Raw genomic sequence first — 55,345 nt, forward strand, 5'->3', positions numbered from 1 at the left:
CGCCCGCCTGGCAGACCGCGCTGCGGGACCGCGTCTCCACCTGAGAGGCGGCCCGCACCGGCTACGCGTAGGGGTCAAAGGTGATGCCGGCCGGCTTCGCCTTCGCCAGGTGGTCGGCGAAGCTGCCGTCCTTCAGGCCGAAGTGGGCGCTGCCGAAGTCCGCCTGGCCGAGCTTCTCGCGGATGCCGGCCGGATAGCCGTCCCAGCCGACGAGCGCGGGGAACTGCCAGGTGCCCTGGTGGTTCTCCGGCGGCTCGTCGTTGCCGTTGGCGGCGCGGAAGCAGTGCGTGCCGATCCCGTCCTTGTGGTAGACGACCTTCGGGTGGGTGCCGTCCCAGCGGATGGCGTCCCGGCCGTGGACGGTGAAGGACCCGTGGTTCGAGGTGGACACGTACCGCGCCTGTCCGTCCTGGATCCAGACGACGACGTGCTCCCAGTCGTGGCGGTGGCCGCCGAGGCCGCTGCCCCAGACCGCCTGGTCCTTCTCGAAGTACAGGCCGTAGAGGACGGCGCACCAGCCGTTGTTGCACCGCGCGCGGGAGTAGCCGTTGGTGTTGGTGAGGTCCCAGGAGTCCCGGCACTGGCTGTTGACCGTGCCGGAGGGGTTGAGCCCGGGGTTGAGGGTGCCGTCCGGGCCGATGGCGGCCGTCGAGTAGCAGCCGTCGGTGTCGTAGTCGTACGCCGGCTGGTAGGTCTGCTCCAGGGCGGACGCGTTCGCGGGCAGCGCCGGCGGCGGGGCGGCGAGGGCGGTGCCCGGGACCGCGAGGAGGAGGGCGAGGGCGCTGCCGAGGACGGCGGCCCCCTTCGTGACGCGACGCGAGGTCTTCAACTCCGGCTCCCTGGTGGGGTCGAGGTGATGGGGGGTGGGGGTCGCACCGCCTGCCGGACGGTGGACCGGACGATCGCGCGCTGACATGCCCATTCCAAGTCGCCTCCAAACGGCCCGCAACCACCCGGCGGAAGGAGGCGTCCTGATCAGAGGTGCTGGGGGAAGACCGGGGGAAGACCGGGGGAAGGCCGGGGAAAGGACGCATGGCGGTGGCGGGGCGGACGGGAAAACCGAGGGCGCGACGGCTGCGGCGGACGCCTGGGGGCGAGCGCCGTCCCGGCCGGCTGCTCGCCGCTCTCGGCGCGGTGACCGCCGCGCTGCTCGCGCTGCACCGCTGCCTGCCGAACACCCCGGGGCGGCTGGGCAGTCTGCTGGAGACCTACCTGTTCTGGCTGGGCCCGCTCACCGCGCTGCTCCTCCTCTGCGCGGCGGTGCGGCGCGCCCGCACGGCGCTGCTCGTCCTGCTCCTGCCGGCCGTGGTCTGGGCCGCCGCCTTCGGTCCGCTGCTGCTGCCCGCGGGGCCGCCCGGCCCGCGCGAGCTGACCGTCGTCCAGCACAACGTCGCCGACGACAACGCCGATCCGGCCGGTACGGCCCGGGCCCTGGCGGACTCCGGCGCCGACCTGATCGCCCTCCAGGAGCTGGTCGACCCGGCCCTCGCGGTCTACCGCCGGGAGCTCGCGCCCCGCTACCCGTACCACTCCGTGCGGGGCACGGTCGGCCTCTGGTCCCGCCACCCGCTGGGCACCGCCCGGGCGCTGGACATCAGGCCGCGGGACATCACGGAGCCGTGGCAGCGGGCGCTGCGGGCCGAGGTGCGCACCCCGTACGGAGAGGTCGCGGCGTACGTCGTCCACCTGCCGTCCGTACGCCTCGGGGCCACCGGTCTCGCGTCGGCCCGGCGCGACGAGAGCGCCGCCCGCCTGGGACGGATCCTGGCAGCGGAGCGCTCCGCGCGGGTGATCCTCGCCGGCGACCTCAACGGCACCGTCGACGACCGCGGCCTGGCCCCGGCGACCTCGCGCCTCGGCGCCCCCGAGCGGGGCCTCGCCCTGAGCTACCCGGCCGCGCTTCCGGCGGCCCGGATCGACCAGGTCCTCGCGCGCGGCGGACGCGTGCCCGCGATCCGCGCGCTCCCCGCCACCGGAAGCGACCACCTGCCGGTACTGGCCCGGGTCGCGCTGGACGCGGACGCGTAGCCGATCCGCGCGGTCCGGGCGGGGGCCGGGCGGGCGAGCGGGCGGTCCCGGCTCACACGGCGGCGTGGTGGAGGGCGTCGAGGGCGGCCAGTTCGTCCTCGGGGAGGCGCAGCGCGCCGGCCGCCACGTTCTCCTCCAGGTGGCCGAGGTCGCCGGTGCCGGGAATGGCCAGGACGTGGGGACCGCGGTGCAGCGTCCACGCCAGCCGGACCTGGGCGGTGCTCACCCCGTGGGCGCGGGCGACGGCCTCCACCGTGCCGTGGTCGCGCGCGGGTGCGCCGGCCTGGCGTCCGTCGCCGGCGATCGAGTAGAACGGCACGAAGGCGATGCCCTGTTCGCCGCAGAGGCGCAGGAGCGCGTCCCGGTCGGGCGAGAAGCCGATGCCGTAGACGTTCTGGACGCAGACGACCGGTGCGATGGCCTGGGCCTCGGCGAGGTGGTGCGGGCGGATGTTGGACAGTCCCAGGTGGCGGATGAGGCCGGCGTCGCGGAGTTCGGCGAGCGCGCCGAAGCGGTCGGCGATCGAGTCGGTGCCGACGATGCGGAGGTTGACCACGTCGAGGTGGTCGCGGCCGAGCCGGCGCAGGTTCTCCTCGACCTGGCCGCGCAGCTGCCCGGGGGTGGCGTGCGGCAGCCAGTGACCCGAGGGACCGCGGCCCGGTCCGACCTTGGTGGCGATGACGAGGTCGTCCGGGTAGGGCGCGAGGGCGCGGTCGATCAGTTCGTTGGCGCAGCGCAGCGACGAGAAGTAGAAGGCGGCGGTGTCGAGGTGGTTCACGCCGAGGTCGACCGCCCGGCGCAGTACCGCGATCGCCTGGTCGCGGTCGCGCGGGAGGGCGCCGGGGGCGAACGCCTCGCCGTGCTGCGGCAGGCGCATCGTGCCGAATCCGATGCGGCGGACCGTGCGGTCGCCGAGCTGCCAGGTGCCCGACGCGGACGCGTCGGTCGTCTGTGTGGTCATGGCGGGATGATCGGCGCGCGGTAGCCTGTCAGGCCATTGATTCACGCATGTCCGAATCCACAGGGGGGCCGTGTGGCGGAGCTGGCGTTCTCGGCGAACGACCTCGCGCAGGTGCGGTTCGCCGTCTCGCCGATGTGGGAGGTCGCGCCCAGCTTCCGGCTGCTCGCGTCCGACACGGCGCATCCGGTCCACCGCGCCTGGGTCGAGCAGGTGCGTCCCCGGGTGGTGGCCGCCGGGCTGGACCGGGGGTGGCTGGCCGAGCTGATCGGCCCGTCCGGCTACGTGCCCGACTTCCTCAACCCGGCCCCCGCGGGACCCGCGCCCACCGCGGCGGCCGAGTGGGACGCGATCTCGGCGACGCCCGTCGAGCGCGTACGCCAGGACCTCGACCACCTCGCCCGCCACCAGGGGCGGCTCGGCCCCCGGCTCGCGGGCCTGCGCGCGGATCCGGCCGCCCGGCTGCCCCGGCTCGCCCAGGAGCTCGAAACGTACTGGGACGTGGCACTCGCCCCGTACTGGGCGCGGATCAGGGCGGTCCTGGACGCCGACGTGTTCCACCGGGCCCGCACCCTCGCCGAGCACGGCGCCGGCCGGCTCTTCAACGACCTGCACGCCTCGGTGAGCTGGGACGACAACGCGCTCACCCTGACCCGCCGGAAGCGCGGCATGCCCCGTCGGTCCGCGGGCGCGGGCCTGCTGCTCGTCCCCTCCGCGTTCACCGGCCCCGGTCTGCGCACCCGGGTGCGGCCGCCCGACCCGCCGCAGATCGCCTATCCGGCCCGGGGCGTCGGCGCGCTGTGGGAGCCGCGGCACGCGACCGGTGCCCGGGCGCTCGACGCGGTCCTCGGCCGCTCACGGACGCTGCTGCTGACCGAACTGGGGTCTCCGGCCTCCACCACCGAGCTGGCCCGCCGCACCGGACTCTCACCGGCCGGGGTGTCCCAGTGCCTCACCGCCCTGCGCCACGCCGGCCTGGTCAGTGCGCACCGCGCGGGCCGCTCCGTCCTCTACGCCCGCACCGCCGCCGCCGAGATCCTCCTCGAAGCCGCCTCCGGCTGAGGCGGTGCGGGTCCGGCCGCGGTCGTCGCCGGCGGGAGGCGGATCGGGTCACCCGGCCACCGTAACCTCCCGAACGCGCCCGGCCCCGTGGGCCGTTGCCCGAGCCGTCAGGGCGGGCTGCCGCTTCGGGACTTGGAGGCGGGAGGGGTTGACGGGGGCTCGGCGCCTCCATAAGTTCACAGCTTGATAAAAGGCTTGCCGCCTTGTGGGACACGTGCGGACTCGGGCGGGCCGGGTCCGGACGGCAGCGCGGCACCGCCTCGACGAAAGGGTTGTCAGGTGCAACTCAAGCTCCTACGGGGTGCACGTCCCCGGTCCCTCGCCGCCCTCCTCACCGGCGCCCTCGTGGCGACGGGCCTGGTCCTCACCGCGCCCGGCACCGCGCAGGCCGCCGGCGAGCGGGTGGACGTCTGGCTCACCACCACCTCCGACGCCGGAGGCCGTACGGTCACACGGGGACTCGCCCCGCAGGCCCCGCTCGCCTTCGGACCGGCCGGCGGCGGCGCGAGCCACACCATCACCGTCGACGAGTCCACCACCTACCAGCAGTTCGAGGGCGGTGGCGCCTCGATCACCGACACCACCGCCCACCTCTTCCGCGGCGGGGCGATCAGCGCCGCCACCCGCGACGAGGTGATGCGCAAGCTCTTCTCCCCCACCGACGGCATCGGGCTCTCCTTCGTCCGCAACCCCATCGGCGCCTCCGACCTCTCCCGGCCGGGGAACGTCTCCCTCGACGACACCTGCTGCGACCTGAACGACTTCGGCGCCAACGGCTACGACACGAACGTCCGGCTGCTGACCGCGCAGGCCGAGCAGCTGAACCCGGCGCTGCGGGTCAAGGGCGTGCCGTGGAGCGCGCCGGGCTGGATGAAGGACAACGGCCGGATGGACCAGATGGGCTGGCTGAAGTGGGAGCACTACCCCACGTACGCCCAGTACCTGGTCAAGTACATCCAGAGCTACCAGGCGGCCGGCGTCGAGGTCGACTACCTCTCGGTGCAGAACGAGCCGAACTGCTGCCAGGCCGGCAACCCCACCGCCATGAACTACCCGGGCATGAGCTGGAACCCGTCCGGGCTCGTCGAGTTCACCAAGAACCACGTCTACCCGGCCTTCCGGGCCGCCGGGATCACCACCAAGGTCCTGGTCCACGACTGGAACTACGGCGACTACGCCGGCTTCGGCGCCGCGATCCTCGGTGACGCGGGCGTCCGGAACGACCCGCTCTTCGGCGGCATCGCCTGGCACGGCTACTTCGGCGACCCCGCCGTCGGCAGCCAGGTCCACGACCAGTACCCGAGCGTGCGGCAGTTCAGCACCGAGCACTCCGGCGGCACCTGGATCGGGAACCAGCACAACGAGGACCTGAAGGACATCGTCTCGTACGCCCGCAACTGGAGCAGCAGCCTGGTCAAGTGGAGCCTGGCGCTCAACCAGGACATGGGCCCGCACAACGGTGGCTGCGGCACCTGCACCGGTCTGGTCACCGTGCAGGAGGGCGGCGCCCGGGCCGGGCAGGTCGACTACACGGTCGAGTACTACACGACCGGTCACCTCACCAAGTTCGTGAAGCCGGGGGCGTACCGGATCGCCTCGACCGACAACGCCACCGTGCAGAACGTCGCCTGGCGCAACCCCGACGGCTCCAAGGCGCTCATCGCGCACAACGGCGGCGGCTCCGCGCAGTCCGTCCGCGTCGACTGGGGCGGCCAGTCCTTCACGTACACCCTGCCCGCCCGCACCACCGCCACCTTCACCTGGGCGGGGACCCCGGGGGCGGGCGCGCCCGCCGGGCCGCTGACCGGGCTCGCGGGCAAGTGCCTGGACGTGGCCGGCGCGTCGAGCGCCGACGGCACCGCCGTCCAGCTGTACACCTGCAACGGCACGTCCGCCCAGCGGTGGACGCTCGCCGCGGACGGCACGGTCCGCGCGCTCGGCAAGTGCCTCGACGTCACGGGGGGCGCCACCGCCGACGGGACCAAGGTGCAGTTGTACACGTGCAACGGGACCGGGGCCCAGCGGTGGCGCTACGACGCCACCACCCACGACGTGGTGAACACCGCCGCCGACAAGTGCCTGGACGTCACGGGCAACACCTCGGCCGACGGCACGCGGGCGCAGATCTGGTCCTGCACCGGCGCCGCCAACCAGAAGTGGACCCACCAGCCGTCCTGACCGCCTCCCCTCCCCCGTCCTCAGGAGAACCCATGCCACACCGGCACCACCGGCGCAGAGCGCGCCGCCACCGCACCCTGGCCGCCACCGCCGTCACCGCACTGATCGCCGGGCTCGTCGGGGCCGTCCCCAGCGCCGCCGCACCCACCGCCGACGAGCCGGCTCCCCGGACCGTCGACCGCTTCGAGGGCGAGGTGCCCTTCGCGAACCCGCCCGCAGAGGGGATCTTCACCTGGGGCAGCGACACCGACGACCACCCGGCGCTCACGCTCGCCGAGCGGGCCGACGCCCCCGAGGGGAGCAAGGTCCTCGAAGGCCGCTACGACATCAGCGGCTGGGGCGGCTTCACCCATGACTTCGCCTTCGACCTGCCGGCCCAGGACTGGACCGCCCACGGCGGCATCCGCTTCTGGTGGTACGGGCAGAACACCGCGCCGCTGCCGCCCGGCTCGGGCAAGCGGATCGCCTTCGAGCTGAAGGACGGCGGTGCGAACGGCGAGGCGTCCGAGCTGTGGACGACCTCCTTCACCGACGACTGGGAGGGCTGGCACCTCGTCGAACTCCCCTTCTCCTCGTTCCGGTACCGCGCCGACTACCAGCCGGTCGGCGGCATCGACCAGATCCTCGGCCTCGACCGGATGTGGGGGTACGCGCTGACGCTGCCGACGGGCGCACCGGGCTCCTTCGCGCTCGACGGGGTGGAGCTGTACGGGAAGGCCGAGCCGGCGCTGACCACCCAGGTGGTCACGGGGGCGGCCGTGCACCCGGTGGCGGAGGGCTCCACCGCCCGGATCGACGTCACCGTGAACACGACGGGCGCGGTGCCCACCGGCGAGCCGGTCACCGTCACGTACGCGACGGACGACTCCGGTCCGGCCGCGGCGGGGAAGGACTACCGGCCGGTCGCCGGCAGCTTCGTCCTGCCGGCCGGGACGCCCTCCGGCACCACCCGCTCGATCACCGTGGAGACGCTGAAGGACCGCGCCGGCGAGGCCGCCGAGACGATCCCGGTGAAGCTCACGGTCGAGGGCGCCAAGGCGCCCGCCGAGGACCCGGTCGTCGTGGTGGACGCGCACGGCCTTCCGTACCTCGACAAGCGGCTCCCGGTGGAGCGGCGGGTCGCGGACCTGCTGTCCCGGATGACGCTCGCCGAGAAGGCCGGGCAGATGACCCAGGCCGAGCGGAACGCGCTGCGGGCCCCGGGCGACATCGCCGGGTACGCGCTCGGTTCGCTGCTCTCCGGCGGCGGCTCGGTGCCCACCCCGAACACGCCCGAGGCGTGGGCGCGGATGGTCGACGGCTACCAGCTGCGCACCCGGGCGACCCGGCTCCAGATCCCGCTGGTCTACGGCGTGGACGCGGTGCACGGGCACAACAACGTCGCCGGGGCGACGATCATGCCGCACAACATCGGCCTCGGCGCCTCCCGCGACCCCGCGCTCGCCGCGCGGACCGGCGCGGTCACCGCGAAGGAGGTACGGGCGACCGGCGTCCCGTGGGACTTCGCGCCGTGCCTGTGCGTGACCCGGGACGAGCGCTGGGGACGGTCGTACGAGGCCTTCGGCGAGGACCCGGCCCTGGTGACCGCGATGGAGACGGTGATCCAGGGGATGCAGGGCGCCGCCGACGGGCGGGACCTGGACCGCAACGACAAGGTGCTGACCAGCGCCAAGCACTTCGTGGGCGACGGCGGCACCGGGTTCGGGTCGTCGACGACGGGCTCGTACACGATCGACCAGGGCGTCACCCGGGTCACCCGTGAGGAGCTGGAGGCGGTGCACCTGGCGCCGTTCGCGGAGGCGGTGAAGCGCGGCGCGGGCACGGTCATGCCCTCGTACTCCTCGGTCGACGTCATCGGGGACGACCTCGGCCCGGTGAAGATGCACGCCAACGCCGAGCTGATCAACGGGGTCCTGAAGGACCGGATGGGCTTCGAGGGCTTCGTCATCAGCGACTGGCAGGCCATCGACCAGATCCCCGGCGACTACCCCAGTGACGTGCGGACCTCGGTCAACGCGGGCCTCGACATGATCATGGTGCCGACGAACTACCAGGAGTTCACCCGGACCCTGGTCGCCGAGGTCGAGGCGGGCCGGATCCCGGTCTCCCGGATCGACGACGCGGTGGCCCGGATCCTCACCCAGAAGTTCCGGCTCGGGCTGTTCGAGAAGCCGTACGCGGACACCACCCACCTCCCCTCGGTCGGCTCGGCCGAGCACCGGGCGATGGCCCGCGAGGCGGCGGCCGCCTCCCAGGTGCTGCTGAAGAACGACGGCGGGGTGCTGCCGCTGAAGCCGGAGCAGAAGGTGTACGTGGCCGGCTCCAACGCCGACGACCTGGGCAACCAGACCGGCGGCTGGACGATCAGCTGGCAGGGCTCCTCCGGGAAGCGGACCACCGGCACGACGATCCTCGAAGGGATGCGGAAGGCCGCGCCCGGGCTGACGTACTCCCAGGACGCCACCGCGCCGGTGGAGGGGTACGACGCCGGGGTCGTGGTGGTCGGCGAGACGCCGTACGCGGAGGGCGTCGGGGACGTCGGCAACGGCCACGACCTGGAGCTGAGCGCCGCCGACAAGGCGGCGGTCGACCGGGTGTGCGCGGCGATGCCGTGCGCGGTGCTCGTCGTCTCCGGGCGGCCGCAGCTGATCGGCGACCGGCTGCCGGGGATCGAGGCCCTGGTGGCGTCCTGGCTGCCGGGCACCGAGGGCGACGGCGTCGCGGACGTGCTCTTCGGCCGGAAGCCCTTCACCGGGCAGCTGCCCGTGACCTGGCCCCGCTCGGAGGCGCAGCTGCCGATCAACGTCGGCGACTCCTCCTACGACCCGCAGTTCCCGTACGGCTGGGGGCTCACCACCCTGACGGCGGCACCGAAGGGCGGCGAGACCGCCCTGAAGGCGCTCGGGCTCACGGCCCGGGTGCTCCAGGCGGCCGGCCGGGGCGATTCACCCGAGGCGCGGCGTCTGGTGGCCCGGGCCCGGCTGCTGGTGCAGGATCGCATCGGGCAGCGGGTCACGGCGGCGGTGGCGAAGCCCTTCGCCGAGGCCGACCACCGGCTGCTCTCCGGTGACCCGGCGGGCGCGGTGGCGCAGCTGACCGCGGCCTACCGGGCGGCCGGCTGAGCGCGGGGCCCGGTGGACCGGCCTCACGCGAGACCGGTCCACCGGGCCCGTCCCGGGCCGCTCCCGGACCGTCACCGAAGCCTCGCATTGCATAGCCATGCGGATTGATGCATACTATTGCCATGTCCAAGGTTCTCACCTCCCTTCCCGTCGGCGAGCGCGTCGGCATCGCCTTCTCCGGTGGTCTCGACACCTCCGTCGCGGTCGCGTGGATGCGTGACAAGGGCGCGGTGCCCTGCACGTACACCGCCGACATCGGCCAGTACGACGAGCCCGACATCGCCTCGGTGCCCGGGCGCGCCAAGACCTACGGCGCCGAGGTGGCCCGCCTGGTCGACTGCCGCGCCGCGCTGGTCGAGGAGGGGCTCGCCGCCCTCACCTGCGGCGCCTTCCACATCCGCTCCGGCGGCCGCGCCTACTTCAACACCACCCCCCTGGGCCGCGCCGTCACCGGCACCCTCCTGGTGCGGGCGATGATGGAGGACGACGTCCAGATCTGGGGCGACGGCTCGACCTTCAAGGGCAACGACATCGAGCGGTTCTACCGCTACGGCCTGCTGGCCAACCCGCACCTGCGGATCTACAAGCCGTGGCTGGACGCCGACTTCGTCACCGAGCTCGGCGGCCGCAAGGAGATGTCGGAGTGGCTCGTCGCCCACGACCTCCCCTACCGGGACTCCACCGAGAAGGCGTACTCCACCGACGCCAACATCTGGGGCGCCACCCACGAGGCGAAGACCCTGGAGCACCTGGACACCGGCGTCGAGACCGTCGACCCGATCATGGGCGTGCGGTTCTGGGACCCGACGGTCGAGATCGCCCCCGAGGACGTCACGATCGGCTTCGAGCAGGGCCGCCCGGTCAGCATCAACGGCAAGGAGTTCGCCTCCGCCGTCGACCTGGTCATGGAGGCCAACGCCATCGGCGGCCGGCACGGCCTGGGCATGTCCGACCAGATCGAGAACCGGATCATCGAGGCCAAGAGCCGCGGCATCTACGAGGCCCCCGGCATGGCGCTGCTGCACGCCGCCTACGAGCGGCTCGTCAACGCCATCCACAACGAGGACACCCTCGCCCAGTACCACAACGAGGGCCGCCGGCTCGGCCGCCTCATGTACGAGGGCCGCTGGCTGGACCCGCAGGCCCTGATGATCCGCGAGTCGCTCCAGCGCTGGGTCGGCGCCGCCGTCACCGGCGAGGTCACCCTGCGGCTGCGGCGCGGCGAGGACTACTCGATCCTCGACACCACCGGCCCCGCCTTCAGCTACCACCCGGACAAGCTGTCCATGGAGCGCACCGAGGACTCCGCCTTCGGCCCGCTGGACCGGATCGGCCAGCTGACCATGCGGAACCTCGACATCGCCGACTCCCGCGCCAAGCTGGAGCAGTACGCCGGCATCGGCCTCATCGGCACCGGCGGCCCCGCCATCGGCGCCGCGCAGGCCGCCGCCACGGGCCTCATCGGCTCGATGCCCGAGGGCGGCGCCGAGGTGATCGCCTCGCGCGGCGAGACCCCCGACAGCGAGGAGACGGCGCTCGACCGCGCCGCCATGGAGTCCGGCACCGACTAGTCCCCGGCACTCCGAGCACCACCCGAGGAGGGGCGGCCCCGGCCGCCCCTCCTTCGCGTGTCCCCGTCGGGACCGCTCTTCCCGGTCAGCGGGAAACGGCTCCTGCGCCCGGCCGCCCCCGCCTGCGAGGCTCCCCTCCGTCGTGGATCCACGCAACGAGGACGGGACGGATCATGAGGGGCGCCGAGACTCTGGCCAGGCTCGCGGACTGGGCGGCGGAGAGGTACGGGGACGAGGAGGCCCTCGTCTTCGGCGGGGACCGCTGGACCTTCCGGGAACTGCGCGACCGCGTCGACGAGGCGGCGCGCGCGGTGATCGCACGGGGCGTGCGCCCCGGGGACGCGGTCGCCGTCTGGGCGCCGAACAGCGCCCGCTGGGTGGTGGCCGCGCTCGGCGCGGTGGCCGCCGGGGCCGTCCTCGTCCCCGTCAACACCCGCTACCGGGCGGCCGAGACCGCGGACATCCTGCGCCGCTCCCGCACCCGGCTGCTCTTCACCGAACACGACTTCCTGGGCACGGACTACCGCGCGCTGCTCGCCGGCTCCGGCGAGGAACTCCCGCTCCTGGAGCGGACGGTGGCCCTGCACTCCGACGACTGGCCGGAGTTCCTCGCGGCCGCCGGACAGGTCACCCCCGCCGAGCGCCTCGCCCGCTCGGCCGCCGTCCTCCCCGACGACCCCGCCGACGTCCTCTTCACCTCCGGGACCACCGGCCGGCCCAAGGGCGTCCCCTCCACCCACGGACAGAACCTGCGGGTGTACGACGCCTGGGCCCGCACGGTCACCCTGCGGCGCGGCGACCGCTACCTCCTGGTCAACCCCTTCTTCCACACCTTCGGCTACAAGGCGGGCGTCCTCGCCTGTCTGCTGCACGGGGCCACGATCGTCCCGGAGCCGGTCTTCGACGCGGCGACGGTCCTGCGCCGGATGCGGGACGAGCGGATCTCCGTCCTCACCGGGGCGCCCACCGTCTTCACCTCGCTCCTCCACCACCCCGACCGCGCCGCGTACGACCTCGGCGCGATGCGCATGGCGGTCACCGGCGCGGCCAACATCCCGACCGCGCTCATCGAGCAGATCAGGAACCACCTCGGCGCCCGGTCCGTCTCCACCGCCTACGGCCTGACGGAGGCGACCGGCGTGGTCGCGATCTGCCCGCCGCACGAGTCGCCCGAGACCCTCGCCCACACCTCCGGAACCGCCCTGGAGGGCACCGAGCTGCGCGTCGACGCCCCGCCCGGCGAGCCCGGCGAGATCCTCACCCGCGGCTTCCACGTGATGAGCGGCTACCTCGACGACCCCGGGGCCACCACCGAGACGGTCGACGCGGACGGCTGGCTGCGCACCGGCGACGTCGGCGTGCTCGACTCCCGCGGCTTCCTGCGGATCACCGACCGGCTGAAGGACATGTTCGTGGTCGGCGGGTTCAACGTGTACCCGGCCGAGGTCGAGCAGGTCCTGCGGAGCCATCCGGCCGTCCTCGACGCGGCCGTCGTCGGCGCGCCCGACGGACGGCTCGGCGAGGTCGGCGTCGCGTACTGCGTGCCCGCCGCCGGCGCCCGGATCGACGCCGCCGAACTGACCTCGTACACCCGTGAGCGCCTGGCCAACTTCAAGGCCCCGCGCGCCTTCCACACGCTCCCGGCCCTCCCCCACAACGCGGCGGGGAAGGTCGACAAGGGCGCCCTGCGACGGCTGGCGGGGAACCCCGCCGGCGGATGAGGAGCACGCACGTGAACCACAGCACCACCACCCCCACCGACGTCGACGCGGTCGTCGTCGGAGCCGGCGTCACCGGCCTGTACGCCGTGCACCGGCTGCGCGGCCTCGGCCTCCGGGTGCGCGGCTTCGAGCGCGGCGACGACGTCGGCGGCGTCTGGTACTGGAACCGCTACCCGGGCGCCCGCTGCGACGTGGAGTCCGTGGACTACTCGTACTCCTTCGACGAGGAGCTCCAGCAGGAGTGGGACTGGAGCGAGAAGTACGCCACCCAGCCGGAGATCATGCGCTACCTCGGCCATGTCGCCGACCGCTTCGACCTGCGCCGCTCCTACGCCTTCGGCACCTCGGTCGTCTCGGCGGCGCTCGACGAGGCGACGCTGACGTGGACGGTCACCACGGACCGCGGCGAGACGGTGACGGCCCGGTTCTGCGTCTTCGCCGTCGGCTGCCTCTCGGCCACCCACCACCCGTCCCTCCCCGGGGCGGAGCTGTTCGCCGGGCGGACCCTCCACACCGGGGCGTGGCCGCACGAGGGCGTCGACTTCACCGGCCTGCGGGTCGGCGTCATCGGCACCGGCTCCTCCGGCATCCAGGCCGTGCCGCTCGTCGCCGAGCAGGCGGCGCACCTGACGGTCTTCCAGCGCAGCGCCAACTACAGCGTCCCGGCGGGCAACCGCCCGCTGGACGGGCCGACGCGCGCCGCGCAGAAGGCCGGGTACGCCGAGCGGCGGCGGCTCTCGCGGCTGAGCGGCGGCGGCTCCCCGCACCAGGCCCACCCGGCGGGGACCTTCGAGGTGTCCGAGGAGGAGCGGCGGGCGGCGTACGAGGAGCGGTGGCGGCTGGGCGGGGTGCTGTACTCCAAGACCTTCCCCGACCAGCTCACCGACCCGGCGGCCAACGACGCGGCGCGCGCCTTCTGGGAGGAGAAGGTCCGGGGCATGGTCGAGGACCCGGCCGTCGCCGACCTGCTGATCCCCGCCGACCATCCGATCGGCACCAAGCGGATCGTCACCGACTCCGACTACTACACGACCTTCAACCGTCCCGACGTGCGGCTCGTCGGCCTGCGCGAGAACCCGATCGAACGGATCGAGAGCCGCGGCGTCGTCCTCGCCGACGGCACCCTGGTGGAGCTGGACGCGCTGGTGTTCGCCACCGGCTTCGACGCGATGACCGGGGCGCTGGACCGGATCGAGATCCGGGGGCGCGGCGGGCGGCTGCTGCGGGACGACTGGGCCGCGGGGCCCCGGACGTACCTGGGGCTCGGGGTGGACGGCTTCCCGAACCTCTTCGGTCTGACCGGGGCCGGCAGTCCTTCCGTGATGGCCAACGTGGTGCTCTGCGCCGAACAGCACGTGGACTGGCTGGTGGAGTGCCTGCGCCACCTCGACGCGCACGGGCACCGGGCGATCGAGGCCCGCGCCGAGGCCGTCGAGAAGTGGGTGGCGGAGTGCCGCGACCGGGCGGCGGCCACCCTGTTCATGGCGGCGGACTCCTGGTACCTGGGCGCCAACATCCCCGGGAAACCCCGGGTGTTCATGCCGTTCATCGGCGGCTTCGGGGTGTACGGGGAGATCATCGCCGGGGTCGCGGCCAACGGCTACGAGGGGTTCGACCTCATCGGTCCGTGAGACCCGCCGGGCCGCGGGTTCCCCGGGCCTCCGGGGCCCCGCGGCCCCCCTGGTCCCGGGAGGCGTCGAGCGCGGCGCGCAGGACCGCGAACGCCGTCTCCCGGGCCGCGGCGCCCTCGGGCAGGGCACCCGCCATGGAGAGGAATCCGTGGAACATGCCCGGGTAGTGGTGGGTCTCCACGGGCACCCCGGCGGCGGCGAGCGCCTCGGCGTAGGCGATCCCCTCGTCGCGCAGCGGGTCGAGGCCCGCGGTGACGACGTGCGCGGGCGGCAGGCCCGCGAGGTCGGCGTGGGCGAGCGGCGCGGCGTGGGGGTGGACGCGGTCGGCGGGATCGGGGAGGTAGGCGTCCCAGTACCAGCGCAGGTGGTCGGCGGTGAGGAAGTACCCCTGGGCGTTCTCCCGGTGCGAGGGACGCGAGCGGGTGGGGTCCAGCATCGGGTAGTAGAGCGCCTGGAAGGCGAGGCGGGGACCGCCGCGGTCACGGGCGAGCAGGGCGGTGACCGTGGCGAGATGGGCGCCGGCACTGTCCCCGGCGACGGCGATCCTGCGCCCGGGGCGGGTCCTGGCGGTCCACAGGAGGGCGGTGTAGGCGTCCTCGGGGGCGGCGGGGAAGGGGTGCTCGGGGGCGCGCCGGTAGTCGGCCGCGACGACGGTGGCGCCGGTGGCGCCGGCGAGGGCCCGGCAGAAGGCGTCGTGGCTGTCGAGGTCGCAGAGGACGAAGCCGCCGCCGTGGCAGAAGAGGATCACGGGGGCGTCCGGGCGGCCGTCCGGTTCGTAGACGCGGACGGGCACGCCGTCGGCGTCCGCGTCGGTGACGCGGGCGACGGGGAGCGGGTGGCCCGCGGGCCGGGGGCGGGCGGCGAAGTAGGCGCGTACCTCGGCGATGTCGGTCATGGTGGTGCCCAGCGGCGGGAACTGCGCGGCGGCCAGGTCGATGAGGGCCCGGACCTCGGGGTCGGGGAGGGTCACGCGTCGGTCTCCTTCGGGGTCAGGAGGGGCATCCGGCCGGCGGACGCGCCGCCGTCCACGGCGAGTTCGGCCCCGGAGAGGTAGGAGGAGTCGTCGGAGGCGAGGAAGGCGACGAGCCGGGCGACCTCCTCCGGCCGTCCCACCCGGCCGAGGGGCGCCGCGGGGTGGGAGTCGGTGCCGAGGTGGGCGGTCATGGCGGTGGCGACGGCCCCGGGGTGGACGGAGTTCACGCGGATGGCGTCCGGGCCGAGTTCGAGGGCGGCGGTCTTCGTCAGTCCGCGCAGCCCCCACTTGGCGGCGCCGTAGGCGCCGTGGCCCCAGATGCCCTGGAGGCCGGCCTGCGAGGAGATGTTGACGATGGATCCGCCGCCGCTCGCGCGCAGCGCGGGAGCGGCGGCGCGGATGCCGAGGAAGGGTCCGACGAGGTTGACCCGGAGGAGGGCGTCGAGGCGGGCCGGGTCCTCGTCCTCGATGGGGGACGTGGAGTAGATCGCGGCGTTGTTGACGAGGACGTCGAGGCGGCCGTAGGCGTCGAGGGCGGCGGCCACGGCGGTGTTCCAGGAGGCCTCGTCGGTGACGTCGTGGGGGACGAAGCGGGCGGCGGGGCCGAGCGAGGCGGCGGTCTCCTCGCCCTCGGCCTCGCGCACGTCGGTGAGGACGACGCGGGCACCGAGCGCGGTGAAGAGGCGGGCCTCGGCCTCGCCCATGCCGCGCGCGGCGCCGGTGATCAGTGCGACCTTGCCGGTCAGGTCGACGGGCATCAGCGGTCCTCCTGTCGGGGGTTCCTGGGGGCGGGTCCCGCGGTCCAGCCGCCGTCGACGGCCAGTTCGGCCCCGGTGACGTAGGCGGCGGCGTCGGAGAGCAGGAAGACGACCGCGTCGGCGATCTCCCCGGGTGCGCCGACCCGTCCCATGGGGGTGGCCGGGTAGCCGCCCTCGCCGTCGGGGATGCCGAGGTGGGCGGTCATCGGGGTGCGGATCATGCCGGGGTGGACGGAGTTGACCCGGACGCGGTCGGCGGCGAGCTCCACTGCGGCGATCTTGGTGAGGCCGCGGACGCCCCACTTCGCCGCCCCGTATCCGGCGGTTCCGGCCAGGCCCATGAGGCCGGCGGCGGAGGAGACGTTGACGATCGAGCCGCCGCCGTTCCCGCGCAGCGCCGGGACGACGGTCCGCAGGCCGAGGAAGACTCCGGTGAGGTCGATGTCGACGACCCGGCGGAAGTCCGCCGCGGTCTGCTCCGTCACGGGGTGCGAGCCGCCGGAGATCCCCGCGTTGTTGACCAGGCCGTCGACCCGTCCGAAGGCGGCGGTCGCGTGCGCCACGACCGCCCGCCAGTCGTCCTCGGAGGTGACGTCGTGGCGGAGGAAGCGGGCGCGGTCGCCGATCCGCCCGGCGACCGCGCGCCCCTCCTCCTCCAGCAGGTCGGTGAGCAGGACGCGGGCGCCGGCCGCGGCGGCCGCGTGGGCGGCCGCCGCGCCGAGTCCCCGGGCGCCGCCGGTGACGATCACCGCGCGGTCGCGCAGCACCGCGTCCGGGGGCGGGGCGGGGGTGGGGGCGGTCACGCGCGGGCCTCCGCGATGGCGTTGACGGCGAGCCAGCTGAAGGTCATGGCGGGGCCGATGGTGGCGCCGGGCCCCGGGTAGGTCTCGCCCATGACGGCGGAGGAGACGTTGCCGGAGGCGTACAGACCGGGGATGGCGGTGCCGTCCTCGCGCAGCACCCGGGCGGTGGCGTCGGTGAGGAGGCCGCCCTTGGTGCCGATGTCGCCGGGGTGCACGGGGATCGCGTGGAACGGGCCCTTCTCCAGCGGCGCCAGGTTGGGATTGGGCAGGGTCGGGTCGCCGTAGTAGCGGTCGTAGACGCTGTCGCCCCGGTGGAAGTCCTCGTCCCTGCCCGCCCGGGCGAAGCCGTTGAAGCGGTCCACGGTGGCGCGCAGCCGCTCCGGGGCGGCGCCGATGAGCCCGGCGAGTTCCTCGACGGTCGCGGCCTGCTTGACGAAGCCGCTCTCCCGCCACGGCCGGGGGAAGGCCTGGCCGGGGAAGAGTCCCATGAAGAGGTAGCGGGACTTCGCGGTGGCGTCGAGGATCAGCCAGGACGGTACGGCGGTGGCTCCGCCGCGCGCCTGGTGGGCGTACATGGCGTCGACGAACTCGTGGTAGGGCGCGGCCTCGTTGGCGTACCGCTCCCCCGCCGAGTCGACGATCACCATGCCGGGGATGCCCCGGTCGGCGACGAGGAAGAACGGCTTGGCGTCGGGGGGGACGACGGTGGGCGCGCCCCACACCTTGTCCATGAGGTCGACGGCGGCGCCGAGCGCCAGGGCGGGTTCGAGGGCGTCGCCGGTCTGGCCCTCGGCGGCGGCGCTCCAGTGGGTGGAGGTCGGGCCGGGGAGGTGCTTCTCGCGCAGGGCCTGGTCGTGGGAGAAGCCGCCGGAGGCCAGCACCACACCGCCGGTGGCCCGGACGGCGAGGTCGCGGCCGTCCTTGCGGATCCGGATGCCGGTGACCCGGCCGTCCTCCTCGACCAGCGCGGTCATCGGCGCGGAGAGCCAGAGGTCGCCGCCGAGCCGGTCCAGGGAGTACCGCATGCGGGCGATCAGGGCCTCGCCCAGGGAGAGCGGCTTCCGTCGGGTGAGCAGGGCCTTCGCGGCCCGGGCGCCGACCTTGACGGCCGTCCGCCGGCCGGCCCAGGTGCGGCCGACCATGTTGAGGTCGTGGAAGTCCTTGGACGTGATGGTGAGGCCGTACGTGGGGAGGCCGGCGCGGCGCATGGTGGCGCGGCGCTCGGGGGCGAGCCTGCCGAAGTCGAAGACCCGCGGTTCGATGGAGCGGCCCTGCGGGTAGCCGCCGAGGCGCTCCGGGTAGTAGTCGGAGTAGCCGGGGGTGTACACGAAGCGGACGTCGGTCCGGTCGTGGAACTCCCGGACCATGCTCGGCCCGTGGGCGAGGTAGGCGTCCTTGCGGTCGCCGGTGACGCGGTCGCCGACGGTGGCGTCGAGGTAGGCGCGGGCCTTCTCGGGGGTGTCGCCGAGCCCGGCCTCGTCGAGGTGGAAGTTGTTCGGCACCCAGATGGCGCCGCCGGACAGGGCGGTCGAGCCGCCGTAGGCGTCGGTCTTCTCGACGACGAGGGCGGTCAGTCCGCGCAGCCGGGCGGTGAGGGCGGCGGCGAGGCCGGCGGAGCCGGAGCCGACCACCACCACGTCGTAGGTGTGGTCCCACGTGGTGTCCAACGCTTGCTCCTTCGAGGGGTGGGTCAGCGGCCGGTGACGAGGGCGTCGGTGAGGACGGGCGCGTCGTCGCGGTCCGCGGCGGTGGCGGTCAGCAGATGGCCGTCGTCGGTGTGCCAGATCCGCAGCCGGAGCGTCTCGCCGGGGAAGAAGACCCCGGCGAAGCGGGTGCGGCAGCCGGTGATCGCGGCGGCGTCGCCGTCGTACAGCCGGTCGGTGACGGCCTTGACGGCCATGCCGAAGGTGCACAGTCCGTGCAGGACCGGCCGGTCGTAGCCGGCCCTCCGGGCGGTCGCCGGGTCGGCGTGCAGCGGGTTCCAGTCGCCGGTGAGCCGGTAGAGCAGGGCCTGCTGGCGGAGGGTGGGGAGCTCGACGACCAGGTCGGGCGCCCGGTCCGGGGCGGGCGGGCGGCGGGCGGGACCGCGGTCGCCGCCGAAGCCGCCCTCGCCGCGGACGAAGATCTCGTTGCGCTGGGTGAGGAGGGGAGCGCCGTCCTCGCCGAGGAGGGTGGACTCCTGGACGAGGACGGCGGCCCGCCCCTTGTCGTACACGTCGGTCACGCGGGTGACGGCGGTGGCACGGGCGGCGGCGGGCAGCGGCCGGTGGACCGTGATCTCCTGGCCGCCGTGGAGGACGGCGGCCAGGTCGATGTCGATCCCCGGGTGGTCGAAGACCTGGAAGCCGACGCCTCCGGTGCCGCCGGCGACGACGCCGAAGGTGGGCAGCGGCCGCGGGCCGTCCTCGTGGCCCTCGTACACGTAGCGCAGTTCGCGCGGGTCGGTCTCGGGGACGCCCGCGCCGAGCGCCAGGTGGTAGAGGCGCACGGCGTGGGAGTCCCAGGAGGCCTCGGTCCGCACCGGCGGGGCGGCCTTCGCCCGCTCGGGGTCGAGGGGCATCAGAAGGCGCCCACGGCGTAGCGGCTGCGGTAGTAGAGCAGCGGCCTGCCGTCCTCGCCGGCGTCGAGGGCGACGACGTGGGCGGTGACGAGGTGGTGGTCCCCCGCCTCGTACACCTCGTGCAGCTCGCACTCGATGTGGGCGAGCGCGCCGTCGATCCGGACGGTGCCGTGGTCGCCGGCCCGCCAGGGCACGCCGGCGAACTTGTCGGCGCCGCTGCGTCCGAGGGCGGCGCAGGTGGTGCGCTGGTCCTCGGCGAGGACGTTGACGCAGAAGCGGCCGGCCCGCCGGATCCTCGGCCAGCTGGTGGAGGAGCGCCCGACGGCGAGCATCACCAGCGGGGGGTCGAGGGAGAGGGAGGCGAAGGACTGGCAGGCGAAGCCGACGGGTTCGCCCTCGTCCTGGGCGGCCACCACCGTGATGCCGCTGGCGAAGCGGCCGAGGACGTCCCGGAAGCGCGCGGGGTCGATCAGCCGTTCCACTGGTGGCCCCAGATGCTGTCGGCGGTGATCTCCTTGGCGACCCAGGTGGCCGGGTCGACGACCAGGCCGTCCCAGCCGTACTCGACCTGGAAGCCGCCGGGGGCCTGGGCGTAGAAGGAGACCATGCGGTCGTTGGTGTGCCGGCCGAGGCTGGAGGCGATGGGGATGCCGGCGGCGTGCATGCGGTCGAGGCCGAGGCCGACGTCGTCGAGGGTCTCCAGCTCGACCATGAAGTGGACGATGCCGGGCGGCAGGGCGCCGGGGTAGAGCCCGAGGCTGTGGTGGCGGCGGTTGGGGCTGAGGAAGTGCATCCAGTGGAAGTCGCGCTGCTCGGCGGCGGTGGGCACGGCCTGCGGGGGCAGCTTCATGGAGTCGCGGAGCTGGAAGCCGAGGAGGTCCTCGTAGAAGCCGAGGGCGGCCTCGATGTCGGGGGCGGGCAGGACGACGTGGCCGAGGCCGAGGTCGCCGGTGACGAAGCGGTTGCCGTAGGGGGTGGCGAGCGGGGTGTGGTCCTGGGCCTGGCCCCAGTAGAGCTCCAGCGGGTTGCCGCAGGGGTCGGTGACGTGGAGCAGGCCCTGGACGCGGCGTTCGGCGAGTTCGGCGGCGTCGGCGGTCTTGACGGCGACGCCGGCCGCCTCCAGTGCGGCGGCGGCCTCGGCGAGGGCGGTGGCGTTCGCCACCTCCCAGCCGGCGGCGAGGAGCCGGTCGCTCTCGCCGGCCTGGACGGCGATGCGGTGGGCGCGGTCGTCGAGGCGCAGCAGGAGGGTGGTGTCGGTGGAGCCGGGGGCTTCCACCATGCCGAGGATGTCGAGGGTGTAGCGGCGCCACTCGTCGAGGCGGGTGGTCTCCAGGCGCAGGTAGCCGAGAGCGCGGATGTCCATGGTGTGCACCTCTTCGGTGAAGGTTCGCGGTGGGTCTCAGTGGGAGAAGAAGTCGACGGCGAGGCGGTTGAACTCGTCGGCCCGCTCGGTCTGGGCCCAGTGGCCGCAGTGCGGGAAGACGTGCAGGCGCGCGTCGGGGATGGTCTTGAGGGCGACGAGCGCCCCGTCGAGGGGGTTGACGCGGTCCTCGCGGCCCCAGGTGAGGAGCACCGGCTGGGTGATCCGGTGGGCCTCGCGCCAGAGCATGGTGGCCTCGGCCCAGGCGGGGTTCGCGAACGAGGCCCCCATGCGGGCGCTGCCGAGCCGGGTGTCCGGGTCGGTGGCGGAGGCCCAGCGTTCCTCGACGAGTTCGTCGGTGACGATCGCGGGGTCGTACGCCATGACGCCGAGGAAGGCGCGCAGCTGCTCCCGGGTGGGCTCGGGCGAGGCGTTGAACGCGAAGAGCCGCTTGATGCCCTCGGTCGGGTCGGGCGCGAAGAGGTTGACGGAGACGCCGCCGGGACCCATCAGGAGGAGCTTGCCGGCCTTGTCCGGGTGGTCGAGGGCGATCCGGACGGCGGTGCCGCCGCCGAGCGAGTTGCCGACGAAGTGGGCGCGTTCGATGCCGAGTTCGTCCATGAGGGCGGTGACGGCGCGGGCGCTGTAGCTGAAGTAGTCGCGGTCGGGCTCGGGCTTGTCCGAGCGGCCGAAGCACGGCTGGTCGACGAGGAGGGTGCGGAACTCCCGGGCGAAGAAGGGGAGGTTGCCGCCGAAGTTGCTCCAGCCGGAGGCGCCGGGCCCGCCGCCGTGCAGCATGATCACGACGGGGGCGTCGGGCCGGTCGGCGGGACCGGCCTCGTGGTAGTGGAGGGTGAGGCCGGCGGCCTTGGCGGTGCGGGAGGTCGAGGCGTGGGTGAGCTCGGTCATCTGCGGCTGCCTCTCAGGCCATGGTGTCTTGGATGTCGATGCCGAGGGCGCACTGCCCGTACATGACGAGGGCGCGCTCGGGGTCGTTGGCGGCGTGGCCGCGCCCGGTGTGGGCGTCGCGCCAGGCGCGCTGGACGGCGTGGGCGCCGGTGCGCATGGCGTTGCCGCCGGCGTTCTCCATGAGCAGGTCGACCGCGGCCACCGAGCGTTCGGTGGCGAGCACCTGGTCGCGGCGGGTGCGGGTGCGCAGCTCCATGGGGATCTCCTCGCCGCGCTCGGCGAGGGCGTACATGGCGCCGATGTTGCGGCGGAGCTGGAGCCAGGCGGCGTCGATGTCGCTGGCGGCGCGGGCGATGCGGACCTGGGCGAAGGGGTCCTCGGCGACCTGCTGGCCGTAGGACACGCGGAACCGCTTCCGGGTGGCCTCGGTGTAGGCCTCGTAGGCGCCCTCGGCGATGCCGACGATCGGGGTGGCGATGGTGGTGGTGAAGACGCCGGCGTACGGCAGCCGGTAGACGGGCTCGGGGTTGAGCGCGTGGCCGGGCACGTCGAGGGCGGTGACGGGGCCGAAGCTGAGGGCCCGGTGGCCGGGGACGAAGACGTCGTCGACGACGATGTCGTTGCTGCCGGTGCCGCGCAGGCCGACGGTGTCCCAGACGTCGTCGACGCGGTACTCGGCGCGGGGCACGAGGAAGGTGCGCATGTCGACGGGGTTGCCCTCGGCGTCGGTGACGAGGCAGCCGAGGAGGGCCCAGCGGGCGTGGTCGCAGCCGGAGGAGAAGTGCCAGCGGCCGGAGAGCCGGAACCCGCCGTCGACGGCGGCGGCCTTGCCGGTGGGGGCGTACGAGGAGGCGATGCGGGTCCTGGGGTCGGTGCCCCAGACCTCCTGCTGGGCGCGGGGGTCGAAGAGGGCGACGTGCCAGGGGTGGACGCCGACCACGGAGGCGACCCAGCCGGTCGACCCGCAGGCCTTGGCGATCTCCTTGACCGCCGTGTAGAAGACGACCGGGTCGGCGGCGGCGCCGCCGAAGGCCTTCGGCTGCAGCAGCTGGAAGAAGCCGGTGTCCTCCAGTTCCTTGACGGAGGCGTCGGGCACGCGCCGCGACTCCTCCGCCTCGGCGGCGCGTTCGCGCAGCACGGGGGCGAGGTCACGGACGGCTGCCAGGACGTCGTCGGCCATGGGGCATCCCCTTTCGGGTCGTGGTGGGGGAATGCCAGGACCGTACGGCGAGCCGTACGGCCGGGAGAACGCGTCGCTCCCACTGAGCGGGAAGGCGGTCGGGGAGGCCGGGGACGCGCGGCGCCGGCGGTCAGAGCATGGGGTCGTGGACGTCGAGGCCGACGGCGTCCCGGCCGAAGAGGAGCAGGGCCCGCTCGACGTCGTTGGCGGCCTGGCCGCGCCCGGTGTGGAGGTCGCGCCAGGCGCGGTCGAGGACGTCGTCGCCGCCGCGCAGGGGGCTGCCGCCGGTGTTCTCGCGGAGCAGGTCGACGGCGGTGAGGGCGCGTTCGGTGGCGAGGGCCTGGTCGCGGCGGGCGCGGGCGCGCAGCGCGCGGGTGGGTTCACGGCCGGCCAGCACCGTCGCGTACAGCTCGGCGGTGGTGCGGGCGAGTGGGAGGCGGGCGGCGTCGATCTCCCCGGCGGCGCGGGCGATGCGGACCTGGGCGAAGGGGTCCTCGGCGGCGCGCCGGCCGTGCCCGAGGGCGGGCTGGGCGCGGGCGGTGTCGACGTGGTGCTCGTAGGCGCCCTCGGCGATGCCGACCATGACGGTGGAGATGGTGGTGGTGAAGAGGGCGGCGTACGGCAGCCGGTAGACGGGTTCGGGGTTGACCTCGTGGCCGGGGCAGCGGAGCGCGGTGACGGGGCCGTAGCCGAGGGAGCGGTGGGCGGGGACGAACGCGTCGTCGACGACGATGTCGTTGGCGCCCGTGCCGCGCAGCCCGACGGTGTCCCACACGTCGTCCACCCGGTAGTCGGTGCGGGGGACGAGGAAAGTGCGCATGTCCTGGGGGCGGCCTTCGGCGTCGGCGACGAGGCCGCCGAGCAGCGCCCAGCGGGCGTGGTCGGCGCCGGCGGCGTGGTGCCAGCGGCCGGAGAGCCGGTGGCCGCCGTCGACCGGGGTGACGGTGCCGGTGGGGGCGTGCGAGGAGCAGATCGGGGCGGCGGGGTCCGCGCCCCAGACGTCGTCCTGGGCGCGGGGGTCGAGCTGGGCGACGTACCAGGGGTGGACGCCGAGGAGGGCGGCGGTCCAGCCGGTGGAGCCGCAGGCCCGGGCGAGCTCGTGGACGGCGGCGTGGAAGACGTCCGGGGCGGCGGCGAGTCCGCCGTGCGCCCGGGGGCGCAGCAGCCGGAGGAAGCCGGTGTCCTCCAGTGCGGCCAGGGAGGCGTCGGGCACCCGGCGCAGCTCCTCGGTCTCGGCGGCGCGCTCGCGCAGGGCGGGGGCGAGGGCGCGGACGGCGGTGAGGACGTCGTGGTCGCGCATGGGGGTGCCTCTCGGATCCGGGCCCGGATCATGGCATCCTCCGGGGTGACCAGAGGCAACCTACGCGTTACCGTTCCGAGACGGAACACCCCCTTCCCGGATCCCGGCCCCCTCTGGCACTCTCCACGCAATACCGGAGATTACGGACGCGGCTGGGCTCTCGCCCGTCGCGCCGTCCGTGTGGGAGGTGTCGATGACGACGCATGCCGCCGAGCTGACCGCGGCCGAGGCCGCGGCCGCTCCGCTGTCCCTGCTGGAGAAGGCGGCGAAGGTGCTCGCCGCGTTCCAGAGCGGCGGACCGCGTCTGACGCTCACCGAGGTCGTGCAGCGGTCGGGGATCCGGCGCTCCTCCGCCCACCGCATCCTGGACCAGCTGGTGCAGCTGCGCTGGCTGGAGCGGGAGGGCCGCGACTACCGGCTGGGCATGGGCATGCTGGAGCTCGGCGCGATGGCCTCGCACCACAACCGGCTGCGCCGGGCCGCCCTGCCGCATCTGCACGCCCTGCACGAGGCGACCGGCCATCTGGTGCACCTCACGGTCCTCGACGGCCCCGAGGTGGTCTATCTGGAGCGCATCGGCGGCTCCGACGACTCCGCGGTGCCCTCGCGGACGGGCGGCCGGCAGCCCGCGTACTGCACCGCGTCCGGCAAGGCGATCCTGGCGTTCAGCGACGCCGCCGTGGTGGAGCAGGTGATACGCGGCGGGCTGCGGCCCCGCACCCCGCGGACGATCACCCGCCCCGACCCCTTCCGCGCCGAACTGGCCCTGGTCCGCGAGCGCGGGGTCGCCTTCGACCAGGAGGAGGGGTTCCGGGGCGTGTTCTGCGTCGCGGCCCCGCTGCGCGGCGCGGGACGGGCCGTCGCGGCGGTCTCGGTCTGCGGTCACGGCGTCCACCGGGAGATGGAGCGGATCGCGCCGGTGGTGCGCGGCTGCGCCCGCGCGGTGTGGCAGTCGATGTTCGGCCCCGGCCGGCTGGCCGAGCAGCGCGCGCAGCCGGTGGCGGCGGCCGCGGCGCCCGGGGTGCCGCAGCCGTCGATGGACAACATGATGACGTGGCTGCGGTTCAGCGAGTGGATGTGAGCCGTTCCGCCAGGGCCCGCAGGCCGGTGGCGTAGACGCCGTCGCCGAACCGGGCCTCGACCCGGTCCGCCACCTCGTCCGTCGCCCGGTAGGCGGCGGACCAGCGGACCTCGGCGCCGTCGGGGTGCGGATGGACGGCGAGGGCCTGTCTGACCCTTCGCGTCGGATCAGGCCGGATCGTCCGGTGCGTGCGATCGGCGTGCGGCAGGGGCGCCCTCGTAGCGGAGCTACTTGGGCGTTTCTGCCGTGCGGCGAGCGTGCGTGCCGGACGGGCCGGACCCGACGGGAAGGGTCAGACAGGCCCTCGGGTGGCGACGTACTCGGCCACGGGCAGCACGAGCGGTTCGAGGAGCGTGTAGCGGTAGCGGCGCGCGGCGGGTTCGTGGGCGAGCAGCAGCTCGCGGGCCACGACCGCGCCGTCCACGGCGAAGACCCGGACGGCGCCGGGCACTTCGGGGTCGGCGCCGTCCTCGACGGCGGCGGGCGGGAGGTGCGGGTGCCAGTCGGCGAGGCCGGCGAAGCCGCCGAGGAGCGCCCACACCGCCTCCGGGTCCGCGGCGATGACGAGGGAGCGTTCGAGGGTGTGCGGGCGCATGGGGGCCTCCGTGGCGGGGTCCGGCGTCACCAGGTGCGGTCGCCGCGCAGGACGGCGTCGGCGCCGCCGTCCGCGAAGACGACCTGTCCGGTGACGAGGGTGTTCTCGGGCGAGGTGAGCCAGGCGATCAGCGGGGCGAGCTGCTCGGGCCGGGAGTGGCCGTGCAGCGGCATGGGGACGGCCCGCTCGACGAGGGCCCGGGTGACGGGGTCGTCGAGCAGGGGCCGGGTCAGCGGGGTGAGGACCACGCCCGGGGCGACGGCGTTGAGCGGGATGCCCGCGCCGGCCCAGGCGGGCTCGGGGGCGGCGCGGCGGACCCAGCGGGAGACCGCCGCCTTGGAGGAGGAGTAGACGAGGTGTCCCTCGCCCCGGTCGGCCGCGGCCTGGGCGGCGGTCACCGCGGCGGCCTCGTCGTCCGCGTCGGCCGCCGCCAGGATCTCCGGGTCGGTGGGGTGCACGGAGTCGATGGAGCCGACGACCAGGGCCCTCGGGTGGGTCCCGGCGGCGAGGAGCGGGCGCAGGCCCTCCAGGGTGGCCACGGCGCCGAAGTGGTTGACACGGATCGTGACCGGCTCGAAGCGGGCGACGCCCGCGCAGGCGACGACGGCGTCGAGCCGGCCGCCGGTGAGCTCGCGGGCGCGGGCCGCGAGGGCGGCCCGGCCCGCGGGGGCGGACAGGTCGGCGGTGATGTCGCCGCCCTCCAGGTCCGCGGTGAGGACCGTGTGGCCCTGCTCCCGGAGGAGGGCGGTGGCGGCCGCGCCGATGCCGGACGCGGCGCCGGTGACCAGGTACGTACGGGGCATGGGGAGGCTCCTCGGGAGGGGGCGGGGATCCGGGCCGGTCAGCTGTAGGTGATCCCGACCCGGTCGGTGAGCGGCAGGGCCTGGCAGGCGAGGACGTAGCCGTCGGCGACGTCCCGGTCGTCCAGGACCTCGTTGCGGGCCATCCGCACCTCGCCGGTGACGACCCGGCAGGTGCAGGCGCTGCACGCGCCCTCGCGGCAGGAGTACGGGGCGTCCACCCCGGCGGCGAGGAGCGCGTCGAGCAGCGGCGCGCCCGGCGGCCAGGGGACCGTACGGGTCTCGCCGTCGAGTTCCACGGTCACGGCGGCGCCCTCGCCCTCGGCCGCCGTCTCCGGGCCCGGCGCGCCGAAGACGTCCCCGGAGAGGGAGAAGAAGCGTTCGCGGTGGATGCGGTCGCCCGGTGCGCCGAGGGTGCGCAGCGCCTGCTCGACGGCGTCCATCAGGGGGCCTGGGCCGCAGACGAAGGCCTCGCGGCCGGCGTACGGCGCGAGCGCGGCGGCGAGCCGGTCCGGGGCCGGCAGGCCCTGGAGCGTCTCCAGCCAGTGGACGACCAGGAGCCGTCCGGGGTGGGCCGCGGTCAGGGCGCGCAGCTCGTCGCGGAAGATGACCGAGCGCTCGTCGCGGTTGGCGTACAGCAGCGTGATCCGGCCGCGGCCCGCCGCGAGGACGGACTTGGCGATGGAGAGGACCGGGGTGATGCCGCTGCCGCCGGCGACGAGCAGCAGGTCCTCGTCGAGGGAGTCCGGGGTGAAGGTGCCGGCCGGGGGCAGCGCCTCCACCTCGTCGCCCGCGGCCAGGTGGTCGCAGACCCAGTTGGAGCCGTACCCGCCGACGACCCGCTTGACGGTGACCTTCAGGGGTTCGCCGGTGTGCGGCGAGCTCGCCAGCGAGTAGCAGCGGGCGACGGGGACGCCGTCCGGTCCGGGCAGCCTCAGGGTGAGGAACTGTCCCGGCCGGTGGGCGAAGCGGGCCGCGCTCTCCGGGGCGGGCCGCAGGACCAGGCTGCGGGCGTCGGGCGTCTCGGTGACGACCTCGACGACCCGCAGCCGGTGGGTGCGGCTCCCGGCGGCGGGGGCCGCCGCCGGCTCAGACGTCGACACGGACATCGCCGACCTCCAGGGTGCCGTCGGCGACCGCCCGCTCGATGCCGGCCCGCAGCGACCGGCAGGTCCGTATCCGGGCGCTGCTCGCGCCCCGGCCGACCCGCTCGCGGAACTCGGCGCAGGCGACGGCCGCGTCGGCGGTCCACTGCACGGAGGTGTGGGCGGGGGAGAACTTCTCGCAGAGGACCTGGTTTCCGCAGGCCGGGCACTGGACCGGTCGCATGTCAGGGCGCTCCGGCTTCCGTCGCGGCCGCCGCGCGGCGGGCGAGGTTCTCGCCGACCTCGGCGCGCCAGGCGGTGTTGGCCCGCTGGGTGTCGATCTCGAACTCGAAGCGCCGGGTCATCTCGTCCTTGACGTCGGCGGCGTCGACGTAGAACTGCTCGTACCAGCGGCGCAGTTGGTAGACGGGGCCGTCCTCCTCGGTGAGGAGGGGGTTGTCGATGCGGGTCTTGTTCCGCCAGATCTCGACGTCCTGCTCGAAGCCGACGGTGGCGCCCTCGGCGGTGGCCGCGGCGGCCTCGGCGGCCTGCTCGTCGGTCATGCCGGGGAGCCGCTTGACGATGGCGCCGTACTGGAGCACGAAGCTGTCGGCGTCGACCGGGTAGTGGCAGTTGATGAGGACGATCTCCATCTCCAGGCCGCCGCCGACGTCGCTGTAGAGGTGGTCGATCATGTAGGAGGGGCCGTAGTAGGAGGCGTCGGAGCGGAGGTTGCCGGAGCTGAGGGTGCCGAGCTCCATGTCGCCGCGGGGGCTGCTTTCCATGTACTGGGTGGCGACGTGGCCCTCGAAGACGTTCTTGAAGTACTCGGGGAAGGCGTAGTGGACGTAGTAGAAGTGCGCCATGTCCACGACGTTGTCGACGATCTCGCGGCAGTTGGCGCCCTCGACGCGGAGCGTCTTCCAGTTCCAGTCGCTCCACTCGCCGGCGTCGGGGCCGTGGATCCCGGCGATCTCGGGGACGGTGACCTCGGGGGGCGGCGGGTTGCCCTCGGGGTCGTGCCAGACGAAGAGCTGCCGGTTGCGCTCCAGGGTCAGCCAGCTGCGGGTGCGGGCGCGGGGCGGGACGCGGCGGGCGTACGGGATGCCGGCGCAGCGGCCGTCGCCCGACCAGCGCCAGTCGTGGAAGGGGCAGGCGACGGCGTCGCCCTTGACGGTGCCGTGGGCGAGGTTGCCGCCCATGTGGGGACAGTAGGCGTTGAGGACGTGGAGCGCGCCGTCGTCCTCGCCCTGGAAGACCACGAGCTTGGTGCCGAAGGCCTCGATCTCGTGGGGTGCGCCGTCCTTGAAGGCGTCGGCGAGGCCGAGGCAGTGCCAGCCGCGGGCGAAGCGGGTGGGCGGGCGGCCGGCTTCGATGACCCGGGCCTCGTCGTCGAGAGCAGTCATCACGTTCTCCTCGGGTGTGGTGGGTTCAGTTCCGGGCGGCGGCGAGTTCGAGGGCGATGTCGATCAGCTGGTCCTCCTGGCCGCCGACCAGGCGCCGTTCGCCGGCCTTGAGGAGGATCTCGGCGCCCGGGACGCCGTACCGCTCGGCCTGCCGGTAGGCGTGCTTGAGGAAGCTGGAGTAGACGCCCGCGTGGCCCATGAGGAGGGCGAGCCGGTCGAGGCGGCACTCCTCGTCCATGACGGGGCGGACGACGTCCTCGGCCGCGTCGATGATCTTCAGGACGTCGATGCCGGTGCGGATGCCCATCTTGGCGCAGACGGCGACGAAGGCCTCGACGGCGGTGTTGCCGGCGCCGGCGCCGAGCCGGCGGGTGGAGCCGTCGATCTGGAGGGCGCCGGCCTTGACGGCGGCGACGGAGTTGCCGGTGCCGAGGGCGAGGTTCTCGTGGCCGTGGAAGCCGACCTGGGCGTCGCCGCCCAGCTCGGCGACGAGGGCCTGGACGCGGTCGGTGACGTCGTCCATGACCATGGCGCCGGCGGAGTCGACGACGTACACGCACTGGCAGCCGGCGTCGGCCATGACGCGGGCCTGCCGGGCGAGGTTCTCCGGGCTCGTGGAGTGGGCCATCATCAGGAAGCCGACGGTCTCCAGGCCGAGCTCGCGGGCGAGTCCGAAGTGCTGGACCGCGATGTCGGCCTCGGTGCAGTGGGTGGCGATCCGGCAGATGCCCGCGCCGCTGTCGCGGGCGGCCCGGATGTCGTCCTTGACGCCGAGCCCGGGCAGCATGAGGAAGGCGATGACGGCCCGCCGGGCGGTCTCCACGGCAGCCCTGATCAGCTCCTGCTCGGGGGTCTTCGAGAAGCCGTAGGTGAACGAGGAGCCGCCGAGCCCGTCGCCGTGCGTCACCTCGATGACGGGGACGCCGGCGTCGTCGAGGGCGGCGACGACGGACCGCACGTCGGCGGCGGTGAACTGGTGGCGCTTGGCGTGCGAGCCGTCGCGCAGCGAGGAGTCGGTGATCCGGATGTCGAGCGCGTCCGAGTACGGGGTGTGGGACATGGCTGGGGCTCCTTAGGCGCCGGGGGCGAGGAGCGCCCGGGCGAACTCCTCGCCGACCTTCGTGGCGGCGGCGGTCATGATGTCGAGGTTTCCGGCGTACGGCGGCAGGTAGTCGCCCGCGCCCTCGACCTCCAGGAAGATCGCGACGCGCGCCATGCCGCCGTTCTCGGGGCTCGGGTCGTCGAACTGCGGCTCGCCGCGCAGCCGGTAGCCGGGGACGTACGAGGCGACCTGCTCGGCGACCTCCTTCACGGAGAGCGCGATGGCGGCGCGGTCGGCGTCCTCGGGAATGGCGCAGAAGACGGTGTCGCGCATGATCACGGGCGGGTCGGCGGGGTTGAGGATGATGATCGCCTTGCCGCGCGCGGCGCCGCCGATGGTCTCGATGCCGCGGGCGGTGGTGCGGGTGAACTCGTCGATGTTGGCGCGGGTTCCGGGGCCCGCGGAGACGGAGGCGACCGAGGCGACGATCTCGGCGTACGCGACCGGGACGACGCGGGAGACCGCGTACACCATGGGGATGGTGGCCTGGCCGCCGCAGGTGATCATGTTGACGTTGGGCCGGTCGAGGTGGGCGCGGAGGTTGGCCGGCGGGACGACGGCCGGGCCGACGGCGGCCGGCGTCAGGTCGATCGCCCGGATGCCGAGCTCCGCGTAGCGGGGGGCGTTGGCGCGGTGCACGTAGGCGCTGGTGGCCTCGAAGACGAGGTCGGGCCTCTCGGCCTGGCCGAGCAGCGCGTCGACGCCCTCGTGGGTGGTCTCCAGACCCAGTCCGCGGGCCCGGGCGAGACCGTCGCTGTCGGGGTCGACCCCGACCATCCAGCGGGGCTCGACGAGCTCGGAGCGGAGCAGTTTGTACAGGAGGTCGGTGCCGATGTTGCCGGAGCCGACGATGGCGGCTGTCGCCTTGGTCTTGCGGGTCATCATCACCTCAGGTGAAGGAGAGGGAGACCGGGCCCAGCCCGGTGAAGTCGGCGGTGTAGGTCGCGCCCGGGACGACGTCGACGGCGCGCGTGCACGAACCGGGCAGCACCACGTGCCCCTTCTTCAGGGGCACGCCGAAGCGGGCGACGGTCCGGGCGAGCCAGGCGACCGAGCGGGCCGGGTCGCCGAGCACGGCGTCCCCGCGGCCCTCGGCGAGCCGCTCGCCGTCACGGTCGAGCCGTGCCTCGACCGCCCTCAGGTCGAGCCCGCGCGGGGACCGGCCCTCGCCGATGACGAATCCGGCGGAGGAGGCGTTGTCGGCGATGGTGTCGGCGATCGTGATCCGCCAGTCGCGGATGCGGCTGTCGATGAGCTCCAGGGCGGGCACGACCCGCTCGGTCGCGGCGAGCACGTCGGCGGGGGTGCAGTCCTCCCCCGGCAGGTCGTCCCCGAGGACGAAGCCGATCTCCACCTCGACGCGGGGCTGACAGTAGCGGCGGGTGGGCACGGCCCCGCCGGGGGCGAACTCCATGTCCTGGAGCAGATGCCCGTAGTCGGGCTCGTCCACCCCCATCATGCGCTGCATGACGGGCGAGGAGAGCCCGACCTTGTGGCCGCGCACCTCGGCGCCGGCGGCGAGCCGGTGCCGGATGTTCACGAGCTGGATCTCGTACGCGTCATCGGCGTCGATCCCGGGATACGCCTCGCTCAGCGGGGCGATCGGCACGACGCCGTGTTCGGCGGAGCGCAGCAGCGCGGCCGCCTCGTGTCGCTGACGGTCCGTGAGCATGACGGTTCCCTCCTGGGACGCTCGGGTCTGTGTCCGACGAAGCTAGGCCCGCGCCCCGCACCCCCGTGAGCCCCCGCTCCCACTGACCGGGAAACCCGTCACCGCCCCGCCCGTCACGTGCCGCTCCGCCCGTCACCGCGCGGCCCGGGCCCCGGCGGAGCCCGGGCCCGGGCGGCACGGCGGGCGTGTCAGTGCGCGCCGTACACCGGGTGGGGTGGTTCGGCGGCGGCGAGGAGCTTGAGTGCGGTCTCGCCCGCCTCCGCCGGGGTCCAGCGGGCACGCTTGTCGGCCGTGGGCCCCGGCCGCCAGCCCTCCATGACCGTGATCCGGCCGCCCTCCGTCTCGAAGACCCGCCCCGTCACCCCCGCCGCCGCGTCGGAGCCGAGCCAGACGACGAGCGGCGAGACGTTCTCGGGCGCCATGGCGTCGAACCCGGCGCCCTCGGGCGCGGCCATCGCCTCGGCGAAGGCCTGTTCGGTCATCCGGGTCCGCGCCGCGGGGGCGATCGCGTTGACCTGGACCCCGTACCGTCCCATCTCCGCCGCCGCGACGAGCGTGAGCCCGACGATCCCCGCCTTGGCGGCGGCGTAGTTGCCCTGGCCCACGCTGCCGAGCAGCCCCGCTCCCGAGCTGGTGTTGATCACCCGGGCCCGGGGCGTACGCCCGGCCTTGGACTCGGCGCGCCAGTACGCCGCCGCGTGCCGCAGCGGCAGGAAGTGGCCCTTGAGGTGGACGCGCATGACGGCGTCCCAGTCGTCCTCGCCGAGGTTGACGAGCATCCGGTCGCGGAGGAAACCCGCGTTGTTGACGAGCGTGTCGAGGCGGCCGAAGCCGTCGACGGCGGCGGCGATCAGGGAGGCCGCGCCCTCCGTCGTGGCGATGTCGCCGCCGTGGGTGATCGCCTCGCCGCCCGCCGCCGTGATCGCGTCGACGACCTCCTGGGCGGGGCCCGCGCCCCCGCCCGTGCCGTCGAGTCCGACGCCGAGGTCGTTGACGACGACCCTGGCTCCTTCCGCCGCGAAGGCGAGCGCGTGGGCGCGCCCGAGTCCGCGGCCCGCTCCGGTGACGGCGACGACGCGTCCCGCGCAGAGTCCGGTCATGGGGTCCTGCCTTTCAGGGGTGGTTGACGGTGGCGGCGTCGAGGAACGCGGGGCGTTCCCCTCCGCCGTGGACGTGGAGGGCGGCGCCGCTGACGTACGCGGCCCGGTCGGAGGCGAGGAAGACGCAGGCGTCGCCGATGTCGGCGGGCGCGGCGAGCCGCCCGAGCGGCACGGTGCGGCCGACGGCGGCGATGCCGTCCTCGTCGCCGTAGTGCAGGTGGGACAGCTCGGTGCGGACCATGCCGAGGACGAGCGTGTTGACCCGGACGAGCGGGGCCCACTCCACGGCCATGGAGCGGGCGAGGTTCTCCAGCGCGGCCTTGGCGGCGCCGTACGCGGCGGTGCCCGGCGACGGGCGGGTGCCGCTGACGCTGCCGACCATGACGATGGAGCCCCCGGCCGGCTGACGGCTCATCACCCGGTGCGCGGCGAGCGAGGCGTTCAGCGGGGCGACGAGGTTGAGCTCGACGACCCTGGCGTGCTGGGCGGCGTCGCCGTCGGCGAGGGCGCGGTAGGGCGTGCCGCCGGCGTTGTTGACGAGGGTGTCGAGGCGGCCGTGCTCGTCGCGCACCCGCTCGAAGAAGGCCGTGACGGCGGCCGGGTCGCGCAGGTCGACGGGGAGGAAGCGGGCGGTGCGGCCCGCCGCCGCGACGGGTGTGTCGGGGGCCCGCCGGGCGCAGGTCACGACCTCCGCCCCGGCTTCGAGCAGGGCTCTGGCGATCCCGGCGCCGACGCCCCGGGTGCCGCCGGTGACGACGGCGACGGAGCCGGACAGATCGATGGTCACTGCCAAGGGACACCTCCCGCAGCGGGCGAACCGCTGCTATCTTCCACCTAACAAACGTTTGGTGGAAAGGTAGCTGATCTGCTCATGGGTGTCTCCACCTCCGCACCGGACGACGGCGTCACCGTCGTCACCGTCGACTTCCCCCCGGTCAACGCCCTCCCCGTGCAGGGCTGGTACGACCTCGCCGCCGCCGTCCGGTCCGCGGGCGCCGACCCGAAGACGCGCTGCGTGGTGCTCACCGCCGAAGGCCGCGGCTTCAACGCCGGCGTCGACATCAAGGAGCTCCAGCGCGCGACCGGCCCCGAGGCGATCCTCGGCGCCAACCACGGCTGCGCCGAGGCCTTCTCCGCCGTCTACGACTGCGCCGTCCCGGTCGTCGCGGCCGTCCACGGCTTCTGCCTCGGCGGCGGCATCGGCCTCGTCGGCAACGCCGACGCGATCGTCGCCTCCGAGGACGCGACCTTCGGCCTGCCCGAGCTGGACCGGGGCGCCCTCGGCGCCGCCACCCACCTCGCCCGGCTGGTCCCCCAGCACCTCATGCGGACGCTGTACTACACCTCCCGCACGGTCACCGCCGAGGAGCTGCACCGGCACGGCTCGGTGTGGCGGGTCGTCCCGCGCGCCGGGCTGCGCGCGGCGGCCCTGGAGCTGGCCCGGGAGATCGCCGCCAAGGACGGCCGGCTCCTGCGCCTCGCGAAGGCGGCGATCAACGGCATCGACCCGGTGGACGTGCGGCGCTCCTACCGCTTCGAGCAGGGCTTCACCTTCGAGGCCAACCTCAGCGGTGTCGCCGACGAGGTCCGCGACACCTTCGGCACGGACGAGCAGGAGGAGCAGGCGTGAGCACGGACAAGACGATGACCGCCGACGAGGTCGTGGGGCGGCTGAGCAGCGGGATGACGATCGGGATCGGCGGCTGGGGCTCCCGGCGCAAGCCGATGGCGCTGGTACGGGCGCTGCTGCGCTCGGACCTCACGGACCTGACCGTCGTCTCGTACGGCGGACCGGACGTCGGTCTGCTCGCCGCGGCGGGCAGGATCCGCAAGCTGGTCGCCGCCTTCGCCACCCTGGACTCCGTCCCGCTGGAGCCGCACTTCGTGGCGGCCCGGCAGCGCGGCGCCTTCGAACTGGTGGAGCTGGACGAGGCGATGATGATGTGGGGGCTCACGGCCGCCGTGCACCGCCTGCCGTTCATGCCCATCCGCGCCGGGCTCGCCTCGGACGTGATGACGGTCAACCCCCGGCTGCGGACGGTCACTTCGCCGTACGACGACCGCGAGGAGCTGGTGGCCGTGCCCGCGCTGCGGCTGGACGCCGCCCTCGTCCACCTCAACCGCGCCGACGTCCACGGCAACGGCCAGTACCTGGGTCCCGACCCGTACTTCGACGATCTGTTCTGCGAGGCCGCCGACACGGCGTACGTCTCCTGCGAGCGGATCGTGGAGAGTTCCGAGCTGCTCAAGGACGCGGGGCCGCAGACGCTGCTGCTGAAGCGGGCCTTCGTGGACGGGGTCGTCGAGACGCCCGGTGGCGCGCACTTCACCTCCTGCGTCCCCGACCACGACCGGGACGAGGCCTTCCAGCGCCACTACGTCGAGGCGGCCCGCGACCCGGAGAAGTGGCGGGAGTTCACCGCGCGGTTCCTGTCCGGCGACGAGGACGCGTACCAGGCCGCCGTGGCGGCGTTCCACGAGGAGGAAGCATGAGCGGCACCGACACTCCCACGACGGCCCCGGCGGTCACCCGGGCCGAGTACTGCGTGCTGGCCTGCGCCGAGGCGTGGCGCGACGCGGGCGAGGTGCTGGCCAGCCCGATGGGCACGGTGCCGATGATCGGCGCCCGGCTCGCCCGGCTCACGTTCGCCCCCGACCTGCTGCTCACCGACGGCGAGGCGCTGCTGATGGGCGACGTCCCGGCGCTCGGCGCGGCGCCCGGGGTGGTGGAGGGCTGGCTGCCGTACCGGCAGCACCTGGCCCTGGTCGCCACCGGCCGGCGGCACGTGATGATGGGCGCCAGCCAGCTCGACCGCCACGGCAACCAGAACATCAGCTGCATCGGCGAGTGGGAGCGGCCGGCCCGCCAGCTCCTCGGCGTCCGCGGCGCCCCCGTCAACACCCTGAACAACCCGACGAGTTACTGGGTCCCCCGGCACTCGCCCCGGGTCTTCGTCGAGCGGGTCGACATGGCCTGCGGGGTCGGCTACGACCGGGCCTCGGCGGCCGGCCCCTCCGCCACCCGCTACCACCGCCTCCCGGGCGTCATCACCGACCTCGGCGTCTTCGACTTCGAGACCCCGGACCGCACGATGCGCCTGCGTGCGCTGCACCCGGGCGTCACGGTCGCACAGGTGCGGGAGGCGACCGGCTTCACGCTCGCCGTGCCCGAGGAGGTGCCGTACACCCGGGACCCCACAGCGGAGGAACTCCGGCTGATCCGCGAGGAGATCGACCCCCGGGGGCTGCGGGACCGCGAGGTCCGGGCATGAGCGACGCCTCCCTCGCCACCCCCCTCACCGCCCTGATCGGGGTGCGGCACCCGATCGTGCAGACGGGCATGGGCTGGGTCGCGGGGCCCCGCCTCGTCTCGGCCGCCGCGAACGCGGGCGCGCTGGGCGTCCTGGCCTCGGCGACCATGGGCGTCGAGCAGCTCAGGTCCGCCGTGCGCGAGGTCAAGTCCCGTACGGACGCGCCGTTCGGCGTGAACCTGCGGGCGGACGCGGGCGACGCGGCCGAGCGGGTCGGGATCATCATCGACGAGGGGGTGCGGGTCGCGTCGTTCGCGCTCGCGCCCTCGCGCGAGCTGATCGCCCGGCTGAAGGACGCGGGGGTCGTCGTGATCCCCTCGATCGGCGCCCGCCGGCACGCGGAGAAGGTCGCCGCGTGGGGCGCCGACGCGGTCGTGGTGCAGGGCGGGGAGGGCGGCGGCCACACCGGCAGCGTCGCCACCACCGTCCTCCTCCCCCAGGTGGTGGACGCGGTCGACATCCCGGTGATCGCCGCCGGCGGCTTCCACGACGGCCGCGGTCTCGTCGCCGCGCTCTCCTACGGGGCGGCCGGGATCGCCATGGGCACCCGTTTCCTCCTCACCTCCGACTCGACCGTGCCCGACGCGGTCAAGGCCCGCTATCTGGCGGCGGCGGTCGGAGACGTCACCGTCACCACGAAGGTCGACGGACTGCCGCACCGGATGCTCCGCAGCGAACTGGTCGACGCCCTGGAGCGCTCCGGGCGGGCCGCCTCGCTGCTGAGGGCCGTGCGGCACGCGGCGGCGTTCCGCCGCGAGTCCGGCATGAGCTGGTCCCAGATGGTCAGGGACGGGGTCGCCATGAAGCACGGCAAGGAACTGACCTGGAGCCAGATCCTGCTCGCCGCCAACACCCCGATGATGCTGAAGGCGTCGATGGTGGACGGCCGCACCGACGCCGGGGTGATGGCCTCGGGCCAGGTCGCCGGCCTCATCGACGACCTGCCGTCGTGCGCGGAGCTCGTCGACCGCGTGATGGCCGAGGCGGCGGCCACGCTCCGCGCCCTGCCCCGCGCCGACTGACCGGCCCGCGCACACGACGTCCGCCGGGGTGACGGCCACCCCGGCGGACGTATCGTGCTTCCGCCCTCCCCCAATGAACGAACGGACCACCCGCATGCCCGTCCAGCGGCTGAACCACGCCGTCCTCTTCGTCTCCGACCTGGACCGCAGCCTCGCCTTCTACCGCGACGTCCTCGGCTTCCGGCCGTTGCCCGGCGCCTTCCCCGGCGCGGTGTTCCTCCAGGCGGCGGGCTCCGCCAACGACCACGACCTCGGCCTCTTCCAGTCCCCCGCACCCGGCTCCGGCGCGGGCCGCGGCCGGGTCGGCCTCTACCACCTGGCCTGGGAGGTCGACACCCTCGCCGAGCTGCGGGCGATGCGGGCGCGCCTGACGGAGGCGGGAGCGCTCACCGGGGCGAGCGACCACGCCTCCACCAAGGCGCTCTACGCCCGCGACCCCGACGGCATCGAGTTCGAGGTGTGCTGGCTGGTCCCCGACCACGCCGTGGCCGCCGAGCTCGCCGCGATGACCTCGCCCACCCGCCCGCTGGACCTCGACGCCGAGATCACGGCGTACGGCGCGCAGACCCCGGGAGGCCCCCGCGCCGCTCACACGGTCCGGCAGCAGCCACCCGCCGCCACTCCTCCGCAGGGCCCTGCAGCCGCTCGGTGATCGTCACGTCGGCCCGGCCGCGGCCCCCGCACATCGCCCCCTCCCCGACGGCCCCCTCGCACCGCTCGGCCCCAGGGGGCCTCCCGGGCTTCGGGGACCTGCGCCGGCCTCCGGCCGGACGGTCGGGGGGGCACCTCCGTGCGCTACAGCCGCTCGATGATCGTCACGTTCGCCTGGCCGCCGCCCTCGCACATCGTCTGGAGGCCGTAGCGGCCTCCGGTGCGCTCCAGTTCGTGGAGGAGGGTGACGGCGAGCTTGGTGCCGGTGGCGCCGAGGGGGTGGCCGAGGGCGATGGCGCCGCCGTTGACGTTGACCTTCCCGGGGTCGGCGCCGGTCTCCTTGAGCCAGGCGAGGACGACCGGGGCGAAGGCCTCGTTGATCTCGACGAGATCGATGTCGTCGAGGGTCATGCCGGCCTTCTTCAGGGCGTACGCGGTCGCCGGGATGGGCGCGGAGAGCATCCGGATCGGGTCCTCGCCGCGCACCGAGAGGTGGTGGATCCGGGCGCGCGGGGTGAGCCCGTGCTCGCGGACGGCGCGCTCGCTGGCGAGGAGCATCGCGGAGGCGCCGTCGGACACCTGGGAGGAGACGGCGGCGGTGATCCGGCCGCCCTCCACCACCGGCTTCAGGCCGGCCATCTTCTCCAGGGACGTGTCGCGGCGCGGGCCTTCGTCGGTGGTCACCTCGCCGTAGGGGACGATCTCGCGGGTGAAGCGGCCCTCGTCGATCGCGCGGATCGCCCGCTGGTGGGAGCGGAGCGCGAACTCCTCCATGTCGCGCCGGGTGATGCCCCACTTCTCGGCGATGAGTTCGGCGCCGTGGAACTGGTTGACCGGCTGGTCGCCGTAGCGGGCCCGCCATCCGGCCGAGCCGGCGTAGGGGCCCTCGGTGAGGCCGAGGGGCTCGGCGGCCTGGCGGCTGGCGAAGGCGATGGGGATCATCGACATGTTCTGCGTGCCGCCGGCGACGACGAGGTCCTGGGTGCCGGACATGACGCCCTGCGCGGCGAAGTGCAGGGCCTGCTGGGAGGAGCCGCACTGCCGGTCCACGGTCACGCCCGGCACCTCCTCGGGGAGCCCGGCGGCGAGCCAGCAGGTGCGGGCGATGTCGCCGGCCTGGGGGCCGACGGTGTCGAGGCAGCCGAGGACGACGTCCTCCACGGCGGCCGGGTCGACGCCCGAGCGTTCCATCAGGGCCTTCAGGGCGTGCGCGCCGAGGTCGGCGGGGTGGACGGCGGAGAGTCCGCCGTTCCGCCTGCCGACCGGGGTGCGGACCGCCTCGACGATGTAGGCCTCGGCCATGGTGACTCCTCATGCGTACGGTTCGGGTGTCCGGTGTCGGTCGCGGAGGGCGATCCCCTCCAGCACCATCGAGAGGTACTGGCGGGCGATCTCCTCCGGGCTGTGCTGTCCGCCCGGCCGGTACCAGGACGCGGCGACCCAGACGGTGTCGCGCACGAAGCGGTAGGTGAGCCGGACGTCGAGGTCGGTGCGGAAGGCCCCGGAGGCCACGCCGGCCTCCAGGGTCCTGAGCCAGGCCCGTTCGAACCTCCGCTGGGCGTCGGCGAGATAGCCGAAGCGCGGCTGGTCCGTGAGGTGCCGGGACTCCTTCTGGTAGATGGCGACGGCGGCGCGGTGCCGGTCGATCTCCCGGAACGACGCGGTGACGAGGGCCTCCAGGGTCTCCCGGGGGCCGAGCCGGGCGGCGAGCACGGCGTCGTACCGGGTCCACAGCTCGTCGAGGAAGCCGGAGAGGATCTCGTCGAGCATCGACTCCTTGGAGTCGAAGTGGTAGTAGAGGCTGCCGGCGAGCAGGCCGACGGAGTCCGCGATGCGGCGGACGGTGGTGGCGTCGTACCCCTGCGCGGCGAAGACCTCGGCCGCCGCGTCCAGGAGCTGGCGGCGCCGCTCGGGCGCCGGTCTCACGGGTGCTGGCTGCTGACCGAGAGGACCTCGCCGGTGAGGTAGGAGGCGTATCCGCTGGCGAGGAAGACGATCACGTTCGCGACCTCCCAGGGTTCGGCGTACCGGCCGAAGGCCTCGCGGGAGGTGAGTTCCTCCAGGAGTTCGGGGGTGGTGACCTTGGCGAGGTGGGGGTGCATGGCGAGCGACGGGGAGACGGCGTTGACGCGGACGCCGTACGCGGCGGCTTCGAGCGCGGCGCAGCGGGTGAGGGCCATGACGCCCGCCTTGGCGGCGGCGTAGTGGGACTGGCCCTTCTGGGCGCGCCAGCCGATCACGGAGGCGTTGTTGACGACGACACCTCCGGCGCCCGCGGCCTTCATGCGGCGCAGGGCGGCCCGGGTGCAGCGGAAGGTGCCGCCCAGGGTGACGTCGAGGACCTTGTCCCACTGCTCGTCGGTCATGTCGACGAGGTCGGCGGTGCCGCCGAGTCCGGCGTTGTTCACGACGATGTCGAGGCGGCCGTGGGTCTCCTCGGCGCGGTCGAAGAGGGCGGCGACCTGGGTCTCGTCGGTGACGTCGCAGGGCAGGGCGGCCACCCGGTCGGCGCCGAACTCGGCGGCGAGCTCGGCCTCGGACTCCTTGAGGCGGCGGGCGTGGGCGTCGGAGAGGAGGACGCGGGCGCCTTCCTCCAGGAGGCGGCGGGCGGTGGCGCCGCCGATGCCGGCGCCCGCGGCGGCGGTGACGACGGCGGTGCGGCCGGCGAGCAGCCCGTGGCCGGGGACGTAGGGGGGCGGGGTGCCGGTCACGGGCGGGCCTCCTTGGGCAGGCCGAGGACGCGCTCGGCGATGATGTTGCGCTGGATCTCGTTGGATCCGGCGTAGAGGGTGTCGGCGCGGGAGAAGAGGTAGAGCCGCTGCCAGTCGGTGAGGTCGTACGGTTCCCCGGCGGCGAGCATGCCGTCGGCGCCGCTGACGTCCATGGCGAGTTCGCCGAGTTCGCGGTGCCAGGTGGCCCAGAAGATCTTGTTGATGGAGGCCTCGGGCCCGGGGGCTCCGGCGGCGACGCCGCCGAGCATCCTCAGGGCGTTGAAGCGGATGGTCTCCAGGCCGGTCCAGGCGCGGGCGATGCGGTCGCGGACGATCGGGTCGTCGGCGGCGCCGTTGCGCCGGGCCAGGCCGATGACGGCTTCGAGTTCGCGGCGGAAGCCGACCTGCTGGCCGAGGGTGGAGACACCGCGTTCGAAGCCGAGCGTGGCCATGGCGACCTTCCAGCCGTCCCCGGGCGCGCCGACGATGTGGGCGGCGTCGGTCCTGGCCGCGTCGAAGAACACCTCGTTGAACTCGGAGGTGCCGGTGAGCTGGACGATGGGCCGGATCTCGACGCCGGGGGCGTCCAGCGGGACGAGCAGGTAGGAGAGGCCGTGGTGGCGGGTGGAGCCGGGTTCGGTGCGGGCGACGACGAAGCACCAGTCGGCCTCGTGGGCGCCTGAGGTCCACACCTTCTGTCCGGTGACCACCCAGGTGTCGCCGTCGCGTTCGGCGCGGGTGCGGACGCCCGCGAGGTCGGAGCCGGCGTCGGGCTCGGAGTAGCCCTGGCACCACAGTTCGTCGACGGCGACGATCCGGGGCAGGAAGCGGGCGCGCTGCTCGGGGGTGCCGAAGGCGATGAGGGTCGGCCCGAGGAGCTGTTCGCCGATGTGGCCGACGCGCGCGGGGGCGTCGGCGAGGGCGTACTCCTCGTGGAAGGCGACCTGTTCCTCCAGGCTCGCACCCCGGCCGCCGTACTCCTTCGGCCAGCCGACGCAGGTCCATCCGTGGGCGGCCATGTGCCGTTCCCAGGCGAGGCGTTCGGTGTGCGCCTCGTGTTCGCGTCCGGGGCCGCCGCGGCCCCGCAGGGACGCGAACTCGCCGGTGAGGTGGGCCCGCAGCCAGCCGCGGACCTCCCTGCGGAACTCCTCGACGTTGCTCATGGCGGTACGTTAACCTACCAAACACTTGTTAGGGAAGGAGGGCGGATGTCCACTGCCCGCACCACGTCCACCGGGCCCGTCCGCTACGAACGGCGCGGCCCCGTCGCCGTCGTCACCATGGACCGGCCCGAGTACCGCAACGCCCAGAACTCCGCGATGACCTACGCCCTCGACCGCGCCTTCTACCGCGCGGCCGAGGACGGCGAGGTCAAGGTCGTCGTCCTCGCCGGCGCCGGCGACCACTTCTCCGCCGGCCACGACATCGGCACCCCCGAACGCGACGCCCACCTGCCGTTCGAGCGGAAGGCCGGCCTCTGGTGGGACCACTCGGACAAGGAGGGCGCCGAGAGCCGCTTCGCCCGCGAGTCCGAGGTCTACCTGGGCATGTGCCGCCGCTGGCGCGAACTGCCCAAGCCGGTCGTCGCGTCCGTGCAGGGCGCCTGCGTCGCCGGCGGCCTGATGCTCGCCTGGATCTGCGACCTGATCGTCGCCTCCGAGGACGCCTTCTTCGCCGACCCGGTGGTCCGCATGGGCATCCCCGGCGTCGAGTACTTCGCGCACCCCTGGGTGATGCCGCCCCGGATCGCCAAGGAGTTCCTCTACACCGGCGACCGGATGAGCGCCCGCCGCGCCCACGAGGTCGGCATGGTCAACCGTGTCGTCCCCCGTGACGAACTCATGGACAGAACCCTGGAGTTGGCCGACCGGATCGCCGAGATGCCCCGGATGGGCCTGGCCCTCACCAAGCGCGCCGTCAACCAGGCCGAGGACCTCCAGGGCCTGCACACCGGCATGGACTCCGTCTTCGGACTGCACCACCTCGCGCACGCGCACAACGCCGAGACCGCACGGGACGCGCTCGGCGGCATGGACATCCACGCGATGCTGCGACATTCCGGGGGACGACCCCCCTTCCCCCGGGAGGCGGGAGCCTGATGGACCTCGACTTCTCACCGGCGGACGACGCCTTCCGGGCCGAGGCCCGCGCCTGGCTCGCCGCCCATGTGCCCCCCGCCCCCCTGCCCTCCCTGGAGACCGCCGAAGGCTTCGCCGCCCACCGCGCCTGGGAGGCCGAACTCGCCGCCGACCGCTGGTCGGTGGTCTCCTGGCCCGAGGAGTACGGCGGCCGCGGCTCCTCCGTGCTGCGCTGGCTGGTCTTCGAGGAGGAGTACTACGCCGCCGGCGCTCCCGGCCGGGTCAGCCAGAACGGCATCAACCTCCTCGCCCCCACCCTCTTCGAGCACGGCACCGAGGAGCAGCGCGCCCGGATCCTGCCCCCGATGGCCTCCGGCGAGGTCGTCTGGGCCCAGGCGTGGTCCGAGCCCGAGTCCGGCTCCGACCTCGCGAGCCTGCGCTCCACCGCCGTGCGCACCGACGGCGGCTGGCTGATCGGCGGCCAGAAGACCTGGTCCTCCCGGGCCGCCTTCGCCGACCGCGCCTTCGGCCTCTTCCGCAGCGACCCGGGCGCGGACCGGCCGCACCGGGGCCTGACCTACCTCATGTTCCCGCTCGACGCGGAGGGCGTGACCGTACGTCCCGTGGGCCGGCTCGACGGCAAGCCGGCCTTCGCCGAACTCTTCCTCGACGAGGTCTTCGTCCCCGACGAGGACGTGATCGGCGCCCCCGGCGACGGCTGGCGGGTCGCCATGAGCACGGCCGGCAACGAACGCGGACTGACCCTGCGCAGCCCCGGCCGCTTCTCGGCCGCCGCCGACCGGCTCGCCACGCTGTGGCGGGAGCGGGCGGACCCGTCCGACACCGCCGTCCGCGACCGCGTCGCCGACGCCGTGATCGGCGCCCGCGCCTACCGGCTCTTCACCTACGCCAACGCCTCCCGGATCGCCGCCGGCGACTCCCTCGGCGCCGAGTCCAGCCTCAACAAGGTCTTCTGGTCCGAACTGGACATCGCCCTGCACGAGACCGCCCTCGACCTCCTCGGACCGTACGGCGAGCTCTCCGACGAGGCCGCCGAGGCACCCGCGCACGGCGGCTGGGCCGAGGGCCACACCTTCTCGCTGGCCGGCCCGATCTACGCCGGGACCAACGAGATCCAGCGCGACATCATCGCCGAGCGGCTGCTCGGCCTGCCGAAGGGACGCCGGTGATGCGGTTCCTGCTCGACGACGAACAGCGGGAGTTCGCCCGCACCCTGGACGCCCTGCTCTCGGCGTCCGACACCCCCCGGACCGCGCGCGCCTGGGCCGCCGGCGACCACGCCCCCGGGCTCGCGCTCTGGTCCCGGCTCGCCGAGGCGGGCGTCTTCGCGCTGGCCGTGCCGGAGGCGTACGAGGGACTGGGCCCGCTCCCGCTCGAACTGGCCGTCGCCTTCACCGAACTGGGCCGGCACGCCGTCCCCGGCCCGCTGGTCGAGACGGTCGCCGCGGCCGCCCTGCTGCACCGGCTCGGCGACGACGGCGCCGCCTCCGCCTGGCTCCCGCGCGTCGCCGCCGGCAAGGCGACCGTCTCCCTGGGCGTCCCCGCGCTCACCGGCCCCTACGCGCTGGACGCGGACGTGGCCGACGCCGTCCTGGTCGTCGAGGACGACACCCTGCGCCTCGCCGGCTCCGCCGGCCCCGTCCAGCCCTCGGCCGACCCGGCCCGCCGGCTGGCCCGCCCGCTCGGCGGCACCGTCCTGGCCCGCGGCCCCGGGGTGGCCGCCGCCACCGCGTACGCCGTCGAGGTCGCGGCCCTCGCGACCGCCGCGCAGTGCCTCGGTCTCGGCCGGGCCCTGCTCGACCGGACGGTCGCCTACGTCGGGCAGCGCACCCAGTTCGGCGTCCCCATCGGCTCGTTCCAGGCGGTGAAGCACCGGCTGGCCGACACCCTGATCGCCCTGGAGTTCGCCCGGCCCCTGCTGTACGCCGCCGCCCTCGCCCTCGCCGGACGCGGCACCGCGCCGCGGGAGATCGCCGCCGCCAAGGTCACCGCGGGCGAGGCCGCCCACGCCGCGGCCCGCACCGCCCTCCAGCTCCACGGCGCCGTCGGCTACACCGAGGAGCTCGACCTCTCCCTGTGGATCCGCAAGGCACGCCCGCTCCGCGACGCCTGGGGCACCCCCGCCGCCTGCCGCGCCCGCGTCCTCGCCCCCTGAGCCCTCGGCGCACGTCCCCGTCCCCACCGCACCCCGGAGCCCCATGACCCCCGCACCGTCCCCCGACCCGGCGCTGCTGCGCCGGGTGGCGCTGTCGAGCCTCCTCGGCACCGTCATCGAGTACTACGACTTCCTGCTGTACGGCACCATGGCGGCGCTCGCCTTCGGTCCCCTGTTCTTCCCCGGCGGCGATCCCGTCACCGGCACCATCGCCGCCTTCGGGACGCTGGCCGCCGGCTACGTGGCCCGGCCGCTCGGCGGCGCCGTCTTCGGCCACTTCGGCGACCGCCTCGGCCGCAGGTCCATGCTCGTCCTGACCATGGCGCTGATGGGCGTGGCGAGCTTCCTCATCGGCGTGCTGCCCACGTACGAGACGATCGGCGTCGCCGCGCCGGTCCTCCTGGTCCTCTTCCGCGTCGTCCAGGGCCTGGCCATCGGCGGCGAGTGGGCGGGCGCGACCCTCATGGTCGTGGAGCACGCCGACCCGCGCCGGCGCGGGCTGTGGAGCGGTCTGATGCAGATGGGCTCGCCGCTCGGCTTCCTGCTCTCCACCGTCGCCGTCGCCCTGGTGTCGCTGCTCCCCCGCGCCGCCTTCCTGGAGTGGGGCTGGCGGCTGCCGTTCCTGTTCAGCGCGGTGCTCCTCGCCGTCGGCCTCTACGTGCGGCTCTCCGTGACCGAGAGCCCGCTCTTCCGGCGGGCGGTCGAGGAGTCGGCCGCCGGGCAGTCGGCCGGGGTGCCGCTGGCGCGGGTGCTGCGCAGGCCCCGCACCCTGCTGCTGGCCTGCGGCGTCGGCATCGGCCCCTTCGCGCTGACCGCGCTGATCAGCACGTACATGCTCACGTACGCCACCGGGATCGGGTACACGACCTCGCAGGTGATGACCGGGCTCGTCTTCACCTCGCTCGCCGGGCTCGTCTCCATCCCGCTGTTCTCCGCGCTCTCCGACCGCGTCGGCCGCCGGCCCGTCGTGCTCGGCGGCGCCGCGGGCGTCGTCGCGCTGGCCTTCCCGGTCTACGCCCTCGTCGACACGGAGGTGCCGGCGCTGCTCGTCCTCGGCATGGTCCTCGGGCAGATCGTCCAGTCCGCGATGTACGCGCCGCTCGGGCCGCTGCTCCCGGAGCTGTTCGGCACCCGCGTCCGCTACACCGGCGCCTCGCTGGGCTACCAGCTGGCCGCACTCGTCGGCGGCGGCTTCACCCCGCTCCTCGCCGGCGCGCTCCTCGCGGACCGCTCCGCGAGCACCCCCCTCGCGGTCCTCGCCGTCGTCTGCGGCCTGGTGACCGCGCTCGCGATCCGGCGCACCGCCGAGACCCGCGGCCGGGACCTCTCCGAGGAGGACCCGGAAACCCCCGCCGCACCCCCCGTCGAGAAGGGAGCAGAGGCATGAGGTTGACCGAGGAGCAGGAGGAACTGCGCACGGCCGTGCGGCAGTTGCTCGGACGGCATCCGGGCGAGGAGGCCTGGTCGCCGCTGGCCGGGCAGATCGGGGTGGCGGGGCTCGCCGTCCCGGAGGAGTACGGCGGCGCCGGCTGCGGGGCCGTGGAGGCGCACGTGGTGATGGAGGAGCTGGGCCGGGAGCTGAGCCCCGTCCCGTACCTCGGATCGGCCGTGCTGGCGACGCAGGCGCTCCTCGCCTCGGAGTCCTGCCCGGAGCACGCCGCGCTGCTGCCCGGTCTGGTGGCGGGCGCGACGACGGCCGCCCTCGCCTGGGCGGAGGCCGGTTCCTGGGACCCGGAGGCGATACGCGCCGAGGCCGTCCCCGGGGCCGACGGCGGCTGGCTGCTCACCGGCGTGAAGGAGCACGTCCTCGACGGGGCCCGCGCCGACACGCTGCTGGTGGCGGCTCGTACGCCCGCCGGGGTGTCGCTCTTCGCGGTGCCCGGCGAGGGGGCGGGGGTCGGCCGCGAGGCGGCCGTCCCGATGGACGCCACCCGGGCACAGGCGCGGGTGGTGCTCCGCGGGGCCGAGGGCAGGCTCGTCGGCGCGGACGGCGACGGCGGCCGGGTGCTGCGGCACGTCCTCGACCTCGGGTGCGCGGCGCTCGCCGCCGAGCAGGTCGGCGCGGCCGCGCGGTGCCTGGAGCTCACGGTGGCGTACGCCGGGGAGCGGGTGCAGTTCGGGCGCCCGATCGGCTCCTTCCAGGCGGTGAAGCACCGCCTCGCGGACGCGTACGTCCGCGTCGAGTCGGCCCGCTCCGCCGCGCTCGGCGCCGCCTTCGCGGCGGCGGGCGGCGCACGGGGACCGGAGCTGACCCGGCTCGCCGCCACCGCCAAGTCGGTCTGCTCGGAGGCCTTCTCCGAGGTGGCGGGCGAGATGATCCAGCTGCACGGCGGGATCGGCATCACCTGGGAGCACGACGCCCACCGCTACTTCAAACGGGCGCACGGCGCGTCCCGGCTCTTCGGCCCGCCGCACTGGCACCGCGCCCGGCTGGCCGCCACCCTCGGACTGCCCGGGCCGCTGCCCGTCAGCCGTTGATGGAGAAGAAGATGGTGTCGTGGGTGTACCAGTCGTAGCCCCGCGCCTTGGTCGACTCCCACTCCTCGTGCTCGAACTCCAGCTTCTCGACGAGGAGGTCGAGGTCGTACAGGAAGTCGGGGTCGATCTTGTCCCGGACCGCGCGGTAGGCGTCCACGGCCGGCTTGGCCTTCTCCAGCGGCAGCATCCCGATGTCGGGGCCGTCGATCGCGTAGGGGACGGGGAAGGGGATCTCGTCCGGCGGCCCGGAGAAGAGGTAGCCGTGCGGCAGCAGGTCGGCGGGGACGCCGTGCTGCCGCAACTGCTCGTCGAGGAGGCTGAAGAAGGTGCTGGGCTTGGAGTACACGCCGAGCTCGGAGGGGTCGGACCCGCAGTAGTCGATGACGTGCTGCAGGGCCCGGGCGTAGGCCTTGCCCGCATACGTCCCCGGCGCGTCGGCGCGGCCCTCGATGAGGTGCTCCAGGGCCTCGGGGATGGTCAGGTCCCAGTCGAGGTCCTCGTGGTCCAGGTCGCGCTGGCTGGCCTCGGCCCGCTCGCGCATCATCGGGAGCACGCGGCGCTGTTCGTCGGTGAGGCGCTCCGCCGCTCCGAGGTAGGCGACGGCCTCGGCGCGGTCGCCGGTGGTGTACGAAATGATTCGGCTCATGATCGACATGGTGCCATCCGGCACCGACAGCGCCCCCTCGGCCGGAGCCGAGGGGGCGCTGTCGGGTGGCGTGGTGACGCGGGGTCAGCCGGCGAGCAGCTGCAGGGTGTCGATGACGCGGTTGGAGAAGCCCCACTCGTTGTCGTACCAGGCGACGACCTTGACGTGGCGGCCGTCGACCCGGGTGAGGGCGGCGTCGAAGATGGAGGAGTGCGGGTTGCCGGTGATGTCGGAGGAGACCAGCTCGTCCTCCGAGTACTCCAGGACACCGGCGAGCTTGCCCTCGGCGGCCTTGCGGTAGGCGTCGAGGATCTCCTCGCGGGTGACCTCGCGGGTGACGGTGGTGTTCAGCTCGACGATGGAGCCGACCGGCACGGGCACGCGGATCGAGTCGCCGGCGAGCTTGCCGTCCAGCTGCGGGAGGACCAGGCCGATGGCCTTGGCGGCACCGGTGCTGGTGGGCACGATGTTGACGGCGGCGTTGCGGGCGCGGCGGGCGTCGCGGTGCGGGCCGTCCTGGAGGTTCTGCTCCTGGGTGTAGGCGTGCACGGTCGTCATGAAGCCGTGCTCGATGCCGGCCAGCTCGTCGAGGACGGCGGCCAGCGGCGCGAGCGCGTTGGTGGTGCAGGAGGCGTTCGAGACGATCGTGTGCAGCTCGGCGTCGTACTTGTCGCTGTTCACGCCGTAGGCGAGCGTCACGTCGGCACCGTCGGAGGGGGCGCTGACCAGGACCTTCTTGGCGCCGGCGTCCAGGTGGAGGCGGGCGTCCTTGGCGCTGGTGAACCGGCCGGTGGCCTCCAGGACGATGTCGACGCCCAGCTCGGCCCAGGGGAGCTTGGCCGGCTCGCGCTCGGCGAGGACCTTGATGCGGTGGCCGTCCACCACGAGGGTGTCGCCGTCGACGGAGACCGGGCGGCCGAGGCGGCCGGAGGTGGAGTCGAAGGCGAGGAGACGGGCGAGCGCCTTCGGCTCGGTGAGGTCGTTGACGGCGACGACCTCCAGCGTGGTGTCGCGCTCCAGGAGGGCGCGGAGCACGTTGCGGCCGATGCGACCGAAACCGTTGATGGCGATGCGAGTCATGATGCGGTGTCCCTTCCGTTTCTTCGTCACCCAGCCTCGCCTGCCGCGGCGTCGCGTGGCAGGGGCGAGATCGCCATGGTCCGCAAGGATCGCGCCAAGATCCTGGCGATCCGGCCAGGTGAGGGGCTCAGTCGCCCTGTGTGAAGGTGCGCCGGTAGTCGCTCGGGGTGGTGCCGAGGATCCGCTGGAAGTGCATCCGCAGGTTGGCGCCGGTGCCGAGGCCGGTCTCGGCGGCGATCTGCTCGACGCCGAGTTCGGAGCGTTCGAGCAGTTCCCGTGCACGGTCGACGCGGGCGCGCAGCAGCCACTGCATGGGGGTGTAGCCGGTCTCCTCGACGAAGCGGCGGGAGAAGGTGCGGGGCGAGACGGCGGCGTGCCGGGCGAGGACGTCCAGGGTGAGGGGTTCGTCGAGGTGGTGGAGGACCCATTCGCGGGTGGCGGCGAAGCGTTCGCCGTGGGGTTCGGGGACGCTCCGGGGCACGTACTGGGCCTGGCCGCCGCTGCGGTAGGGGGCGGCGACGAGCCGGCGGGCGGCGTGGTTGGCGGCGCCGACGCCGAGGTCCCCGCGGAGGATGTGGAGGCACAGGTCGATGCCGGAGGCGGCGCCCGCGGAGGTGAGGACGCTGCCCTCGTCGACGAACAGGACGTTCTCGTCGACCTGGACCAGGGGCCACTTCTCGGCGAGCGCCCGCGCGTAGTGCCAGTGCGTGGTGGCGCGCCGGCCGTCGAGGAGGCCGGTGGCGGCGAGCGCGAAGGCGCCCGTGGAGATGGCGGCGAGCCGGGCCCCGCGCGCGTGGGCGGCGATCAGGGCCTCGACGACGGCCTGCGGCGGGTCCTCGCGGTCGGGGAAGCGGTACCCGGGGACGAAGACGATGTCGGCCCAGCCGAGGGCGTCGAGCCCGTGGTCGACGTTGTACGACAGCCCGTCGCCACCCGCGACGAGACCGGGGGTGGCGCCGCAGACGCGCACCTCGTAGGGCATGCTCGCGCGGGTCGTGAACACCTGGGCGGGGATCCCGACGTCGAGGGGTTTGGCACCTTCGAGGACGAGGACGGCGACGCGGTACAGACGGGTGGGTGGCACGTCACGAGCCTACGTGGCCCTACGGGCCTGGCCCCACGGCCCGGGCACGCGCGCGTGGGGCGGGGCCGAGGGGGCAGGGCCGAGGGGGCAGGGCCGAGCAGGACGGGACCGAGCCGGGCAGGGCAGGGGCGGGCGGGCGTCGCTCGGCTGCCACGACGGCCCGGCGGCGCCCGGGCACGCGCGCGTGGGGCGGGGTCAGCCGTTCGGCAGGATCACCGCGCGGCCGTCGACCCGGCCGGCGTGCAGCCGCTCGTACGCCTCGGGGGCCTCGTCCAGGCCGTAGGTCTCGACGTGGACGTCGACGGCGCCCGCGCGGGCCAGGTCGAGGACCTCGATGAGCTCGGCGCGGGTACCCCAGTAGGGGGAGGACACGGAGACCTCGTACGGGAGGGCGCCGAAGCCGACCGGGAGCGTGCCGCCGCCGAGGCCGACGATGGTGACGTCGCCCTCGACCGCGGCCATGGCCCCGGCGGAGGCGGTGGTGGGCGGGGCGCCGACGAAGTCGAGGACGACCTCGGCGCCGCGCCCGTCGGTGAGCTCGCGGACGGTGTCGGCGGCGGAGGAGTCGGAGAGGACCGTCTCGTGGGCGCCGACGGCCCGGGCGAGGGCGAGCTTCTCCTCCGCGACGTCGAGGGCGACGACCCGGGCCGCGGTCAGGGCGCGCAGCAGCTGGACGGCGACGTGCCCGAGGCCGCCGGCGCCGATGACGACGGCGGTGGAGCCGGGCACGAGCTTCGGCAGGGAGCGCTTGACGGCGTGGTAGGGGGTGAGGCCGGCGTCGGTGAGCGGCACCGCCTTCACCGGGTCGAGGCCGCCCAGCGGGACGAGGTGGCGGGGGTGGTCCACGAGCAGGTACTCGGCGATGGCGCCGGGCGCGCCGAGTCCGGGCGGGCGGATGCCGAGCTCGGCGGCGCGCAGGCAGTAGTTCTCCTTGCCCTGGGCGCACATGAAGCAGTTCCCGCAGCCCCAGGGGCCGTAGACGGCGACCGAATCGCCCTCGGCGAAGCCGGAGACGCCGTCGCCGAGGGCGGCGACGGTGCCGACTCCCTCGTGGCCGAGGGTGAGGGGCAGCGCGAAGGGCAGCTGCTCGGCGGGCCAGCTCATGACGGCGATGTCGGAGTGGCAGACGCCGGCGGCGGTGACCTTCAGGAGGACCTGCCCGGGGGCGGGCTCCGGGTCGGGGACGGTGACGACCTCGGGGGCGGCGCCCACGGTGCGGTACTGCAGGGCCCTCATGACGGCTTCCTCTCCGGCGCCGCCGTGGCCCTCGGCGACGCCGGGGCGGGCGGGCACGCCTTCTCCAGGGTGCGGCCGGAGCGCGGCGGGCGCGCGGCGGGGTCCGCGCGGGCGGGAGGTCAGGCGCGCAGGGTGTACCAGGGGCGCTCGGCGTGCTCGGCCGGGGTTCCGTCGAGGATCCGCGCGGTGCGGGCCGCCGGGTCGAGGAGGACGGTGGCGAGGCTGGCCCAGCGGCGGCCGAGCGGGGCCTCCGGGTCGGGCACGCAGCTGACGGGCGGCTCGCCGGCTCCGGTGACCAGGAGCCGCAGCAGCTCGTCGTGGCCGGTGGCGGGCGCGCGGTCGAGGCGGTCGCGGAGGAAGGCGTACCGCTCGCCGGAGTCGGGCTGGTAGAGCCAGGTCTTCTCGCGGCGGGCGGGCCCCGGGGTGAGGAAGTGGTTGGTGCGCAGGAGGGTTCCGTCGGGCGCCGGCGGCACCTCGGAGACGCCGTCGGGGCTGAGGTCGAGCAGGACGGCCCGCCGACGGTCGAAGAGGAGGAAGGAGCCGGAGGAGGCGAGCGGCGCGGAGCGGATCAGCTCGACGGCGTGGGCGGCGTCGTCGGCCTCCTCCAGGACGAGGGCGGCGAGCACGTGCACCGGGAGGCCGCCGGCGCGGTCGTCCCGGTGGCCGAGGATGTTGAAGTGGAGGGCGAGGCCCGCGCTGTTGACGCCGATCTTGGCGAGGATGCCGTGTTCGGTGAGGCCCACGTAGCGGTGGGCGCCGCCGGCGGAGTCGACGGTGTGCCAGGAGTGGCCCAGTTCGACGTGCCAGTCCCAGGTCTGGACGCCGAGGTGGGTGGTGCCGCCGCCGGGGGCGGGGACGCGGCGGACGACGGTGGAGCACTCGCCGGGCGGGACGGCGCGGCTCCGGGCCAGGATCTCGGTACGGGCGTTGAGCGCGGCGACCCGCCAGGGTTCGGCTCCGGCGCCCTCCGCGATCCCCTCGATCTGCTCGCGCAGCGCGGGCCGGAAGGCGTCGATCGCGTCCAGGGCCCGGCGGGCGTCGTCGCGGACGGTCGTCCCGGGGATCTCGGCGAGGGCGAAGAGCCGGTCGTAGACGTCGAGGGCGGTGGCCAGGCCCTCGGCGAGCCGGGCGCCCCGCCGGCGGCCGCGCTCGCGCGGGTCGGCGGCGTCGACGGCGACGTGGAGCCGCCGGTCGGGGCGGGGGAAGGCGGTGAGGGACATGGGCGGGCTTCCTGCGCGACGACGGGACGACGGGACGACGGGACGACGGGACGACGGGACGACGGGACGACTTTATTGGCCATGCGACCAATAAAGCCTTCCGCTCATCCAACAACCTGCCCCGCGCCACCGTCAAGCCCGCCCCTCCCCCACTCCCGGACACCCCGTCAGAAGCCCGCCGGCGCAGCCCTGTCAGTGGGCTGCGGCAGACTCGGGACCATGCTCACGGGGATCGACGACATCGACTGGACCGGGCTCCAGCACGCCTACGGGGACGCCTCGGACGTGCCGGACATGCTGCGCGGGCTGCTCTCCGCCGACGCGGACGAGCGGGAGCGGGCCCTGGACGCCCTCCACGGGACGGTCCACCACCAGGGGGACGTGCACGACAGCACGGTCGCCTGCCTCCCCTTCCTCTTCGAGATCGCCGTCACCCCCGGCCCCGGGGGACGCGGCGAGGTGGTGGAGCTGCTGCGGAGCATCCACGGCGACGGACGCGATCCCGAGGTGATGGACTTCTGGTCGGACGACGAGGAGGAGTACGCGGAGTGGCGCCGGCTCCTCGCCCGGGCCGAGGCGGACGTCCGCGACCGCGCCGGGAGCCTCCTGCCGCTCCTCGCCGACCCGGACCCCGGAGTGCGGCGGGCCGTGCCGGGGGCGCTCGTACAGCTGCTGCCCGACCCGGAGGCCGTACGGGCCGCCCTGACCGGACGGCTCGCGGCGGAGGCGGAGTCGGATCCGGCCGTGCTGCGCGCGGTGGCCGCGGCCCTCGGCGACCTGGGGGTGCGCCACGCCGGGCTCACCGGGGCGGCGGCCGACGCGCTGGTGCCGCTGCTCGACCGGCCCGGCGGCGGCCTCCCCCTCGCCGCGCTCACCGCCCTCGCACGGTGCGCCCCCGAGCGCCTCCCCGGGCCGGGCGCCACGACCCGGCTGGCGGCGGCGGAGCTGCGGACGGCCCTTGAGGGGCCGCCCGAGGCCGCACCGGCCCCGGCGGAGACCACGGACACCCTGATCGGCTACCTGCGCCGGCTGCGCGCCGAACACACGGCGGGCGCCCGGGCCCCCTGGGCGACCGACCTCCTGGGCGAGCTGCACTTCACCCTCGGCGACCGGGTGGAGGCGCGGTTCGCGCTCGTCGCCGACCAGCTGGGCAGCCCCGAGCGGGGACAGCGCCGCGAGGCGGTGAACGCGGCCGGGACCCTGCTCACCGGCTGGCGGGGGCCGCACGAGGAGCCCGTGCGGCTCCTGGGCGAGCTGGCCCTCGGCGCCGACCCGGTCCTCGCCCGCGAGGCGGCCTCGGAGCTGTGCCGGCTCGCCGTCATCGGGGCACCGGCGGCCGGGGCGCTGGCCGAGCGCGTGGCGCGGGGGCCCGGGCTGCCCCCGCAGGCGCGCTGGCACGAGACGAGTTACGGGAGGGCACTCTGCGCGCTGGCGGCGCAGGGCGACCGGAGGGCCGTCCCCGGCCTGGCCGAGGTGCTGCGGTACGGACACGTCCCCGAGGAGCTGCCGGAGTGGCTGGCGCGCATGCCCCCGGAGACGGCCGCCCGGCTCGCCCCCGCCCTGACCGCCCGGCTGGCGGCGATGGTCGGCGCGGGCCGGAGCTCCTTCGCCGCACAGCTCCTGGGCGCGGCGGTCGTGGCCGCGCCGGAGTCCGCCGTCACCGCCGCGGTCGGCTGTCTCGGGCTGGCGGGCAAGGCCCGGCTCCGCTCCCGGGGAGCGGCGCTGCGCACCCTCGCCGGTCTCGGCTCCGCGGCGCGGCCCGCGCTCCCGGTCCTGCGCTCCCTCGTCGGGGAGGCCGACGGGCCGGAGCTCGCGGCGGCGCTGTGGGCGGCGGGCGGCGACGCGGAGGCCGAGCGGGCCCTGACGATGCTGGCGGCGGCGCTCGGCGCCGGGAACTCCGGGAGCGCGGGCGGCGAGCGGTACGAGGCCCTGCGCGCGCTCGCGCGTGCGGGCACGGCGGCGGCCCCGCTGCTGCCCGCGCTGCGCGGGCTCGCCGCGCGCCCGGAGGAGGTCGACGCCTGGCACGCGGGCGCGCTGGCGAAGGCCCTGTGGCGGGTGGGCGGGGACACCGGGGAGACCCTGGCGGCGACCCGGCACGCGTGGGAGCGGAGCCGCGCGGCCCGCCCCGACATGACGGAGATCTGGGCGGGCCTCGGCCCGGCCGCGGCACCCGTCCTCCCGCTGCTGCGCGCCGAGGCGGCCGCGCCGCGCCGTCACGACAACGAGGGCGGCCTGCGCGGCCGGATGCGCTTCCGCGTCGCGGAGGACGAGCGGCTGCTCCGGCACGCGCGGACCGTCCTCGCCGCGTGCGGGGCCCCGGACCCGGGGCCCGGGGATCAGGCCGAGCAGTTCGGGCAGAGACCCCGGTAGGTGACGTCGACCTTGGAGACGGTGAAGCCGTAGCGCTCGGAGTCGGGGAGGACGGCGAGCGGGTCGCCGTCGGGGTGGACGTCCCGGATGGTGCCGCACTCCACGCACACCAGGTGCTGGTGGGCGTGGCGGGCGTTGGGGTCGTACCGCTTCGCGCGGCCGTCGGTGGAGAGCTCCACCACCTCGCCGAGGGTGACCAGTTCGCCGAGCGTGTTGTAGACGGTCGCCCGGGCGATCTCGGGAAGTCGCTCCACGGCGCGTGCGTGCACCTCGTCGGCGGTGAGGTGCACGTGCTCGCCGTCGAGGACCTCCGCGACGACACGCCGC

At 74.6% G+C, this 55,345-nt stretch carries 52 protein-coding genes (2 of these 52 cut by a window edge); 20 read left to right on the forward strand and 32 right to left on the reverse strand.

Features of this window, described 5'->3' with window-relative positions; genetic code table 11:
- Window positions 1–44: the 3' end of an ROK family transcriptional regulator gene (locus AB0E19_RS01980; RefSeq protein ID WP_362171622.1), read on the forward strand. 1,516 nt of this gene lie to the left of the window's left edge; only the last 44 of its 1,560 coding nucleotides appear in the window; its start codon lies beyond the left edge, outside the window; its stop codon occupies window positions 42–44.
- Between the two features lie 17 nt (window positions 45–61).
- Here AB0E19_RS01980 and AB0E19_RS01985 read toward each other — a convergent pair whose 3' ends face one another.
- On the reverse strand, window positions 62–829 hold the full coding sequence (locus AB0E19_RS01985) for an NPP1 family protein (protein ID WP_362171625.1): 768 nt from the start codon (window positions 827–829) through the stop codon (window positions 62–64).
- A gap of 203 nt (window positions 830–1,032) precedes the next feature.
- Here AB0E19_RS01985 and AB0E19_RS01990 point away from each other — a divergent pair, with 203 nt between their 5' ends.
- Complete coding sequence (locus AB0E19_RS01990; protein ID WP_362171628.1) at window positions 1,033–2,028, forward strand: endonuclease/exonuclease/phosphatase family protein; 996 nt, start codon at window positions 1,033–1,035, stop codon at window positions 2,026–2,028.
- A gap of 52 nt (window positions 2,029–2,080) precedes the next feature.
- On the opposite strand, the gene AB0E19_RS01995 is transcribed toward AB0E19_RS01990, so the two are convergent.
- Window positions 2,081–2,989 (reverse strand): oxidoreductase, encoded by a 909-nt coding sequence (locus AB0E19_RS01995; protein ID WP_362171631.1) that lies wholly within the window; start codon window positions 2,987–2,989, stop codon window positions 2,081–2,083.
- A gap of 132 nt (window positions 2,990–3,121) precedes the next feature.
- On the opposite strand from AB0E19_RS01995, the gene AB0E19_RS02000 reads away from it, so the two are divergent.
- The 6 genes from AB0E19_RS02000 (at window position 3,122) to AB0E19_RS02025 (ending at window position 14,271) form a co-directional block, all read left to right on the forward strand.
- Window positions 3,122–4,048 (forward strand): DUF5937 family protein, encoded by a 927-nt coding sequence (locus AB0E19_RS02000; RefSeq protein WP_362172310.1) that lies wholly within the window; start codon window positions 3,122–3,124, stop codon window positions 4,046–4,048.
- 345 nt (window positions 4,049–4,393) lie between these two features.
- On the forward strand, window positions 4,394–6,226 hold the full coding sequence (locus AB0E19_RS02005; protein ID WP_362172313.1) for a ricin-type beta-trefoil lectin domain protein: 1,833 nt from the start codon (window positions 4,394–4,396) through the stop codon (window positions 6,224–6,226).
- Window positions 6,227–6,258: 32 nt separating this feature from the next.
- Window positions 6,259–9,348 (forward strand): glycoside hydrolase family 3 N-terminal domain-containing protein, encoded by a 3,090-nt coding sequence (locus AB0E19_RS02010; protein WP_362171634.1) that lies wholly within the window; start codon window positions 6,259–6,261, stop codon window positions 9,346–9,348.
- Window positions 9,349–9,470: 122 nt separating this feature from the next.
- Window positions 9,471–10,919, forward strand: a complete 1,449-nt coding sequence (gene argG / locus AB0E19_RS02015; protein ID WP_362171637.1) for an argininosuccinate synthase — start codon at window positions 9,471–9,473, stop codon at window positions 10,917–10,919.
- A gap of 173 nt (window positions 10,920–11,092) precedes the next feature.
- Window positions 11,093–12,640, forward strand: coding sequence for a FadD3 family acyl-CoA ligase (locus AB0E19_RS02020; RefSeq protein ID WP_362171640.1), 1,548 nt, complete (start codon window positions 11,093–11,095; stop codon window positions 12,638–12,640).
- A gap of 11 nt (window positions 12,641–12,651) precedes the next feature.
- Window positions 12,652–14,271, forward strand: coding sequence for an NAD(P)/FAD-dependent oxidoreductase (locus tag AB0E19_RS02025; protein ID WP_362171643.1), 1,620 nt, complete (start codon window positions 12,652–12,654; stop codon window positions 14,269–14,271).
- On the opposite strand, the gene AB0E19_RS02030 is transcribed toward AB0E19_RS02025, so the two are convergent.
- The 10 genes from AB0E19_RS02030 to hsaA (AB0E19_RS02075) all read right to left on the reverse strand — a co-directional run bounded on the left by AB0E19_RS02030 (window position 14,258) and on the right by hsaA (AB0E19_RS02075) (window position 24,114).
- Complete coding sequence (locus AB0E19_RS02030; protein ID WP_362171646.1) at window positions 14,258–15,241, reverse strand: alpha/beta hydrolase; 984 nt, start codon at window positions 15,239–15,241, stop codon at window positions 14,258–14,260. The two genes, AB0E19_RS02025 and AB0E19_RS02030, sit on opposite strands and share 14 nt — an antisense overlap.
- Window positions 15,238–16,002 (reverse strand): glucose 1-dehydrogenase, encoded by a 765-nt coding sequence (locus AB0E19_RS02035; RefSeq protein WP_362171649.1) that lies wholly within the window; start codon window positions 16,000–16,002, stop codon window positions 15,238–15,240. Before AB0E19_RS02035 ends, AB0E19_RS02030 begins: the two co-directional genes overlap by 4 nt.
- On the reverse strand, window positions 16,002–16,805 hold the full coding sequence (locus AB0E19_RS02040; protein WP_362171652.1) for a glucose 1-dehydrogenase: 804 nt from the start codon (window positions 16,803–16,805) through the stop codon (window positions 16,002–16,004). The genes AB0E19_RS02035 and AB0E19_RS02040 overlap by 1 nt, the downstream gene beginning before the upstream one ends.
- A complete protein-coding gene (locus AB0E19_RS02045) occupies window positions 16,802–18,472 on the reverse strand; it encodes an FAD-dependent oxidoreductase (protein WP_362171655.1) in 1,671 nt (556 codons plus the stop codon). Before AB0E19_RS02045 ends, AB0E19_RS02040 begins: the two co-directional genes overlap by 4 nt.
- 23 nt (window positions 18,473–18,495) lie before the next feature.
- A complete protein-coding gene (locus AB0E19_RS02050) occupies window positions 18,496–19,365 on the reverse strand; it encodes a MaoC/PaaZ C-terminal domain-containing protein (RefSeq protein ID WP_362171658.1) in 870 nt (289 codons plus the stop codon).
- Window positions 19,365–19,847: a flavin reductase family protein gene (locus tag AB0E19_RS02055; protein WP_362171661.1), complete on the reverse strand. Its 483-nt coding sequence runs from the start codon at window positions 19,845–19,847 to the stop codon at window positions 19,365–19,367. The genes AB0E19_RS02050 and AB0E19_RS02055 overlap by 1 nt, the downstream gene beginning before the upstream one ends.
- The gene (locus AB0E19_RS02060) at window positions 19,835–20,728 is read right to left on the reverse strand and encodes a VOC family protein (protein WP_362171664.1); all 894 of its coding nucleotides are present in this window, start codon (window positions 20,726–20,728) and stop codon (window positions 19,835–19,837) included. Before AB0E19_RS02060 ends, AB0E19_RS02055 begins: the two co-directional genes overlap by 13 nt.
- Window positions 20,729–20,764: 36 nt before the next feature.
- Window positions 20,765–21,634 (reverse strand): 4,5:9,10-diseco-3-hydroxy-5,9,17-trioxoandrosta-1(10),2-diene-4-oate hydrolase, encoded by an 870-nt coding sequence (hsaD, locus tag AB0E19_RS02065; protein WP_362171668.1) that lies wholly within the window; start codon window positions 21,632–21,634, stop codon window positions 20,765–20,767.
- Between the two features lie 13 nt (window positions 21,635–21,647).
- On the reverse strand, window positions 21,648–22,814 hold the full coding sequence (hsaA, locus tag AB0E19_RS02070; protein ID WP_362171671.1) for a 3-hydroxy-9,10-secoandrosta-1,3,5(10)-triene-9,17-dione monooxygenase oxygenase subunit: 1,167 nt from the start codon (window positions 22,812–22,814) through the stop codon (window positions 21,648–21,650).
- Between the two features lie 130 nt (window positions 22,815–22,944).
- On the reverse strand, window positions 22,945–24,114 hold the full coding sequence (gene hsaA / locus AB0E19_RS02075; RefSeq protein ID WP_362171674.1) for a 3-hydroxy-9,10-secoandrosta-1,3,5(10)-triene-9,17-dione monooxygenase oxygenase subunit: 1,170 nt from the start codon (window positions 24,112–24,114) through the stop codon (window positions 22,945–22,947).
- A gap of 193 nt (window positions 24,115–24,307) precedes the next feature.
- On the opposite strand from hsaA (AB0E19_RS02075), the gene AB0E19_RS02080 reads away from it, so the two are divergent.
- Window positions 24,308–25,195, forward strand: coding sequence for an IclR family transcriptional regulator (locus AB0E19_RS02080; protein WP_362171677.1), 888 nt, complete (start codon window positions 24,308–24,310; stop codon window positions 25,193–25,195).
- 292 nt (window positions 25,196–25,487) lie between these two features.
- Here the strand turns inward: AB0E19_RS02080 and AB0E19_RS02085 are convergent, their stop codons facing one another.
- The 10 genes from AB0E19_RS02085 to AB0E19_RS02130 form a co-directional block, all read right to left on the reverse strand.
- Window positions 25,488–25,790, reverse strand: a complete 303-nt coding sequence (locus AB0E19_RS02085) for an SRPBCC family protein (RefSeq protein WP_362171680.1) — start codon at window positions 25,788–25,790, stop codon at window positions 25,488–25,490.
- A 26-nt stretch (window positions 25,791–25,816) separates the two neighbouring features.
- Window positions 25,817–26,593: an SDR family oxidoreductase gene (locus AB0E19_RS02090; protein WP_362171683.1), complete on the reverse strand. Its 777-nt coding sequence runs from the start codon at window positions 26,591–26,593 to the stop codon at window positions 25,817–25,819.
- Window positions 26,594–26,631: 38 nt separating this feature from the next.
- Window positions 26,632–27,699: a ferredoxin--NADP reductase gene (locus tag AB0E19_RS02095; RefSeq protein ID WP_362171686.1), complete on the reverse strand. Its 1,068-nt coding sequence runs from the start codon at window positions 27,697–27,699 to the stop codon at window positions 26,632–26,634.
- The gene (locus tag AB0E19_RS02100; RefSeq protein ID WP_362171689.1) at window positions 27,680–27,919 is read right to left on the reverse strand and encodes a hypothetical protein; all 240 of its coding nucleotides are present in this window, start codon (window positions 27,917–27,919) and stop codon (window positions 27,680–27,682) included. Before AB0E19_RS02100 ends, AB0E19_RS02095 begins: the two co-directional genes overlap by 20 nt.
- Window position 27,920: 1 nt before the next feature.
- A complete protein-coding gene (locus AB0E19_RS02105) occupies window positions 27,921–29,081 on the reverse strand; it encodes a Rieske 2Fe-2S domain-containing protein (protein WP_362171692.1) in 1,161 nt (386 codons plus the stop codon).
- A 25-nt stretch (window positions 29,082–29,106) separates the two neighbouring features.
- Complete coding sequence (dmpG, locus tag AB0E19_RS02110; RefSeq protein ID WP_362171695.1) at window positions 29,107–30,141, reverse strand: 4-hydroxy-2-oxovalerate aldolase; 1,035 nt, start codon at window positions 30,139–30,141, stop codon at window positions 29,107–29,109.
- Window positions 30,142–30,153: 12 nt separating this feature from the next.
- Window positions 30,154–31,065 carry an acetaldehyde dehydrogenase (acetylating) gene (locus tag AB0E19_RS02115; RefSeq protein ID WP_362172316.1) on the reverse strand — a complete coding sequence of 304 codons (912 nt, stop codon included), beginning with the start codon at window positions 31,063–31,065 and terminating at the stop codon, window positions 30,154–30,156.
- Between the two features lie 7 nt (window positions 31,066–31,072).
- On the reverse strand, window positions 31,073–31,855 hold the full coding sequence (locus tag AB0E19_RS02120; protein ID WP_362171698.1) for a 2-keto-4-pentenoate hydratase: 783 nt from the start codon (window positions 31,853–31,855) through the stop codon (window positions 31,073–31,075).
- 188 nt (window positions 31,856–32,043) lie between these two features.
- Window positions 32,044–32,955, reverse strand: coding sequence for an SDR family oxidoreductase (locus tag AB0E19_RS02125; RefSeq protein WP_362171701.1), 912 nt, complete (start codon window positions 32,953–32,955; stop codon window positions 32,044–32,046).
- A gap of 13 nt (window positions 32,956–32,968) precedes the next feature.
- Window positions 32,969–33,748, reverse strand: a complete 780-nt coding sequence (locus AB0E19_RS02130) for an SDR family oxidoreductase (RefSeq protein ID WP_362171704.1) — start codon at window positions 33,746–33,748, stop codon at window positions 32,969–32,971.
- Window positions 33,749–33,826: 78 nt separating this feature from the next.
- Between AB0E19_RS02130 and AB0E19_RS02135 the strand changes: the two genes are divergently transcribed.
- From AB0E19_RS02135 to AB0E19_RS02155, 5 genes are all read left to right on the forward strand, one after another.
- Window positions 33,827–34,585 (forward strand): enoyl-CoA hydratase family protein, encoded by a 759-nt coding sequence (locus AB0E19_RS02135; protein ID WP_362171707.1) that lies wholly within the window; start codon window positions 33,827–33,829, stop codon window positions 34,583–34,585.
- A 14-nt stretch (window positions 34,586–34,599) separates the two neighbouring features.
- A complete protein-coding gene (locus AB0E19_RS02140) occupies window positions 34,600–35,448 on the forward strand; it encodes a CoA-transferase (RefSeq protein ID WP_362172319.1) in 849 nt (282 codons plus the stop codon).
- Complete coding sequence (locus AB0E19_RS02145; protein WP_362171710.1) at window positions 35,445–36,227, forward strand: CoA-transferase; 783 nt, start codon at window positions 35,445–35,447, stop codon at window positions 36,225–36,227. The genes AB0E19_RS02140 and AB0E19_RS02145 overlap by 4 nt, the downstream gene beginning before the upstream one ends.
- Entirely contained in the window at window positions 36,224–37,288 is a 1,065-nt protein-coding gene (locus AB0E19_RS02150) for a nitronate monooxygenase (RefSeq protein ID WP_362171713.1), read from the forward strand. The genes AB0E19_RS02145 and AB0E19_RS02150 overlap by 4 nt, the downstream gene beginning before the upstream one ends.
- A gap of 73 nt (window positions 37,289–37,361) precedes the next feature.
- Window positions 37,362–37,940 (forward strand): VOC family protein, encoded by a 579-nt coding sequence (locus AB0E19_RS02155; RefSeq protein ID WP_362171716.1) that lies wholly within the window; start codon window positions 37,362–37,364, stop codon window positions 37,938–37,940.
- Window positions 37,941–38,083: 143 nt separating this feature from the next.
- Here AB0E19_RS02155 and AB0E19_RS02160 read toward each other — a convergent pair whose 3' ends face one another.
- The 4 genes from AB0E19_RS02160 to AB0E19_RS02175 are packed head-to-tail and all read right to left on the reverse strand — an operon-like array spanning window position 38,084 to window position 41,813.
- Window positions 38,084–39,241 carry an acetyl-CoA C-acetyltransferase gene (locus AB0E19_RS02160; protein ID WP_360608861.1) on the reverse strand — a complete coding sequence of 386 codons (1,158 nt, stop codon included), beginning with the start codon at window positions 39,239–39,241 and terminating at the stop codon, window positions 38,084–38,086.
- Between the two features lie 9 nt (window positions 39,242–39,250).
- Window positions 39,251–39,865, reverse strand: coding sequence for a TetR/AcrR family transcriptional regulator (locus AB0E19_RS02165; protein ID WP_360608859.1), 615 nt, complete (start codon window positions 39,863–39,865; stop codon window positions 39,251–39,253).
- Complete coding sequence (locus tag AB0E19_RS02170) at window positions 39,862–40,650, reverse strand: SDR family oxidoreductase (RefSeq protein ID WP_362171721.1); 789 nt, start codon at window positions 40,648–40,650, stop codon at window positions 39,862–39,864. The genes AB0E19_RS02165 and AB0E19_RS02170 overlap by 4 nt, the downstream gene beginning before the upstream one ends.
- Complete coding sequence (locus tag AB0E19_RS02175) at window positions 40,647–41,813, reverse strand: acyl-CoA dehydrogenase family protein (RefSeq protein ID WP_362171724.1); 1,167 nt, start codon at window positions 41,811–41,813, stop codon at window positions 40,647–40,649. The genes AB0E19_RS02170 and AB0E19_RS02175 overlap by 4 nt, the downstream gene beginning before the upstream one ends.
- A 45-nt stretch (window positions 41,814–41,858) precedes the next feature.
- Between AB0E19_RS02175 and AB0E19_RS02180 the strand changes: the two genes are divergently transcribed.
- From AB0E19_RS02180 to AB0E19_RS02200, 5 genes are read left to right on the forward strand one after another with little or no spacing between them, the layout of a single operon-like run.
- Window positions 41,859–42,749: an enoyl-CoA hydratase gene (locus tag AB0E19_RS02180; RefSeq protein ID WP_362171727.1), complete on the forward strand. Its 891-nt coding sequence runs from the start codon at window positions 41,859–41,861 to the stop codon at window positions 42,747–42,749.
- On the forward strand, window positions 42,749–43,918 hold the full coding sequence (locus tag AB0E19_RS02185; RefSeq protein WP_362171730.1) for an acyl-CoA dehydrogenase family protein: 1,170 nt from the start codon (window positions 42,749–42,751) through the stop codon (window positions 43,916–43,918). Before AB0E19_RS02180 ends, AB0E19_RS02185 begins: the two co-directional genes overlap by 1 nt.
- A complete protein-coding gene (locus AB0E19_RS02190) occupies window positions 43,918–44,904 on the forward strand; it encodes an acyl-CoA dehydrogenase family protein (protein ID WP_362171733.1) in 987 nt (328 codons plus the stop codon). The genes AB0E19_RS02185 and AB0E19_RS02190 overlap by 1 nt, the downstream gene beginning before the upstream one ends.
- A 43-nt stretch (window positions 44,905–44,947) precedes the next feature.
- Window positions 44,948–46,291 (forward strand): MFS transporter, encoded by a 1,344-nt coding sequence (locus tag AB0E19_RS02195; RefSeq protein WP_362171736.1) that lies wholly within the window; start codon window positions 44,948–44,950, stop codon window positions 46,289–46,291.
- On the forward strand, window positions 46,288–47,382 hold the full coding sequence (locus AB0E19_RS02200; RefSeq protein ID WP_362171739.1) for an acyl-CoA dehydrogenase family protein: 1,095 nt from the start codon (window positions 46,288–46,290) through the stop codon (window positions 47,380–47,382). The genes AB0E19_RS02195 and AB0E19_RS02200 overlap by 4 nt, the downstream gene beginning before the upstream one ends.
- Here the strand turns inward: AB0E19_RS02200 and AB0E19_RS02205 are convergent.
- From AB0E19_RS02205 to AB0E19_RS02225, 5 genes are all read right to left on the reverse strand, one after another.
- Window positions 47,372–48,028: a hypothetical protein gene (locus tag AB0E19_RS02205; protein WP_362171742.1), complete on the reverse strand. Its 657-nt coding sequence runs from the start codon at window positions 48,026–48,028 to the stop codon at window positions 47,372–47,374. The genes AB0E19_RS02200 and AB0E19_RS02205 overlap by 11 nt on opposite strands.
- An 84-nt stretch (window positions 48,029–48,112) precedes the next feature.
- Complete coding sequence (gap, locus tag AB0E19_RS02210; RefSeq protein WP_362171745.1) at window positions 48,113–49,108, reverse strand: type I glyceraldehyde-3-phosphate dehydrogenase; 996 nt, start codon at window positions 49,106–49,108, stop codon at window positions 48,113–48,115.
- 127 nt (window positions 49,109–49,235) lie between these two features.
- Window positions 49,236–50,192, reverse strand: a complete 957-nt coding sequence (locus AB0E19_RS02215; RefSeq protein ID WP_362171748.1) for a helix-turn-helix domain-containing protein — start codon at window positions 50,190–50,192, stop codon at window positions 49,236–49,238.
- A 195-nt stretch (window positions 50,193–50,387) separates the two neighbouring features.
- Window positions 50,388–51,428, reverse strand: a complete 1,041-nt coding sequence (locus AB0E19_RS02220; protein WP_362172321.1) for an NAD(P)-dependent alcohol dehydrogenase — start codon at window positions 51,426–51,428, stop codon at window positions 50,388–50,390.
- A gap of 119 nt (window positions 51,429–51,547) precedes the next feature.
- Window positions 51,548–52,648, reverse strand: coding sequence for a C45 family peptidase (locus tag AB0E19_RS02225; RefSeq protein WP_362171751.1), 1,101 nt, complete (start codon window positions 52,646–52,648; stop codon window positions 51,548–51,550).
- A gap of 219 nt (window positions 52,649–52,867) precedes the next feature.
- Between AB0E19_RS02225 and AB0E19_RS02230 the strand changes: the two genes are divergently transcribed.
- Window positions 52,868–55,018 carry a hypothetical protein gene (locus tag AB0E19_RS02230; protein WP_362171754.1) on the forward strand — a complete coding sequence of 717 codons (2,151 nt, stop codon included), beginning with the start codon at window positions 52,868–52,870 and terminating at the stop codon, window positions 55,016–55,018.
- Here AB0E19_RS02230 and AB0E19_RS02235 read toward each other — a convergent pair.
- Window positions 54,985–55,345, reverse strand: the 3' portion of a protein-coding gene (locus AB0E19_RS02235; protein ID WP_360608833.1) for a Fur family transcriptional regulator. The gene runs 53 nt beyond the window's last position; the window shows 361 of its 414 coding nt (coding positions 54–414); its start codon lies off the right edge, out of view — the gene reads right to left on this strand; its stop codon occupies window positions 54,985–54,987. The genes AB0E19_RS02230 and AB0E19_RS02235 overlap by 34 nt on opposite strands.

It is taken from the genome of Streptomyces sp. NPDC047974, from assembly GCF_040653375.1.
In the GTDB taxonomy this organism is placed as follows: Bacteria; Actinomycetota; Actinomycetes; order Streptomycetales; family Streptomycetaceae; genus Streptomyces.

What these genes read in the sequence shown, in the direction of transcription:
- AB0E19_RS01990 (WP_362171628.1), top strand. Translation starts at nt 1,033, where the DNA reads ATGGCGGTGGCGGGGCGGACGGGAAAACCGAGGGCGCGACGGCTGCGG.
- AB0E19_RS01995 (WP_362171631.1), bottom strand. Translation starts at nt 2,989, where the DNA reads ATGACCACACAGACGACCGACGCGTCCGCGTCGGGCACCTGGCAGCTC.
- AB0E19_RS02000 (WP_362172310.1), top strand. Translation starts at nt 3,122, where the DNA reads ATGTGGGAGGTCGCGCCCAGCTTCCGGCTGCTCGCGTCCGACACGGCG.
- AB0E19_RS02010 (WP_362171634.1), top strand. Translation starts at nt 6,259, where the DNA reads ATGCCACACCGGCACCACCGGCGCAGAGCGCGCCGCCACCGCACCCTG.
- argG (WP_362171637.1), top strand. Translation starts at nt 9,471, where the DNA reads ATGTCCAAGGTTCTCACCTCCCTTCCCGTCGGCGAGCGCGTCGGCATC.
- AB0E19_RS02020 (WP_362171640.1), top strand. Translation starts at nt 11,093, where the DNA reads ATGAGGGGCGCCGAGACTCTGGCCAGGCTCGCGGACTGGGCGGCGGAG.
- AB0E19_RS02035 (WP_362171649.1), bottom strand. Translation starts at nt 16,002, where the DNA reads ATGCCCGTCGACCTGACCGGCAAGGTCGCACTGATCACCGGCGCCGCG.
- AB0E19_RS02050 (WP_362171658.1), bottom strand. Translation starts at nt 19,365, where the DNA reads ATGCCCCTCGACCCCGAGCGGGCGAAGGCCGCCCCGCCGGTGCGGACC.
- AB0E19_RS02060 (WP_362171664.1), bottom strand. Translation starts at nt 20,728, where the DNA reads ATGGACATCCGCGCTCTCGGCTACCTGCGCCTGGAGACCACCCGCCTC.
- hsaD (WP_362171668.1), bottom strand. Translation starts at nt 21,634, where the DNA reads ATGACCGAGCTCACCCACGCCTCGACCTCCCGCACCGCCAAGGCCGCC.
- hsaA (WP_362171671.1), bottom strand. Translation starts at nt 22,814, where the DNA reads ATGGCCGACGACGTCCTGGCAGCCGTCCGTGACCTCGCCCCCGTGCTG.
- hsaA (WP_362171674.1), bottom strand. Translation starts at nt 24,114, where the DNA reads ATGCGCGACCACGACGTCCTCACCGCCGTCCGCGCCCTCGCCCCCGCC.
- AB0E19_RS02080 (WP_362171677.1), top strand. Translation starts at nt 24,308, where the DNA reads ATGACGACGCATGCCGCCGAGCTGACCGCGGCCGAGGCCGCGGCCGCT.
- AB0E19_RS02085 (WP_362171680.1), bottom strand. Translation starts at nt 25,790, where the DNA reads ATGCGCCCGCACACCCTCGAACGCTCCCTCGTCATCGCCGCGGACCCG.
- AB0E19_RS02090 (WP_362171683.1), bottom strand. Translation starts at nt 26,593, where the DNA reads ATGCCCCGTACGTACCTGGTCACCGGCGCCGCGTCCGGCATCGGCGCG.
- AB0E19_RS02095 (WP_362171686.1), bottom strand. Translation starts at nt 27,699, where the DNA reads ATGTCCGTGTCGACGTCTGAGCCGGCGGCGGCCCCCGCCGCCGGGAGC.
- AB0E19_RS02100 (WP_362171689.1), bottom strand. Translation starts at nt 27,919, where the DNA reads ATGCGACCGGTCCAGTGCCCGGCCTGCGGAAACCAGGTCCTCTGCGAG.
- AB0E19_RS02105 (WP_362171692.1), bottom strand. Translation starts at nt 29,081, where the DNA reads ATGACTGCTCTCGACGACGAGGCCCGGGTCATCGAAGCCGGCCGCCCG.
- dmpG (WP_362171695.1), bottom strand. Translation starts at nt 30,141, where the DNA reads ATGTCCCACACCCCGTACTCGGACGCGCTCGACATCCGGATCACCGAC.
- AB0E19_RS02115 (WP_362172316.1), bottom strand. Translation starts at nt 31,065, where the DNA reads ATGACCCGCAAGACCAAGGCGACAGCCGCCATCGTCGGCTCCGGCAAC.
- AB0E19_RS02120 (WP_362171698.1), bottom strand. Translation starts at nt 31,855, where the DNA reads ATGCTCACGGACCGTCAGCGACACGAGGCGGCCGCGCTGCTGCGCTCC.
- AB0E19_RS02125 (WP_362171701.1), bottom strand. Translation starts at nt 32,955, where the DNA reads ATGACCGGACTCTGCGCGGGACGCGTCGTCGCCGTCACCGGAGCGGGC.
- AB0E19_RS02135 (WP_362171707.1), top strand. Translation starts at nt 33,827, where the DNA reads ATGGGTGTCTCCACCTCCGCACCGGACGACGGCGTCACCGTCGTCACC.
- AB0E19_RS02140 (WP_362172319.1), top strand. Translation starts at nt 34,600, where the DNA reads ATGACCGCCGACGAGGTCGTGGGGCGGCTGAGCAGCGGGATGACGATC.
- AB0E19_RS02145 (WP_362171710.1), top strand. Translation starts at nt 35,445, where the DNA reads ATGAGCGGCACCGACACTCCCACGACGGCCCCGGCGGTCACCCGGGCC.
- AB0E19_RS02150 (WP_362171713.1), top strand. Translation starts at nt 36,224, where the DNA reads ATGAGCGACGCCTCCCTCGCCACCCCCCTCACCGCCCTGATCGGGGTG.
- AB0E19_RS02155 (WP_362171716.1), top strand. Translation starts at nt 37,362, where the DNA reads ATGAACGAACGGACCACCCGCATGCCCGTCCAGCGGCTGAACCACGCC.
- AB0E19_RS02160 (WP_360608861.1), bottom strand. Translation starts at nt 39,241, where the DNA reads ATGGCCGAGGCCTACATCGTCGAGGCGGTCCGCACCCCGGTCGGCAGG.
- AB0E19_RS02175 (WP_362171724.1), bottom strand. Translation starts at nt 41,813, where the DNA reads ATGAGCAACGTCGAGGAGTTCCGCAGGGAGGTCCGCGGCTGGCTGCGG.
- AB0E19_RS02180 (WP_362171727.1), top strand. Translation starts at nt 41,859, where the DNA reads ATGTCCACTGCCCGCACCACGTCCACCGGGCCCGTCCGCTACGAACGG.
- AB0E19_RS02185 (WP_362171730.1), top strand. Translation starts at nt 42,749, where the DNA reads ATGGACCTCGACTTCTCACCGGCGGACGACGCCTTCCGGGCCGAGGCC.
- AB0E19_RS02190 (WP_362171733.1), top strand. Translation starts at nt 43,918, where the DNA reads ATGCGGTTCCTGCTCGACGACGAACAGCGGGAGTTCGCCCGCACCCTG.
- AB0E19_RS02195 (WP_362171736.1), top strand. Translation starts at nt 44,948, where the DNA reads ATGACCCCCGCACCGTCCCCCGACCCGGCGCTGCTGCGCCGGGTGGCG.
- AB0E19_RS02200 (WP_362171739.1), top strand. Translation starts at nt 46,288, where the DNA reads ATGAGGTTGACCGAGGAGCAGGAGGAACTGCGCACGGCCGTGCGGCAG.
- AB0E19_RS02205 (WP_362171742.1), bottom strand. Translation starts at nt 48,028, where the DNA reads ATGAGCCGAATCATTTCGTACACCACCGGCGACCGCGCCGAGGCCGTC.
- gap (WP_362171745.1), bottom strand. Translation starts at nt 49,108, where the DNA reads ATGACTCGCATCGCCATCAACGGTTTCGGTCGCATCGGCCGCAACGTG.
- AB0E19_RS02220 (WP_362172321.1), bottom strand. Translation starts at nt 51,428, where the DNA reads ATGAGGGCCCTGCAGTACCGCACCGTGGGCGCCGCCCCCGAGGTCGTC.
- AB0E19_RS02225 (WP_362171751.1), bottom strand. Translation starts at nt 52,648, where the DNA reads ATGTCCCTCACCGCCTTCCCCCGCCCCGACCGGCGGCTCCACGTCGCC.
- AB0E19_RS02230 (WP_362171754.1), top strand. Translation starts at nt 52,868, where the DNA reads ATGCTCACGGGGATCGACGACATCGACTGGACCGGGCTCCAGCACGCC.